The sequence below is a fragment of the uncultured Kocuria sp. genome (assembly GCF_947500125.1).
Taxonomy (GTDB): domain Bacteria; phylum Actinomycetota; class Actinomycetes; order Actinomycetales; family Micrococcaceae; genus Kocuria.
Genome location: NZ_CANMRA010000008.1, coordinates 1 through 56,189, shown reverse-complemented (window position 1 = coordinate 56,189; position 56,189 = coordinate 1). Strand labels below are relative to the sequence as shown.

The 56,189-nt window shown below is 73.7% G+C and carries 50 protein-coding genes (1 of these 50 running past the window's edge); 27 read left to right on the top strand and 23 right to left on the bottom strand.

The genetic code is table 11. The annotated features are described in order from the left end of the window. A protein-coding gene (gene aceE / locus Q0817_RS07440) for a pyruvate dehydrogenase (acetyl-transferring), homodimeric type (protein WP_298585603.1) crosses the window boundary here: on the top strand, positions 1–2,209 show its 3' portion. It extends 512 nt beyond the left edge of the window; 2,209 of the gene's 2,721 nt are visible here — the last part of the coding sequence; its start codon lies beyond the left edge, outside the window; it ends in the stop codon at positions 2,207–2,209. A gap of 78 nt (positions 2,210–2,287) precedes the next feature. Here aceE and Q0817_RS07435 read toward each other — a convergent pair whose 3' ends face one another. Continuing rightward, positions 2,288–3,061: an IclR family transcriptional regulator gene (locus Q0817_RS07435; RefSeq protein ID WP_298585524.1), complete on the bottom strand. Its 774-nt coding sequence runs from the start codon at positions 3,059–3,061 to the stop codon at positions 2,288–2,290. A gap of 183 nt (positions 3,062–3,244) precedes the next feature. On the opposite strand from Q0817_RS07435, the gene Q0817_RS07430 reads away from it, so the two are divergent. The 10 genes from Q0817_RS07430 (at position 3,245) to Q0817_RS07385 (ending at position 16,924) form a co-directional block, all read left to right on the top strand. Next, positions 3,245–4,660: an NAD-dependent malic enzyme gene (locus Q0817_RS07430; protein WP_298585523.1), complete on the top strand. Its 1,416-nt coding sequence runs from the start codon at positions 3,245–3,247 to the stop codon at positions 4,658–4,660. A gap of 68 nt (positions 4,661–4,728) precedes the next feature. After that, a complete protein-coding gene (gene aceB / locus Q0817_RS07425; RefSeq protein WP_298585522.1) occupies positions 4,729–6,357 on the top strand; it encodes a malate synthase A in 1,629 nt (542 codons plus the stop codon). A 26-nt stretch (positions 6,358–6,383) separates the two neighbouring features. Continuing rightward, a complete protein-coding gene (locus tag Q0817_RS07420; protein WP_298585602.1) occupies positions 6,384–7,700 on the top strand; it encodes a DUF6986 family protein in 1,317 nt (438 codons plus the stop codon). Then, entirely contained in the window at positions 7,697–8,518 is an 822-nt protein-coding gene (locus tag Q0817_RS07415; protein ID WP_058873134.1) for a bifunctional allantoicase/(S)-ureidoglycine aminohydrolase, read from the top strand. The genes Q0817_RS07420 and Q0817_RS07415 overlap by 4 nt, the downstream gene beginning before the upstream one ends. A 232-nt stretch (positions 8,519–8,750) precedes the next feature. After that, entirely contained in the window at positions 8,751–9,557 is an 807-nt protein-coding gene (locus Q0817_RS07410) for a hydroxypyruvate isomerase family protein (RefSeq protein ID WP_298585521.1), read from the top strand. 76 nt (positions 9,558–9,633) lie between these two features. After that, a complete protein-coding gene (locus Q0817_RS07405) occupies positions 9,634–10,518 on the top strand; it encodes a 2-hydroxy-3-oxopropionate reductase (RefSeq protein ID WP_298585520.1) in 885 nt (294 codons plus the stop codon). A gap of 58 nt (positions 10,519–10,576) precedes the next feature. Further along, positions 10,577–12,352, top strand: coding sequence for a glyoxylate carboligase (gcl, locus tag Q0817_RS07400; RefSeq protein ID WP_298585519.1), 1,776 nt, complete (start codon positions 10,577–10,579; stop codon positions 12,350–12,352). Positions 12,353–12,384: 32 nt separating this feature from the next. Further along, the gene (locus tag Q0817_RS07395) at positions 12,385–13,551 is read left to right on the top strand and encodes a glycerate kinase (RefSeq protein ID WP_298585518.1); all 1,167 of its coding nucleotides are present in this window, start codon (positions 12,385–12,387) and stop codon (positions 13,549–13,551) included. Between the two features lie 463 nt (positions 13,552–14,014). Continuing rightward, entirely contained in the window at positions 14,015–15,334 is a 1,320-nt protein-coding gene (gene allB / locus Q0817_RS07390; protein ID WP_298585601.1) for an allantoinase AllB, read from the top strand. Positions 15,335–15,538: 204 nt separating this feature from the next. Next, positions 15,539–16,924: an 8-oxoguanine deaminase gene (locus Q0817_RS07385; protein ID WP_298585517.1), complete on the top strand. Its 1,386-nt coding sequence runs from the start codon at positions 15,539–15,541 to the stop codon at positions 16,922–16,924. Between the two features lie 188 nt (positions 16,925–17,112). On the opposite strand, the gene Q0817_RS07380 is transcribed toward Q0817_RS07385, so the two are convergent. Beyond that, entirely contained in the window at positions 17,113–18,735 is a 1,623-nt protein-coding gene (locus tag Q0817_RS07380; protein WP_298585516.1) for a nucleobase:cation symporter-2 family protein, read from the bottom strand. 157 nt (positions 18,736–18,892) lie between these two features. Further along, on the bottom strand, positions 18,893–19,390 hold the full coding sequence (locus Q0817_RS07375) for a nucleoside deaminase (RefSeq protein WP_058873127.1): 498 nt from the start codon (positions 19,388–19,390) through the stop codon (positions 18,893–18,895). Positions 19,391–19,784: 394 nt separating this feature from the next. Between Q0817_RS07375 and Q0817_RS07370 the strand changes: the two genes are divergently transcribed. The 3 genes from Q0817_RS07370 to xdhC are packed head-to-tail and all read left to right on the top strand — an operon-like array spanning position 19,785 to position 24,482. Beyond that, positions 19,785–21,308, top strand: a complete 1,524-nt coding sequence (locus Q0817_RS07370) for a xanthine dehydrogenase small subunit (RefSeq protein WP_298585515.1) — start codon at positions 19,785–19,787, stop codon at positions 21,306–21,308. Beyond that, a complete protein-coding gene (gene xdhB / locus Q0817_RS07365) occupies positions 21,305–23,686 on the top strand; it encodes a xanthine dehydrogenase molybdopterin binding subunit (RefSeq protein WP_298585514.1) in 2,382 nt (793 codons plus the stop codon). The genes Q0817_RS07370 and xdhB overlap by 4 nt, the downstream gene beginning before the upstream one ends. Before the next feature lies 1 nt (position 23,687). Further along, complete coding sequence (gene xdhC / locus Q0817_RS07360; protein WP_298585513.1) at positions 23,688–24,482, top strand: xanthine dehydrogenase accessory protein XdhC; 795 nt, start codon at positions 23,688–23,690, stop codon at positions 24,480–24,482. 53 nt (positions 24,483–24,535) lie between these two features. Here xdhC and Q0817_RS07355 read toward each other — a convergent pair whose 3' ends face one another. Continuing rightward, complete coding sequence (locus tag Q0817_RS07355) at positions 24,536–25,426, bottom strand: lysylphosphatidylglycerol synthase transmembrane domain-containing protein (protein ID WP_298585512.1); 891 nt, start codon at positions 25,424–25,426, stop codon at positions 24,536–24,538. Positions 25,427–25,519: 93 nt separating this feature from the next. On the opposite strand from Q0817_RS07355, the gene Q0817_RS07350 reads away from it, so the two are divergent. Then, the gene (locus Q0817_RS07350; protein WP_298585511.1) at positions 25,520–26,287 is read left to right on the top strand and encodes a CDP-alcohol phosphatidyltransferase family protein; all 768 of its coding nucleotides are present in this window, start codon (positions 25,520–25,522) and stop codon (positions 26,285–26,287) included. Positions 26,288–26,294: 7 nt separating this feature from the next. Here the strand turns inward: Q0817_RS07350 and Q0817_RS07345 are convergent, their stop codons facing one another. The 5 genes from Q0817_RS07345 to Q0817_RS07325 form a co-directional block, all read right to left on the bottom strand. Continuing rightward, complete coding sequence (locus Q0817_RS07345; protein ID WP_298585510.1) at positions 26,295–27,161, bottom strand: class I SAM-dependent methyltransferase; 867 nt, start codon at positions 27,159–27,161, stop codon at positions 26,295–26,297. Then, entirely contained in the window at positions 27,158–28,384 is a 1,227-nt protein-coding gene (locus Q0817_RS07340; protein ID WP_298585509.1) for a glycosyltransferase family 4 protein, read from the bottom strand. The genes Q0817_RS07345 and Q0817_RS07340 overlap by 4 nt, the downstream gene beginning before the upstream one ends. Then, positions 28,381–28,800 carry a 6-carboxytetrahydropterin synthase gene (locus Q0817_RS07335; RefSeq protein ID WP_298585508.1) on the bottom strand — a complete coding sequence of 140 codons (420 nt, stop codon included), beginning with the start codon at positions 28,798–28,800 and terminating at the stop codon, positions 28,381–28,383. Before Q0817_RS07335 ends, Q0817_RS07340 begins: the two co-directional genes overlap by 4 nt. A gap of 27 nt (positions 28,801–28,827) precedes the next feature. After that, positions 28,828–29,829 (bottom strand): zinc-binding alcohol dehydrogenase, encoded by a 1,002-nt coding sequence (locus Q0817_RS07330; RefSeq protein WP_298585507.1) that lies wholly within the window; start codon positions 29,827–29,829, stop codon positions 28,828–28,830. Between the two features lie 148 nt (positions 29,830–29,977). Next, the gene (locus Q0817_RS07325; protein WP_298585506.1) at positions 29,978–30,424 is read right to left on the bottom strand and encodes a MarR family winged helix-turn-helix transcriptional regulator; all 447 of its coding nucleotides are present in this window, start codon (positions 30,422–30,424) and stop codon (positions 29,978–29,980) included. Positions 30,425–30,499: 75 nt separating this feature from the next. Between Q0817_RS07325 and Q0817_RS07320 the strand changes: the two genes are divergently transcribed. From Q0817_RS07320 to Q0817_RS07310, 3 genes are all read left to right on the top strand, one after another. Then, on the top strand, positions 30,500–31,147 hold the full coding sequence (locus Q0817_RS07320; protein WP_298585505.1) for a maleylpyruvate isomerase family mycothiol-dependent enzyme: 648 nt from the start codon (positions 30,500–30,502) through the stop codon (positions 31,145–31,147). A gap of 74 nt (positions 31,148–31,221) precedes the next feature. Continuing rightward, positions 31,222–31,755 carry an alpha/beta fold hydrolase gene (locus tag Q0817_RS07315; protein WP_298585504.1) on the top strand — a complete coding sequence of 178 codons (534 nt, stop codon included), beginning with the start codon at positions 31,222–31,224 and terminating at the stop codon, positions 31,753–31,755. Between the two features lie 52 nt (positions 31,756–31,807). Continuing rightward, entirely contained in the window at positions 31,808–32,752 is a 945-nt protein-coding gene (locus tag Q0817_RS07310; RefSeq protein WP_298585503.1) for a hypothetical protein, read from the top strand. Positions 32,753–32,754: 2 nt separating this feature from the next. Here the strand turns inward: Q0817_RS07310 and fmdA are convergent, their stop codons facing one another. From fmdA to Q0817_RS07280, 6 genes are all read right to left on the bottom strand, one after another. Beyond that, entirely contained in the window at positions 32,755–34,008 is a 1,254-nt protein-coding gene (fmdA, locus tag Q0817_RS07305) for a formamidase (RefSeq protein ID WP_298585502.1), read from the bottom strand. 53 nt (positions 34,009–34,061) lie between these two features. Beyond that, complete coding sequence (locus Q0817_RS07300) at positions 34,062–34,346, bottom strand: zinc ribbon domain-containing protein (RefSeq protein ID WP_298585501.1); 285 nt, start codon at positions 34,344–34,346, stop codon at positions 34,062–34,064. 151 nt (positions 34,347–34,497) lie between these two features. After that, a complete protein-coding gene (locus Q0817_RS07295) occupies positions 34,498–35,925 on the bottom strand; it encodes an FAD-binding oxidoreductase (protein ID WP_298585500.1) in 1,428 nt (475 codons plus the stop codon). A 109-nt stretch (positions 35,926–36,034) separates the two neighbouring features. After that, on the bottom strand, positions 36,035–37,858 hold the full coding sequence (locus tag Q0817_RS07290; protein ID WP_298585499.1) for a M23 family metallopeptidase: 1,824 nt from the start codon (positions 37,856–37,858) through the stop codon (positions 36,035–36,037). Between the two features lie 237 nt (positions 37,859–38,095). Further along, positions 38,096–38,620, bottom strand: a complete 525-nt coding sequence (locus Q0817_RS07285; RefSeq protein ID WP_298585498.1) for a DinB family protein — start codon at positions 38,618–38,620, stop codon at positions 38,096–38,098. A 121-nt stretch (positions 38,621–38,741) separates the two neighbouring features. Then, positions 38,742–40,259 carry an MFS transporter gene (locus Q0817_RS07280; protein WP_298585497.1) on the bottom strand — a complete coding sequence of 506 codons (1,518 nt, stop codon included), beginning with the start codon at positions 40,257–40,259 and terminating at the stop codon, positions 38,742–38,744. Positions 40,260–40,382: 123 nt separating this feature from the next. Between Q0817_RS07280 and Q0817_RS07275 the strand changes: the two genes are divergently transcribed. Further along, complete coding sequence (locus Q0817_RS07275) at positions 40,383–40,928, top strand: TetR family transcriptional regulator (RefSeq protein ID WP_298585496.1); 546 nt, start codon at positions 40,383–40,385, stop codon at positions 40,926–40,928. Between the two features lie 33 nt (positions 40,929–40,961). Here the strand turns inward: Q0817_RS07275 and Q0817_RS07270 are convergent, their stop codons facing one another. Continuing rightward, positions 40,962–42,185, bottom strand: a complete 1,224-nt coding sequence (locus Q0817_RS07270) for an FAD-dependent oxidoreductase (RefSeq protein ID WP_298585495.1) — start codon at positions 42,183–42,185, stop codon at positions 40,962–40,964. A gap of 230 nt (positions 42,186–42,415) precedes the next feature. Between Q0817_RS07270 and Q0817_RS07265 the strand changes: the two genes are divergently transcribed. Beyond that, positions 42,416–42,973 (top strand): dihydrofolate reductase family protein, encoded by a 558-nt coding sequence (locus Q0817_RS07265; protein ID WP_298585494.1) that lies wholly within the window; start codon positions 42,416–42,418, stop codon positions 42,971–42,973. 18 nt (positions 42,974–42,991) lie between these two features. Here Q0817_RS07265 and Q0817_RS07260 read toward each other — a convergent pair whose 3' ends face one another. Beyond that, a complete protein-coding gene (locus tag Q0817_RS07260; RefSeq protein WP_298585493.1) occupies positions 42,992–44,746 on the bottom strand; it encodes an ATP-dependent DNA helicase RecQ in 1,755 nt (584 codons plus the stop codon). A 131-nt stretch (positions 44,747–44,877) separates the two neighbouring features. Between Q0817_RS07260 and Q0817_RS07255 the strand changes: the two genes are divergently transcribed. Next, a complete protein-coding gene (locus Q0817_RS07255; RefSeq protein ID WP_298585492.1) occupies positions 44,878–45,630 on the top strand; it encodes a TSUP family transporter in 753 nt (250 codons plus the stop codon). A 13-nt stretch (positions 45,631–45,643) separates the two neighbouring features. Here the strand turns inward: Q0817_RS07255 and Q0817_RS07250 are convergent, their stop codons facing one another. Further along, positions 45,644–46,069, bottom strand: a complete 426-nt coding sequence (locus tag Q0817_RS07250; protein WP_298585491.1) for a ChaB family protein — start codon at positions 46,067–46,069, stop codon at positions 45,644–45,646. 36 nt (positions 46,070–46,105) lie between these two features. Continuing rightward, positions 46,106–47,008: an SDR family oxidoreductase gene (locus Q0817_RS07245; RefSeq protein WP_298585490.1), complete on the bottom strand. Its 903-nt coding sequence runs from the start codon at positions 47,006–47,008 to the stop codon at positions 46,106–46,108. Positions 47,009–47,207: 199 nt separating this feature from the next. On the opposite strand from Q0817_RS07245, the gene ilvD reads away from it, so the two are divergent. Beyond that, complete coding sequence (ilvD, locus tag Q0817_RS07240) at positions 47,208–48,899, top strand: dihydroxy-acid dehydratase (protein WP_298585489.1); 1,692 nt, start codon at positions 47,208–47,210, stop codon at positions 48,897–48,899. A 119-nt stretch (positions 48,900–49,018) separates the two neighbouring features. Here ilvD and Q0817_RS07235 read toward each other — a convergent pair whose 3' ends face one another. Then, on the bottom strand, positions 49,019–49,828 hold the full coding sequence (locus tag Q0817_RS07235; RefSeq protein ID WP_298585488.1) for an SRPBCC family protein: 810 nt from the start codon (positions 49,826–49,828) through the stop codon (positions 49,019–49,021). Between the two features lie 247 nt (positions 49,829–50,075). Between Q0817_RS07235 and Q0817_RS07230 the strand changes: the two genes are divergently transcribed. The 5 genes from Q0817_RS07230 (at position 50,076) to Q0817_RS07210 (ending at position 53,706) form a co-directional block, all read left to right on the top strand. Beyond that, a complete protein-coding gene (locus tag Q0817_RS07230) occupies positions 50,076–50,597 on the top strand; it encodes a hypothetical protein (RefSeq protein ID WP_298585487.1) in 522 nt (173 codons plus the stop codon). A 10-nt stretch (positions 50,598–50,607) separates the two neighbouring features. Further along, entirely contained in the window at positions 50,608–51,849 is a 1,242-nt protein-coding gene (locus Q0817_RS07225) for a sensor histidine kinase (RefSeq protein ID WP_298585486.1), read from the top strand. After that, on the top strand, positions 51,846–52,550 hold the full coding sequence (locus tag Q0817_RS07220) for a response regulator transcription factor (protein WP_298585485.1): 705 nt from the start codon (positions 51,846–51,848) through the stop codon (positions 52,548–52,550). Before Q0817_RS07225 ends, Q0817_RS07220 begins: the two co-directional genes overlap by 4 nt. A gap of 167 nt (positions 52,551–52,717) precedes the next feature. Then, a complete protein-coding gene (locus Q0817_RS07215; protein WP_298585484.1) occupies positions 52,718–53,254 on the top strand; it encodes a hypothetical protein in 537 nt (178 codons plus the stop codon). Between the two features lie 128 nt (positions 53,255–53,382). Continuing rightward, on the top strand, positions 53,383–53,706 hold the full coding sequence (locus tag Q0817_RS07210) for a hypothetical protein (RefSeq protein ID WP_298585483.1): 324 nt from the start codon (positions 53,383–53,385) through the stop codon (positions 53,704–53,706). Here the strand turns inward: Q0817_RS07210 and Q0817_RS07205 are convergent. The 3 genes from Q0817_RS07205 to Q0817_RS07195 all read right to left on the bottom strand — a co-directional run bounded on the left by Q0817_RS07205 (position 53,681) and on the right by Q0817_RS07195 (position 55,908). Further along, entirely contained in the window at positions 53,681–54,214 is a 534-nt protein-coding gene (locus Q0817_RS07205; RefSeq protein WP_298585600.1) for an Lrp/AsnC family transcriptional regulator, read from the bottom strand. The two genes, Q0817_RS07210 and Q0817_RS07205, sit on opposite strands and share 26 nt — an antisense overlap. Positions 54,215–54,525: 311 nt before the next feature. Continuing rightward, positions 54,526–55,545, bottom strand: a complete 1,020-nt coding sequence (locus tag Q0817_RS07200) for a permease prefix domain 1-containing protein (RefSeq protein WP_298585482.1) — start codon at positions 55,543–55,545, stop codon at positions 54,526–54,528. Between the two features lie 6 nt (positions 55,546–55,551). Further along, a complete protein-coding gene (locus tag Q0817_RS07195; RefSeq protein WP_298585481.1) occupies positions 55,552–55,908 on the bottom strand; it encodes a PadR family transcriptional regulator in 357 nt (118 codons plus the stop codon). Positions 55,909–56,189 lie beyond the last annotated feature (281 nt).

Sequence of the window (56,189 nt, the reverse complement as noted above, 5' to 3'; positions counted from 1 at the left end):
CCAGGAGAAGTCCAAGGGCAACGACGGCATCCCGTCCTATCCGCACCCGCGGTCCATGCCCGACTTCTGGCAGTTCCCGACCGTGTCCATGGGCATCGGCCCGATGAACGCGATCTACCAGGCCCAGTTCAACCGCTACCTGCACCACCGCGGGATCAAGGACACCTCCGACCAGCAGGTGTGGGCGTTCCTCGGCGACGGCGAGATGGACGAGCCGGAGTCGCGCGGACTGCTGCAGCTGGCCGCCAACGAGAAGCTGGACAACCTCAACTTCGTGATCAACTGCAACCTGCAGCGCCTGGACGGGCCGGTGCGCGGCAACGGCAAGATCGTCCAGGAGCTGGAGGCCTTCTTCCGGGGCGCCGGCTGGAATGTCGTGAAGGTCCTCTGGGGACGGGAGTGGGACCCGCTTCTGGCGGCCGACACGACGGGCGAGCTCGTGCGGATCATGAACGAGACCCTCGACGGGGACTACCAGACCTTCAAGGCGGAGTCCGGCGGGTTCGTCCGCGACCACTTCTTCGGCCGGTCCACCACGACCAAGGAACTCGTCGCGGACATGCCCGACGACGAGATCTGGGCCCTCAAGCGCGGGGGCCACGACTACCGGAAGGTCTACGCGGCCTACCGTGCCGCCACCGAGTTCCGCGGCAAGCCGACGGTGGTGCTCGCGATGACGGTGAAGGGCTACGGCCTGGGCGCCTCCTTCGAGGCGCGCAACGCGACCCACCAGATGAAGAAGCTGACCCTGGAGGACCTCAAGGCCTTCCGGGACCACCTGCGCATCCCGGTCACCGACGAGCAGATCGACGACGACCTCTACGGCGCCCCGTACTACCACCCGGGCCCCGACGCCCCGGAGATCCAGTACCTGCTGGCCCGGCGCCGGGAGCTGGGCGGCGGCCTGCCCTCCCGCCGGGCCGGGCACGCCCCCGTAGCGCTGCCCGGCGCCGACGCCTACCGCTCGGCCAAGAAGGGCTCCGGCAAGCAGATGGCGGCCACCACCATGGCCTTCGTGCGCGTGCTGCGGGACCTGATGCGGAGCAAGGACTTCGGCCACCGGATCGTGCCCATCGTGCCCGACGAAGCCCGGACCTTCGGCATGGACTCGTTCTTCCCCACGGCGAAGATCTACAACCCCAACGGGCAGAACTACCTCTCCGTGGACCGCGAGCTCATGCTCGCCTACAAGGAGTCCCCGCAGGGCGTCCTGCTCCACCCGGGGATCAACGAGGCCGGCGCCGTCGCGGCCTTCACCGCCGCCGGCACCTCCTACGCCACCCAGGGCGAGCCCATGGTGCCGGTCTACATCTTCTACTCGATGTTCGGCTTCCAGCGCACCGGCGACTCCTTCTGGGCCGCCGCAGACCAGATGACCCGCGGGTTCATCATCGGGGCCACCGCCGGGCGCACCACGCTCACCGGTGAGGGCCTCCAGCACGCCGACGGCCACTCCCCCGTGCTCGCGGGCACGAACCCGGCCGTGCGCAGCTACGACCCGGCCTACGGCTACGAGATCGCCCACATCGTCCGGCACGGGCTGGAGCAGATGTACGGCCCGGACTCGGCGGACCCGAACGTCATGTACTACCTGACGGTCTACAACGAGCCGTACCAGCAGCCGGCCGAGCCGGAGGACGTGGACGTCGAGGGCATCGTGCGCGGCATCCACCGGGTCGCCCGCTCCGAGCGCCCCGGGCCGAAGGTCCAGCTGCTCGGCTCGGGCGTGTCGGTGCCGTGGGTCCTGCAGGCCCAGCAGGTGCTGGCCGAGGACTGGGGGGTCTCCGCCGACGTGTGGTCGGTGACCTCCTGGAACGAGCTGCGCCGCGACGGCCTGGCCGCCGAGCGGGACGCGTTCCGCACCCCGGGGGCACCGCGCCGGGTGCCGTTCGTGGCCCAGCAGCTCGCCGGGGCGGAGGGTCCCGTCATCGCCTCCACGGACTTCGTCTCGGAGCTGCCGGACCGCATCCGGCAGTACCTGCCGAACGACTTCGCGACCCTGGGCGCCGACGACTTCGGGTTCTCCGACACCCGCGCCGCGGCCCGGCGCTGGTTCCGGACGGACGTGCACTCCATCGTGGTGCGGGCGCTGCAGATGCTCGCCGACCGCGGGGAGGCGGATGCCGGTGCCCCGGCCCGGGCGTTCGAGCGCTACCGCCTGGACGAGGTCACCGCCGGCACCACCGGCATCGCAGGCGGCGACGCCTGACCCGCACGGACCGGGCACCCGACGGCTGCGCCCGCCGCCCTCACGAGGGGCAGCGGGCGCAGCCGGTGCGTGCGGGTCTCAGGCCGAGCCGGGCATCAGCTCCGCCGCGATCGCCTCGACGGCCCGGCGCAGCACGGGCACGGCCCGGCGGCCGAAGTCCTCGTCCACCCGGGACACGGGTCCCGACACGGAGATGGCCGTGGGCGTGGGGGCGCCGGGCACCGCCATCGCGTAGCAGCGCACCCCGAGCTCGGTCTCCTCGTCGTCGATCGCGTAGCCGCGCTCCCGAATCCGGTCGAGGTCCGCGAAGAGCTCCTCGAGGGTCCCGATGCTCTTGGGAGTGGGCGTGGACATCCCCGCCGCGCCCACGATGGCGCGGACCCGTTCGTCCGGCAGGGTGGCGAGCATGGCCTTGCCCACACCGGTGTCGTGGGTGTCGGCCCGGCGGCCCACCTCCGTGAACATGCGCATGGACCGGTTGGGCTGGGCCTGGGCGATGTAGACGACCTCCTGGCCGTCGAGCACGGCCATGTTCGCCGACTCACCGAGCTCGGTCACCAGCTCGTCCAGCCGCGTGCGGGCCGCCGAACCGAACTGGCGCCCGGCGGCCTCCCCCAGCAGGATCAGCCTCGGGCCCAGCGCATAGTTCCGGTTGGGGAGCTGGCGGACGTAGCCGGAGGGCACCAGCGTGCGCAGCAGCCGGTGGATGGTGGGCAGTGGGAGCTTCACGGCGGCGGAGAGCTCGCTCAGCGACATGTCCCCACCGGCCGCGGTGATCACCTCGAGAAGCTCGAAAACGCGCTCCACCGATTGCACACCGCCCGAACCGGCTCGTGTGGTCGTCGTGGTCATGGCCATCTCCCGTCGGTACGGCCCGGCCGCCTCGTGCGGCGGGCGAGATCTCGGCGGCCGGCCCCGTGACAGGTGTCACGAAAGTTCCTTGCCAACCTCGGCCGACTCCCATAATATCCATAATACGAAAGTTTCATTCCACAATGCGACTGAAATGGTCGCACCACCGCTCTTGGAGGAACCATGGCCACGCCCAGTCCCGGCTACTCGATGATCCTGCGTGTACAGGCCCCGGCCGGCCTCACCGTCACCAGCGAGCTCGCCACCGCGGCCGCTCGGGCCGGCGCGGCCGTGACCGCCCTCGACATCGTGGAGTCCCACGCAGACCACGTCGTCGTCGACGTCAGCTGCAACGTCTCCGACGCATCCCACCGCGACGAGGTGCGCGACTCCCTCGAGGCGCTCGACGGAGTCCGGGTGCGCAAGATCAGCGACCGCACGTTCCTGATCCACCTCGGCGGCAAGATCGAGGTCACCCCCCGCGTCTCGCTGCGCAACCGTGACGACCTCTCCCGCGCCTACACCCCCGGCGTGGCCCGGGTGTGCATGGCCATCCACGGCAACCCCGAGGACGCCCGGCGGCTGACGATCAAGCGCAACACGGTGGCCGTGGTCACCGACGGCACCGCGGTGCTCGGCCTGGGCGACATCGGCCCCGCCGCCGCCCTGCCGGTCATGGAGGGCAAGGCCGCCCTGTTCAAGGCGTTCGCCGGCGTGGACGCCTGGCCGGTCTGCCTCGACACGACGGACACCGACGAGATCGTGCGGATCGTCAAGGCCATGGCCCCCGTCTACGGCGGGATCAACCTCGAGGACATCGCGGCCCCGCGCTGCTTCGAGATCGAGGCCCGGCTCCGCGAGGAGCTCGACATCCCCGTCTTCCACGACGACCAGCACGGCACCGCGATCGTGGCCCTGGCAGCGCTGTTCAACGCCCTGCGCGTGGTGGACAAGCAGATCGGCGACGTCAAGGTCGTGGTCTCCGGGGTGGGCGCCGCAGGGCACGCCATCATCCAGCTGCTCAAGGCCCAGGGGGTGCAGGACATCATTGCCTGCTCCCGCAAGGGCGCCATCCACCGCGGGGAGAGCTACGACGACCCGCACCGGCAGTGGATCGCCGAGAACACCAACGAGACCGGGTTCTCCGGCTCGCTCAAGGAGGCCGTGGTGGGCAGCGACGTCTTCATCGGCGTCTCCGCCCCCGACCTGCTCGACGGGGCCGATGTGGCCGCCATGAACGACCGCGCGATCGTCTTCGCCATGGCCAACCCCGACCCCGAGATCGATCCGGGCGTCGCCGCGGAGCACGCCGCGGTGGTCGCGACCGGCCGCTCGGACTTCCCGAACCAGATCAACAACGTCCTGGCCTTCCCGGGCCTGTTCCGCGGCCTGCTCGACGCCGGGGCATCCGACATCACCACCGACATGCTGGTCGCCGCCGCGCAGGCCATCGCGGACTGCGTGGCCGAGGACGAGCTCAACGCGAGCTACATCGTCCCCAGTGTCTTCGACCAGCACGTGGCACCGGCCGTGGCCGAGGCCGTGCAGCAGGCGGCCCAGCAGGACACCCGCCAGCTCGCGCCGGTGGCCGCCCGCTAGCAGCGCGGCACCGAGTCCGCACCACGGGCCGCGACGCCCACCGAACCCAGCACCGAACGGAGACCACCATGGCCATCGAGTTCACCACCCCAGCCGGCCTGGACCGCGCGAGCGAGATCCTCACCGCCGAGGCCCTCTCCTTCGTGGAGGCCCTGCACCAGAACTTCGCCGACCGCCGCGCCGAGCTGCTCGGCGCCCGGGAGCAGAACCGCCGCCGGGCCGCCGAGACCGGCACCCTCGACTTCCTCCCGGAGACCCGGGAGATCCGCGAGGGGGACTGGACGGTCGCCCCGGCGCCGCCGGCCCTGCAGGACCGCCGGGTCGAGATGACCGGGCCCGCCTCGCCGGCCAAGATGGCGATCAACGCGCTGAACTCCGGGGCCAAGGTCTGGCTCGCCGACCTCGAGGACGCCTCGAGCCCCACGTGGCACAACCAGGTGGACGGCGTCCTCAACCTGCGCGACGCCGCCCGGGGCACCCTGAGCTTCACGTCCCCGGAGGGCAAGCAGTACGCGCTGCGCCAGGACGTCCCGCTCGCCGTGGTCGTCACCCGGCCACGCGGCTGGCACCTGCCCGAGCACAACGTCACCGTGGACGGGCAGCCGGCCTCCGGCGCGCTCGTGGACTTCGGCCTGCACTTCTTCCACACCGCGAAGCTCCTGCTGGCCAACGGGCACGGACCGTACTACTACCTGCCGAAGCTGGAGTCCCACCTCGAGGCCCGGCTGTGGAACGACGTGTTCACGTTCGCCGAGGAGCACCTGGGCATCGAGCACGGCACGATCCGGGCGACCGTGCTCATCGAGACGATCCCCGCGGCCTTCCAGATGGAAGAGATCCTCTGGGAGCTGCGCGAGCACGCCTCCGGGCTCAACGCAGGGCGCTGGGACTACCTGTTCAGCATCATCAAGTACTTCCGGGACGCCGGTGAGAAGTTCGTCCTGGCGGACCGCTCCACCATCACCATGACCGCCCCGCTGATGCGCGCCTACACCGAGCTGCTCGTGCGGACCTGCCACCGCCGCGGCGCCTTCGCGATGGGCGGCATGGCCGCCGTCATCCCGAACCGCCGGGACCAGGAGGCCACCGAGGCCGCGTTCGCCAAGGTGCGCGCGGACAAGACCCGCGAGGCCGAGGACGGCTTCGACGGGTCCTGGGTGGCCCACCCGGACCTGGTGCCCACCTGCCATGAGGTCTTCGACCGGGTCCTCGGCGAGCGGCCCAACCAGGTGGACCGGCTGCGCGAGGACGTGCAGGTGAGCGCCGAGCAGCTGCTCGATGTCGCCAGCGCCGGGCGGGTGAGCACCCAGCAGGAGCTCGCGGCCAACCTCTACGTGGCGATCCGCTACACCGCGGTGTGGCTGTCCGGCAACGGAGCCGTGGCCATCCACAACCTCATGGAGGACGCAGCCACCGCCGAGATCTCCCGCTCGCAGATCTGGCAGCAGATCCGCAACGGCGTGGTCTACGAGGACACCGGCAACACCGCGACCCGTGAGCTCGTCGCCGAGGAGCTCCAGCGGCAGAAGGAGGTTCTTCGCGGCGAGGTCGACCAGGAGTCCTACGAGGCGCACTTCGAGCCCGCGGCCGCCCTGATCGCCGACCTGGTGCTGGGCGAGGACTACGTCGACTTCCTCACCCTGCCCGCCTACGAGCTGCTCGAGCAGTCCGACCGCGACCGGGTGGCCACGAAGTGAGCGCCGACGTCCAGGGCGCCGGGACGCTGGGCACGGCCTTCCGGCAGCGCGCCGCCGAGCGGCTGGCCGGCACCGACGAGCTGCTCCGGCGGTCCTATCCGGGGGACCCGGGGACACGCCAGCCGGTGCACACCGTCTACCTCCCCGCCGACAGCTTCACCCCGGCGACCGCCCGGCAGTGGGGAGAGCGCGCCGCCGAGGCCGTGGCCGGGCTCGGAGCTGCCTCCCTCGCGGCGCAGGTCGCTCCCGAGGGTGCCGACCCCGGCCTGGTCGACCGGGTGGTCCGAGCGGTCGAGCACAAGCTCGCCACCGAGCCCATCGAGGACGTCCGTCTGGACTTCGAGGACGGCTTCGGCGACCGCGGGGACGAGGAGGAGGACGAGTGGGCCGTGCGCGCGGCGCACACCGTGGCCCTGGCCGTCCGGGAGGGCACCGCGCCGCCGTACATCGGGATCCGTTTCAAGTGCTTCGAGGCCGCCACCCGGGACCGCGGGCTGCGCACGCTCGACCTGTTCGTCACCACCCTGGTGCACGAGGGCGGACTGCGGGAGGCCGGGCACAGCGAGGACGGCCTCCCCCGCGGCCTTGTGCTCACCCTGCCCAAGGTGAGCACCCCGGAGCAGGTCGACGTCATGGTCGAGGCCTGCGAACAGCTCGAGGCGGGACTCGGTCTGCCCGCCGGGCGGCTGCGCTTCGAGGTGCAGATGGAGACCGCCCCGATGATCCTGGGAGCCGACGGCGCCTGCCCCATCCCGGCGATGCTCCACCGGACGGACGGACGGGTCGAGGCCCTGCACTACGGGACCTACGACTACTCCGACTCCCTGCAGATCGCCGCTCAGTACCAGTCCATGGAGCACCCGGCCGCCGACCACGCCAAGGCCGTCATGCAGGTCGCCGTGGCCGGCACCGGGGTGCGGCTCTCCGACGGCTCCACGAACATCCTGCCCACCGGGAACGAGCAGCAGAAGCTGGCCGCCTGGCGGCTGCACGCCCGCCTGGTGCGCCGCTCCCTGGAGCGGGGCTACTACCAGGGCTGGGACCTGCACGCGCACCAGCTGCCCACCCGCTACCTCGCCACGTACTTCTTCTACCGCGAGGGCTTCCCCCCGGCGGCGCTGCGGCTGAAGAACTACGTGCACGGCATCGAGTCGGAGATCATGGACGAGCCCGCCACGGCTCGCGCCCTGGCCCGCTTCGTCCACCGCGGCGTGCTGTGCGGCGCGATCTCCGGGGAGGAGCTCGAGCAGAGCGCCGGCATCGGCGAGCACGAGCTCTTCTCCCTGGCCCACCCCAAGGCCGCGGCACCGGCCGCATCGACCACCGGAGGCGACTTCAGATGACCGAGACCACCTACCACGCACCGCACGGCGGCCACCCCGACCAGACCCAGCTGCTCACGGACCGGGCGATGTTCACGGAGGCCTACGCGGTGATCCCGCGCGGGACCATGCGGGACATCGTCACCAGCCGACTCCCGTTCTGGGAGGACACCCGGGTCTGGGTGCTCGCGCGGCCCCTGTCCGGCTTCGCGGAGACCTTCTCGCAGTACATCGTGGAGGTCGGCCCCGGCGGCGGCAGCGACCGGCCCGAGACGGAGTCCGGCGTGGAGGGCGTGCTCTTCCTCATGGAGGGTGCGCTCGTCCTGACCGTCGACGGGGAGGAGCACGAGCTCTCCCCCGGCGGCTACGCGTTCCTCCCGCCGGAGTGCGAGTGGACCGTGCGCAACCGCGGCGGCGAGCCCGCCCGTCTGCACTGGATCCGCAAGGCCTACGAGTACGTGCAGGGCATCGAGGTGCCGGAGCCGTTCGTCACCAACGAGCAGGAGGTCGAGCCGACGGCCATGCCGGGGACCGACGGCAAGTGGGCGACCACCCGCTTCGTGGACCCGGACGACGTCCGGTACGACATGCACGTGACGATCGTGACCTTCGAGCCGGGGGCGGTGATCCCCTTCGCCGAGACCCACGTCATGGAGCACGGGCTCTACGTCCTCGAGGGCAAGGCCGTCTACCGGCTCAACCAGGACTGGGTCGAGGTGGAGGCCGGCGACTTCATGTGGCTGCGGGCGTTCTGCCCCCAGGCCTGCTACGCGGGCGGGCCCGGCCGCTTCCGGTACCTCCTCTACAAGGACGTCAACCGGCAGATGAAGCTGCGCTGACCGGACGGCGACCCCGTCCCCACCGACCGGACCCCGTGCCGCCCTGCCACCGCGGCGGCACGGGGTTCTTCCATGCCATCGGACCACGCGTCTCGATTTCCACATCACGAAATACTTATTCCAAACAGGGATTGACCTGCGTCACAGGGAACCGTACGCTGTTTCACAAGACAGAAGTTGACTTCCACATCCCGAAATCTGTGGTGGTCCCGTCCGAACCAGGAGGATCCCGATGTCCTACACCGTGAACTGCTCCATCCTTCTCACCGACCTGCCCCTGCTCGAGCGGCCGGCTGCGGCGAAGGCCGCCGGCTTCGACGCGGTCGAGTTCTGGTGGCCCTTCGCCGAGTCCGTGCCCGCGGACCGCGACGTCGACGCCTTCGTGGGCGCGATCCGGGACGCGGGGGTGCAGCTGAGCGGGCTGAACTTCAACGCCGGCGACATGCCGGGCGGGGACCGGGGACTCGTGTCCTGGAAGGGCCGCTGCGACGAGTTCAAGGACAACGTGGCCGTGGTCGCCGCGATCGGCGAGCGCACCGGGTGCAGGGCCTTCAACGCCCTCTACGGCAACCGCCGGCCCGAGCACTCCCCGGAGGCCCAGGACGAGCTGGCGGTGCGCAACCTCGTGGCCGCCGCGGAGGGCGTGGCCCGGATCGGCGGGACCGTGCTGCTGGAACCCGTCTCCGGCACCGAGGCCTACCCCCTGAAGACCGCCCAGGACGCCCTCGACGTCATCGCGAAGGTCCAGCAGGCCGGCGCGGACAACATCAGGCTGCTCGCCGACTTCTACCACCTGTCGGTCAACGGCGACGACGTCGCCGCGGTCATCGAGAAGCACGCCGCGGACTTCGGCCACATCCAGATCGCCGACGCCCCCGGCCGCAACGAGCCCGGCACCGGCGAGCTCCCGCTCCAGCAGTGGGTCGAGCGCAGCCGGGAGCTCGGCTACTCCGGCTACGTGGGCCTCGAGTACAAGGCGTCGCAGCAGGACCCCTTCGCCTGGACCTCGGCGTGGTCCGCCGCCCGCGCCGGCGCCTGACGCCCCTCCTCCCCCGCTCCTGCCACCACCGCCCGTCGCACGCACCGCACGGGCCCCCACAGTGAGGACTCCCACCATGACCAACGTCACCGTCATCGGACTCGGCATCATGGGCCTGCCCATGGCCAAGAACCTCGTCAAGGCCGGCTACGACGTCGTCGGCTTCAACCGCTCCCAGGACAAGATCGACCAGCTCGTCGAGGCCGGCGGCAAGGGCGCGTCCAGCGTGGCCGAGTCGGTGGAGAACGCCGACGTCGTGATCACGATGGTCCCGGACTCGCCGGACGTCGAGGGCGTCGTGACCGGGGAGGACGGCGTCTTCGCCCACGCCCCGCAGGGCACCGTCTGGATCGACGCGAGCTCCATCCGTCCGGACGTCGCCGCACGCCTGTCCCAGGAGGCCGTCGAGCACGGCCTGCGCCCGCTGGACGCACCGGTCTCCGGCGGCGAGCAGGGCGCGATCGACGCCGCGCTGTCGATCATGGTCGGCGGCGAGGCCGCGGACTTCGAGGCCGCCCGCCCGGTGCTCGAGGCCGTCGGCAGGACCATCGTGCACGTGGGCCCCGCCGGCTCCGGGCAGACCGTCAAGGCCGCCAACCAGCTGATCGTGGCCGGCAACATCCAGCTGCTCGCGGAGGCCGTCGTCTTCCTCGAGGCCTACGGCGTGGACACGGACGCCGCGCTGAAGGTCCTCGGGGGCGGCCTGGCCGGCTCCAAGGTCCTGGACCAGAAGGGCCAGAAGATGCTGGACCGCAACTTCGACCCCGGCTTCCGGCTGCAGCTGCACCACAAGGACATGGGCATCGTGACCTCCGCCGCCCGGGAGGCCGGCGTGGCCGTGCCGCTCGGCGCGATCGTCGCCCAGCTCGTGGCCGCCACCGTCAACAAGGGTGACGGCGGACTCGACCACTCGGGTCTCTTCAAGCTCGTCGAGGAGCTCTCCGGCCGCTCCGGCCGCTGACCCGCCCCACCCACCGCTTCCCGACCCGATCCCGGGTCCTGCTTCCAAGGAGTTCACCATGGCCAGAATGCGCACGGTCGACGCCGTCGTCGCCATCCTCGAGAAGGAGGGCGCCACCGAGGCCTTCGGCCTGCCCGGCGCCGCCATCAACCCGTTCTACTCGGCGATGCGCGCCCACGGCGGCATCCGGCACACCCTCGCCCGGCACGTCGAGGGCGCCTCGCACATGGCCGACGGCTACACCCGCGCCGCCCCCGGCAACATCGGGATCTGCGTGGGCACGTCCGGCCCCGCGGGCACCGACATGATCACCGGCCTCTACGCCGCGTGGGCGGACTCCGTCCCGATCCTGTGCATCACCGGCCAGGCCCCCGTGGCCAAGCTGCACAAGGAGGACTTCCAGGCCGTGGACATCTCGTCGATCGCCGCGCCGGTCACCAAGATGGCCATGACGGTGCTGGAGCCGGGCCAGGTGCCCGGGGCGTTCCAGAAGGCCTTCTACCTCATGCGTTCGGGCCGGCCCGGTCCGGTGCTGCTGGATCTCCCCCTGGACGTCCAGCTCGCCGAGATCGAGTTCGACATCGACGTCTACGAGCCCCTGGCAGTGCACCGCCCCGCAGCGACGCGCGCGCAGGCCGAGAAGGTCCTGGACATGCTCTCCTCCGCGCAGCGTCCGCTCATCGTGGCCGGCGGCGGCATCATCAACGCCGATGCCTCGGCGCAGCTGGTCGAGCTCGCCGAGCTGCTGGACGTGCCCGTGATCCCGACCCTCATGGGCTGGGGCGCCATCCCGGACGACCACCCGCTGATGGCGGGCATGGTGGGGTTGCAGACCTCCCACCGCTACGGCAACGCGACGTTCCTGGAGTCCGACTTCGTGCTGGGCATCGGCAACCGGTGGGCCAACCGGCACACCGGCGGCCTGGACACGTACACCAGGGGCCGCACGTTCGTGCACATCGACATCGAGCCCACCCAGATCGGGCGTGTCTTCTCCCCCGACCTCGGCATCGTCTCCGACGCCGGCGCGGCCCTGGAGATCCTCCTCGAGGTCGCCCGGGAGCGGAAGGAGCGGTTCGCCGTGCCGGACTGGTCCGTGTGGGTCAAGGACTGCGCCCAGCGCAAGGGCTCGATGCAGCGCAAGACGCACTTCACGCAGGTCCCGGTCAAGCCGCAGCGCGTCTACGAGGAGATGAACTCCGCCTTCGGCACGGACGTCACCTACGTCTCCACGATCGGTCTCTCCCAGATCGCCGGCGGCCAGTTCCTGCACGTGCACGGCCCGCGTCAGTGGATCAACGCCGGTCAGGCGGGCCCCCTGGGCTGGACGGGGCCCGCCGCCCTCGGCGTCGTCCGGGGCAAGCCCGAGGCCACCGTCGTGGCGCTCTCCGGTGACTACGACTTCCAGTTCATGATCGAGGAGCTGGCCGTCGGGGCGCAGTTCAACCTTCCCTACATCCACGTGGTGGTGAACAATTCCTACCTGGGCCTGATCCGTCAGTCCCAGAGAGGGTTCAAGATGGAGCAGAACGTCTCCCTGGCCTTCGAGAACATCAACTCCCCGGAGACCCAGGGCTACGGGGTGGACCACCTGAAGGTCGTGGAGGGCCTGGGCTGCAAGGCCCTGCGCGTGACCGATCCCGAGAAGCTGCGGGAGGCCTTCGGCCAGGCCAACGCCCTCCTGGAGGAGCACCAGGTGCCCGTGGTGGTGGAGGTGATCCTGGAGAAGGTCACCAACATCTCCATGGGGACCGAGATCGACAACGTGGTCGAGTTCGAGGAGCTCGCCGCCCGCGGAGCGGACGCCCCGACGGCGATCGCCCTGCTCGACTGACCCCCGTCCGCACACAACAGGAGGAACGGCCCGTGCGCATCGTCGTCGCCCCGGACAAGTTCAAGGGCTCGCTGGAAGCCACCGACGTGGTGGAGCACCTCGCGGCGGGCATCCGGTCCGTGGAGCCGTCCGCCACGGTCGTGGCCGTCCCGGTGGCCGACGGCGGCGAGGGCACGCTCGACGCCGCCGTCGGCGCCGGGTTCACCGCCTGCTCCACCACCGTGACCGGTCCCGTCGGGAACGCCGTCGAGGCGGGGTTCGCCCTGCTCGACCGGACCGCGGTGGTGGAGATGGCCCTGGCCTCGGGACTGGCCGCCCTCCCGGTGGACGAGGACGGCGCCCCCGTGCTCGACGCCGGGGGCGCCACCAGCCGCGGCACCGGGGAGCTGATCCGCGCCGCTCTCGACGCCGGAGCCACCCGGATCGTCCTGGGGGTGGGCGGCAGCGCCTGCACCGACGGCGGCGCGGGGCTGCTCCAGAGCCTCGGCGCCCGCCTGCTGGACGACGAGGGCGCCGAGCTGGGCCGCGGAGGCACCGAGCTCGCCCGGCTGGCCCGGGTCGACCTCACCGGACTGGATCCCCGGGTGCGGGAGGCGCAGTTCGTCCTGGCCGCGGACGTGGACAACCCCCTCACGGGGGCCAACGGCGCGGCGGCCGTGTTCGGCCCGCAGAAGGGGGCCGACCCGGAGCTCGTCGCATCCCTCGATGCCGCGCTGACGGTCTTCCGGGACCGGCTGGCGGACGCCCTGGGCCCGGACGCCGCGACCGCGGCCGGGTCGCCCGGCGCCGGGGCCGCCGGCGGCGTGGGCTACGCGGCCCTCGCCGTGCTCGGGGCCCAGCGCCGCCCGGGCATCGACGTGGTCCTGGAGTTCGTCGGCCTCGCCGACCGGATGGCGGGCACCGACCTCGTGGTCACCGGGGAGGGCAGCCTCGACGAGCAGTCGCTCGGCGGGAAGACCCCCATGGGGGTCGCCGCCACGGCGCACGCCGCCGGCGTGCCGGTGGTGGCCGTGTGCGGCCGCACCACCCTGGACGAGGAGACCCGCCTGGCCGCAGGTTTCGTGCGCACCTTTGCCCTCACCGACCTCGAACCGGACCCACGGGTCTGCATGCGCGAGGCCGGCAGGCTGCTCGAGCAGGTGGGCGCCCGGCTCGCGCGTGATCTGCCCAGCCTGCTCGCTGGGGCCCAGCCCAACTGACCGACCCGGCGCCCCGTGCGGACGCCGATGACGAGAAGGAACGTCGATGACGGAGAAGAAGACGCCGCAGCAGCCGGGGACTCCCGGCCGGGGCAAGAAGCAGACCGACGAAGAGGGGCGTCAGCCGGCCCCCCAGGAATTGTCGGCGGAGGGCGAGGAGCGGGCGGACGGCACCGCGGACGCCGCCGGGCGCCCGCAGCGGACGAGCGGGGACCCCGCGGCGATCGCCCGGGAGGATTCCGCACGCGCGGCCACCAAGCCGGCCGCCGCCCGGAGCGCCTTCGAGGCCGAGCAGGCGCACCAGCGGGAGGTGAGCGAAGACGTCAACGACCCCGAGCGCGTCCGCCGCCTCATCGCCGACTACAAGCGGGAGCACGGAATCCCTGCCGATGGCGCCGACGCCCCCCACCTGGGGGCGGACGACGACGGCGCCTTCGCGGGGGACCACCGCGAGTTCGACCTCGTGGTGCGGGGGCAGAACGTCTCGTGCGGGGACCACTTCGCTCCGCGCGAGGTCGGCGTGCGCAACGGCAGGATCGTGGCCATCGAGCCCCTCGGCGCCGGACTGGTCGGCCGCGAGGTCGTGGAGCTGGCCGAGGACGAGCACCTCCTGCCGGGTCTGGTGGACACCCACGTGCACATCAACGAGCCCGGCCGCACCGAGTGGGAGGGTTTCGCCTCCGCGACCCGCGCCGCCGCCGCCGGGGGCGTCACCACTGTCCTGGACATGCCGCTCAACTCGGTCCCGGCGACCGTCAACGTGCCGGCCCTCGAGTACAAGCGCCTCTTCGCCCAGAACAACGTCTTCGTGGACGTCGGCTTCTGGGGCGGGGCCATCCCCGGCAACAAGCCCCACCTGCGCGAGCTGCACGACGACGGCGTCTTCGGCTTCAAGTGCTTCCTGCTGCACTCCGGCGTGGACGAGTTCCCGCATCTCGAGGCCGACGAGATGGAGGAGGACCTGGCCGAGATCAAGACGTTCGACTCGCTGATGATCGTGCACGCCGAGGACTCCCGCGCCATTGACCGTGCCCCGCACCCTGAGGGGGACGTCTACGAGAACTTCTTGAAGTCCCGCCCGCGGGGGGCCGAGAACCTGGCGATCGCCGAGGTCATCGAGCGCACCCGCTGGACCGGCGCCCGCTCCCACATCCTGCACCTGTCCTCCTCGGACGCCCTGCCGATGATCGCGACGGCGAAGGCGGACGGCCTGGACATCACGGTGGAGACCTGCCCGCACTACCTCACCCTGCTCGCCGAGGAGGTGCCCAACGGCGCCACCGCCTTCAAGTGCTGCCCGCCCGTGCGGGAGGTCGGCAACCGCGAGCTGCTGTGGGAGGGCCTGATCGACGGCACCATCGACTTCATCGTCTCCGACCACTCCCCCTCGACCCTGGACCTCAAGGATCTCGACAACGGGGACTTCGGGGTGGCCTGGGGCGGGGTCTCCTCGTTGCAGCTGGGTCTGTCCCTGATCTGGACCGAGGCCCGTCGCCGCGGAGTAGACCTGGGCCGCGTCGTGGAGTGGATGTCGACGAGGCCCGCCCAGCGGGCCGGCCTCCGCTCCAAGGGCAGGCTGTCCCTGGGCTATGACGCCGATCTGGTGGTCTTCGCACCCGACGACGCCTTCGTCGTGGACGCCGGGAAGCTGCACCACAAGAACCCCATCACCCCGTACCAGGGCAAGGCGCTGTCCGGAAGAGTGCGCAGGACCTTCGTGCGGGGCACCGCCGTGGACTTCGAGACACCGCGCGGCCGGCTCCTCCGGCGCGGGGAGAACTGACCGGACGCCGGACGGGCCCGTCGTCGTCGGGGCCCGGACGGTTGAAGGCGAACATCCGCCGGTGCTACGGTCACCGGGACCGCGGGAGCGGTCTCCTGGATCAGCAGACAGGACCTCACTGAGCTGGCGGCGCCGCGTGCCGCCCTCGGAGCACACGAGGCGCACGGCGCCGGTGACGAGACCTGCGACCGATCGGAGAACCCTGTGCGTCCCCACACCTCGAACCCCGGCTCCCACCTGCTGTGGCTGCGCGAGCCCCTGGCCCTGTACACCGGCGAGGACGCCTCCGCGGACACGGCCGGCGGTGTCGTGGTGGACACCGACTCCGGCACCGTGGTGGAGCTGGTCCCGGCCGGCGGAGTCCCGACCGTTCCGTGCGCGGTCCTCGACGCCCGGGAGCACGTGGTGGTGCCCGGGCTGATCAACACGCACCACCACTTCTACCAGACGCTCACGCGCGCCTGGGCGCCCGTGGTCAGCGTCCCCCTGTTCCCGTGGCTGCGGGACCTTTACCCCGTGTGGGCCCGCCTGCGCCCCCACGACCTGCAGCTCGCGACCACGGTGGCGATGGCGGAGCTGCTGCTCTCGGGCTGCACCACGGCGGCCGACCACCACTACCTGTTCCCCGGCGGCATGGAGCACTCGATCGACGTGCAGGTCGAGGCCGCCCGGAGCCTCGGCATGCGGGCCGTCCTCTCCCGGGGGTCCATGAGCCTGGGCGAGCGCGACGGCGGGCTGCCCCCGCAGCAGACGGTGCAGGAGGCGGAGACGATCCTCGCCGACAGCGCACGCCTGGTGGGGACCTACCACGAGCGCGGCGACGGCGCCCGGACCCAGATCGCCCTGGCCCCGTGCTCACCGTTCTCGGTGACGCGGGAGATCATGCGGGACACCGCCGTGCTGGCCGGCGAGCTGGACGTGCGGCTGCACACCCACCTCGCCGAGACCATCGACGAGGAGGACTTCTGCCGGGAGCGCTTCGGGCTGCGGACGGTCGACTACCTCGAGTCCACGGGCTGGCTCACCGACCGGACGTGGCTGGCCCACGGCATCCACTTCGACGACGCCGAGGTGGTCCGCCTGGGCGCGGCCGGGGTGGGCGTGGCCCACTGCCCCACGTCCAACATGCGCCTGGCCTCCGGGATCTGCCGGGCCGTGGAGCTCGAGGCGGCGGGAGCCCCCGTGGGGCTCGGGGTGGACGGGTCCGCCTCCAACGACGCCTCCAACCTGGTGCAGGAGGTCCGGCAGGCCCTGTACGTGCAGCGGCTGCGCTACGGGGCGGAGGCCGTGACCCCGGAGCGGGCCCTCGGCTGGGCGACGCGCGGCTCCGCGCGCCTGCTCGGGCGCCCGGACCTCGGTGTGCTGCGCCCGGGCGCCCAGGCGGACCTCGCGATGTTCCGGCTGGACGGGCTGCGCTTCTCCGGCGCCCACGACCCGCTCTCCGCGCTGCTGCTGTGCGGCGCGGAGCGCGCGGACCGGGTGATGGTGGGCGGGCGCTGGCTCGTGGAGGACGGTGCGATCGCCGGTCTGGACGTGGAGGCGCTCACCGCCGAGCACTCCGCGGCGGCCCGCCGCCTGGTGAACGCCTGAAGCTCCCGGCCCCGCCGGGCGCGGCGCTCGCGGACCGGGCCCGGGCGGGGCGCCGCGGCCCGGTGGCAGCAAGCTGATCGGGCCGGCCCGGACACCGTCGCAGGGCGTTCCCCGCCTCCGCCCGGCGGTGTGCCGGGCGGAGGCGGGGAACGCCCCTGGTCGAGGCCTCGCAGGTGGGGTGCGGGCGCTCAGGCCGTCGCGTCCTTGGCGGCGAGGACCGTCCGGATCTGCCCCGTGTGCGTGATCTCCCCGTCGTCGATCATCTTCCGGACGTCGTCGAAGTGGTGCTCCGCCACGACCGCCACCTCGGCTCCGTCGCTGTCCACCACGGCACCGTCCTGGATCCGGTCGCCCTCCCGCAGGTGCGCCAGGGTGTCCGCCCGGACGACCCGCACCGGAGCCGCCGCCATGACGGATTGGTGCCGGGAGTTGCCGGCGGTCAGCTCGTTGAACAGCAGGTTGAGGGCGATGGCCACGAGCGCCGCGGCGCTGATCCCCGAACCGAGGATGGTCTGGGTCCAGGACGGGAATCCGGCGTAGAACTGTGGTGCGGCCACGGGGATGAGGCCGAAGGCGAAGGCGACCGCCACGATGACGAGGTTCATCGAGTTGTTGAAGTTCACCTTGGCCAGCGTGCGGACCCCGGACGAGGCCACCGTGCCGAAGAGCACGATCGACGCACCGCCCAGCACCGGGGTGGGAATGGCCGCGACGACCTCGCCGATGACGGGGAACAGCCCCAGCCCCACCATGATGACGCCGGCGGCCGTGACCACGAAGCGGCTGCGGACGCCCGTCACCGCGACGAGGCCCACGTTGGCGGCGAAGGCCGTCTGGGTGAACGAGTTGAGCAGCGGCGCCCCCGCGGAGGAGAGCATGTCCGCCCGCAGGCCGTTGGCCACGCGCTTCGAGTCGACCTTGGCCCCCGTGATCTCGCCCACCGCGAGGATGTCCGCCGTGGTCTCGGTCATCGTCACGAGCACCACGATGAGCATCGAGATGATCGAGGCGACCTCGAAGGTCGGGGGTCCGAAGGCCAGGGGCGTCGGGAAGGTGACGATGCCCCCCTCGCCCACACCGGAGAAGTCCACCATCCCCATCGCGTGGGCGATCACCGTGCCGAGGACGAAGGAGAGCAGGATGGACAGGCGGGAGATCATTCCGACGCCCACCTTGGACAGCACCAGCACGATGAGCAGGGTGATCCCCGCGAGCGCGAGGCTGCGGGGGTCGGCGGCGCCTCCGTCCCCGGCGCCGGCGGCCCAGGAGATCGCGACCGGCAGCAGGGAGATGCCGATGACCGTGATCACCGTTCCGGTGACCACGGGTGGGAACAGCCGCAGGACGCGGGAGAACGCGCCGGCGAGCAGGAAGCCCACCACCGAGGAGACGAGCACGGCCCCGAAGATGGTGGTCAGGTCGTTGCCCCCGGCCAGGATCGCGAGCATGGGGGCGACCCCGGCGAAGGACACCCCCTGCACGAGCGGCAGCCTGGAGCCGAGGAAGGGCGCCCCGAAGCTCTGCAGGACGGTGGCGACCCCGCCCATGAGCAGGCAGGAGCTGATGAGGAGGGCGATCTCCTCGCCGGAGAGCCCGGCGGCCTGCCCGATGATGAGGGGGACGGCCACGATGGCGCCGTACATGGTGAGGACGTGCTGGAAGCCGTAGGCGGTGGTGCGTCCTAGCGGCAGCCGCTCGTCCTCCGGTCCGGGCGCGGGCGCCGGGCGCCCACGGCGGCTCGTGCGGGCCGGGGTCGTGCGGGCGTCCGCCGCGCGGGCGTCGGTCGGACGGTCAGGTGTGGTCGATGACATGGAAGGAGCCTCCTTCAGCGCGCAGGCGTCGGCTCTGCTGCGCAAGGTCCGGCGATCCTCTGTTTTTCCCGGGCCGTCCGTTGCCGGCGGGTCTCCCGTGAAGTGTCCAGATCTGGTGGTCCCGGTAGGAGCCGACCGGGGCGGCGGGGTGCTCGGATCAGTACGCGGTGCGCTGGGCGTTGCCGGCCCAGGCCTCGAACGGTTCCGTGCGCGTGGCGAGGGCGACGTGGCGGACCGGAAGGGCCCGGTCCCGCTCCTGCGCGCTCCGGGCGAAGAACTCGTAGAACTCGGCGTCGTCGAATCCGCCGGCCGCGGCGTCGTGCCGGTCGGCGGCGAAGTACACCGCGTCCAGCCGGGCCCACAGCGAGGCCGAGAGGCACAGCGGGCACGGTTCGCAGCTGGTGTAGAGCACGGCGCCGCTGAGGTCGAAGGTCCCCAGCTCGCGGCAGGCGCTGCGGATGGCCATGACCTCCGCGTGCGCCGTGGGGTCGTGGTCCGCCGTCACGCGGTTGACGGCGGGGAACTCCCGCCCGTCCGCGGTCACGACGACGGCGCCGAACGGCCCGCCGTCGCCGGCGGCGTTCTCCGCCGCGAGCTCGACGGCACGTTCCAGGTGGACCTGGGTGCGCGGAGTGGTTTCGTGGATGGTCGACATGATGCTCAGGTCCTCACGGATCGTGGGGGAACCCGAGAAACGGCTTGTCCGTCGGCGGGCCCGCCCGGCTGTCAGATCATGCCCGGTAGATAGCCCCGGTCGATCGGGGCCCGCCTTTGGCTGAGGCCAACCTAGAGGAGATCCACGTGACCTACAACACATTGTGGAAGAATTCTTCCAGATCCACCCTGACCCGGTGGTGGCGACCGGCCTCTTGCGGCCCCGTCACGGCGTGGTTATGGTGTGACTCAGCCTACGGCGGGTCCTCGAGCGGACTATCTACCGGGCGAGCAACGACGAATCGCGCTGGTCCGCCGCCAGAGAGCTCCCGGTACCCCGGGGAACCACCTGACTCCAGGTCGCGGCCAGTGGCATGCACCGAGGAGCAGCAGGTATGAGCGACATCCGAGTGACGGTCAACGGTCGGGCCCGGGACGGTGCCGAGGTCGGCCCGCACACCCGGCTGCTGGACTGGCTGCGGGGCGAGGGCCTGACCGGCGCCAAGGAGGGCTGCGCCGAGGGCGAGTGCGGTGCCTGCGCGGTGCTGGTGGCCCGGCCGGACGGCGAGGGACGCAGCCGGTGGACCTCCGTCAACGCCTGCCTGCCCCCCGCCGCCGCCTTCGACGGTCAAGAGGTCGTCACCGCAGAGGGCCTCGGCACCGCGGGCGGCACCGGCACGCCGGCGGCGCTGCACCCCGTCCAGCAGGAGATGGCTTTCCGGGGAGGCTCCCAGTGCGGGTACTGCACCCCCGGCTTCGTCTGCTCCATGGCCGCCGAGTACTACCGTCCCGAGCGCGAGGCCCCCGGCGCGGCCACCGAGGCGGCCGCCGGGGCCCAGACCGGCACCGAGGTCGTCGGCGAGGAGCACGCGGCCGACCACGAGTGCGGGCCCAACGGTTTCGACCTGCACGCCCTCAGCGGCAACCTCTGCCGCTGCACCGGCTACCGCCCCATCCGCGACGCCGCCTACGCGCTGGGCACCCCTGCCGAGGCCGACCCGCTGCTGCGGCGCCAGGACCGGCCCGCGCAGCCGGCCCCGCCCACCCGGGTGGCGGCCGGCGGCGCACAGTTCGTCCGTCCCGGTTCCCTGGAGGAGCTCTTCGAGCACCTGGAGGACACCCCGGACGCCCAGCTGGTCGCTGGTTCCACGGACGCGGGCGTGGGCGTCAACATCCAGCACGCCCGTCCGCCGCTGACCCTGGCGGTGGACCGGCTCGAGCAGCTGCGCACGCTCGAGGTGGGGCAGGAGCGTGTCGAGATCGGGGCGGCCCTGAGCCTGTCCGAGGTCGAGCGCGGCCTCGCCGGGCGGGTGCCGCTGCTGGACCAGGTCTTCCCCCAGTTCGCCTCCCGCCTGATCCGCAACGCCGCGACGTTCGGCGGCAACCTCGGAACCGGCTCGCCCATCGGGGACTCCGCCCCGGCGCTGCTGGCTCTGGGCGCGTCCGTGGTGCTGGCCTCCGCCGGGGGCGAGCGCGAGGTCCCCCTGGACGAGTACTACACCGGGTACCGGCAGAGCGTCCGCCGCCCCGGGGAGATCATCCGCGCCGTGCGGATCCCGCTGCCACCGGCCCGGTACAGCGCGTTCCACAAGATCGCCAAGCGGCGCTTCGACGACATCTCGAGCGTGGCCGTCGGCATCGCCGTGCACGTGGAGGCCGGCACGGTCACCTCCGCGCGGATCGGACTGGGCGGGGTGGCGGCCACCCCGATCCGCGCGCATGCCCCGGAACGCATCCTCAGCGGTGCGCCGTGGAACCGTGACACGGTCCTCGCTGCGGCGGCCGCGCTGGCCGGGGAGGGCACGCCGATCGACGACCACCGAGCCAGCGCCCGCTACCGCTCGGCCATGCTCGAGCAGGCCCTGCTCAAGTTCTGGGCGCAGAACGCGCTCGCCCCCGACATGGAGGTGTCCCGATGACGTCCCTCGCCGACCGCCCCGTCAATCCCGTGGTGGGCGTGCCCGTCGCGCACGAGAACGCCGCCCTGCACGTCACGGGCACGGCCCTGTACACCGACGACCTGATCGTGCGCCACCAGGACGTGCTGCACGCCTGGCCGGTGCAGGCCGCGCACGCCCACGCCCTCGTGCAGGACCTGCGCACGGCCCCGGCCCTGGCGGTCCCCGGCGTGGTCCGGGTCCTCACCGCGGCGGACGTGCCCGGGGTCAACGACGCCGGCACCAAGCACGACGAGCCGCTGTTCCCCACCGAGGTCATGTTCCACGGGCACGCGGTGTGCTGGGTGCTGGGCGAGACCCAGGAGGCCGCCCGCCTGGGCGCCGCAGCCGTCGAGGTCGACTACGAGCCGCTGCCGTCGCTGGTCACCGTGGCCGAGGCGATCGAGGCCGGCAGCTTCCAGGGCGCTCAGCCCACCGTCAGCCGCGGGGACACCAGCACCGCGCTGGCCACCGCGGCCCACCGCTTCAGCGGTGAGTTCGAGTTCGGCGGCCAGGAGCACTTCTACCTCGAGACCCACGCCTCTTTCGCCTACGTCGACGAGGGCGAGCAGGTCCTGGTGCACTGCAGCACCCAGCACCCCACCGAGACCCAGGAGATCGTCGCCCACGTCCTCGGCCTGCACAGCCACGAGGTCACCGTGCAGTGCCTGCGGATGGGCGGCGGGTTCGGCGGCAAGGAGATGCAGCCGCACGGCTACGCCGCCGTTGCCGCCCTCGGGTCCGTCCTCACCGGGCGGCCGGTCCGGGTGCGGCTCAACCGCACCCAGGACATCACCCTGTCCGGCAAGCGCCACCCCTACCACGCCCGGTGGGAGGCCGGCTTCGACGAGAGCGGTCGCCTGCAGGCCCTCGAGGCCACTGTCACCAGCGACGGCGGGTGGAGCCTGGACCTCTCCGAGCCCGTGCTGCAGCGCACGCTGTGCCACATCGACAACGCCTACTGGATCCCGCACGTGCAGGTCCACGGCCGGATCGCGCGGACCCACAAGACCTCCCAGACCGCGTTCCGCGGCTTCGGCGGGCCCCAGGGCATGCTGGTGATCGAGGAGGTCATGGGCCGCTGCGCCCCGCTGCTCGGGGTGGACCCCACGGAGCTGCGCCACCGCAACCTCTACGTCCCCGGCCAGACCACGCCCTACGGCCAGCCCGTCCGGCACGCCGAGCGGCTGCGCACCATCTGGACGCAGCTGCTCGACCGGGCCGAGGTCGAGCGCCGCCGCGAGGAGATCGCGGCCTTCAACGCCGCCCATCCCGACACCAAGCGGGCGCTGGCGGTCACCCCGGTGAAGTTCGGCATCTCGTTCAACCTCACGGCCTTCAACCAGGCCGGCGCCCTCGTGCACGTCTACAAGGACGGGTCCGTTCTCATCAACCACGGCGGCACCGAGATGGGGCAGGGGCTGCACACCAAGATGCGCCAGGTCGCGGCCACGGCCCTGGGCGTGCCCCTGGAGACCGTCCGGCTCGCGCCCACCCGCACGGACAAGGTGCCCAACACCTCCGCCACGGCCGCCAGCTCCGGGGCGGACCTCAACGGCGGGGCCGTGAAGAACGCCTGCGAGCAGATCCGCGACCGACTGGCCGAGGTCGCCGCCCGCAAGTTCGACATCCACCCCGACGACGTCCGGTTCGTCGACGGCACGGTGACCGGGATCGGCTTCCACGACCGGCAGATGTCCTTCGCCGAGCTCGCCCACGACGCCTACTTCCAGCGGATCTCGCTGTGGGCCGCCGGGTACTACCGGACCGAGGGGCTGCACTGGGACGGCGCCCGGATGCAGGGCGAGCCGTTCAAGTACTTCTCCTACGGCGCCTCCGTCTCCGAGGTGGAAGTCGACGGGTTCACCGGCGCCTACCGGTTGCTGCGCACCGACATCATCCACGACGTCGGCGACAGCCTCTCCCCGCTGATCGACGTCGGGCAGATCGAGGGCGGCTTCGTGCAGGGGGCCGGCTGGCTCACGCTCGAGGAGCTGCGCTGGGACGTCTCCGACGGCCCGCACCGAGGGCGGCTGGCCACGCAGGCGGCAAGCACCTACAAGCTGCCGAGCTTCTCGGAGATGCCCGAGGAGTTCAACGTGCACCTCTTCGAGCAGGCCACCGAGAGCGGCGTCGTCTACGGGTCCAAGGCCGTGGGGGAACCGCCCCTCATGCTGGCCTTCAGCGTGCGCGAGGCGCTGCGGGAGGCGGCGGCCGCCTTCGGCCCCGGCCGCCGGAGCGTCGAGCTCGCCAGCCCGGCCACCCCGGAGGCGGTGTTCTGGGCGCTCCAGGAGGGGCGCCGGGTCCTGGCCGCCGACACGGAGCAGGCTCCGGCACCGGCCACCTCGGCGGCGCACTGACGTGGACTGGCTGGACGCGCTGCAGCACCTGCGCGCGGCGGGCGCGCCGGGGGTGCTCGCCACCGTCACGGAGGTGCGCGGGCACGCCCCCCGGGAGGCAGGGGCCAAGATGGTCGTGGCCGAGACGGCCTCGTGGGACACCGTGGGCGGCGGCAACCTCGAGGCGACCGTCGTCGAGCGGGCACGGGCGATGCTGGTGTCCGGGGCGAGCGTCCCGGAGACGATGACCTTCTCGCTCAACGAGCACGCCGCCGTGGAGCACGGGCGGCAGTGCTGCGGGGGCGTGGTCGGCGTCCTGCTCGAGCCCCAGCGCGCCCGGCCGTCCGTCGCCGTGTTCGGCGTGGGGCACGTGGGCCACGAGCTCGCCCGGGTGCTCTCCCGGCTGCCCCTGCACCTGCACCTGGTGGACAGCCGGGAGGGGCAGCTGGATCCTGCCCGGCTGGCCGACGTCACCGACGGGACCGCGCAGGTCCACGTCCACCACAGCCCCGTCCCGGAGAACGTGCTCGCCGCGCTGCCGGCCGGGGCGCACGTGCTGATCATGAGCCACGACCACGCGGAGGACTTCGTGCTCTGCGACGCCGCGCTGCGCCGGGACGACCTCGGCTCCGTGGGGCTGATCGGTTCCTCGGCCAAGTGGTCCCGGTTCCGGGTGCGGCTGCGGGAGGAGGGGCACGGCGACGCCGCGCTCGAGCGCATCACCTGCCCCATCGGGCTCCCCGGCATCCCGGGCAAGGCCCCGGCGGTCATCGCCGTCGGCGTCGCCGCCGACCTGCTCCGGGTGCTCGCCGCCTGAACGTCACGGGACCGGTCGGCCCCTCGGTTCTCCGGCGGCGCCCCCGATGCCGGTCACGGGCGGTGCGCGTCCAGGCGCACCGGGCGCAGCCACTGCACGAGCACCACGGCCCCCGGCAGCGCGGAGATCAGGGCGAGCAGCCCGTAGCCGATTGAGATCGCGAACCCCGTCTCCGGGGGCAGTCCGTGGGCCATGGCGGCCAGGGTGGTGATCCCCTCGCGCGGGCCCCAGCCGCCCACCCCGACGGGGACCGACATCCCGGCGAGACCCAGCACGGTGGTCCCCCACAGGTTCGCCAGGGTCTCCTGCGGCGCGGTGCGCACGGCGGCCAGCAGGAAGAGTCCCTGGTAGCAGGCCCAGGCGAGCACGGACAGCGCCCACACCCCGGCCCGGTCCCGCGCCGGGGCGCCGCTCGTGGAGCGCCAGGCGACGGCCCCCACGGCGAGCGCCCCGAGGCCGAGGGCGGAGGCGAGCCAGCCGCCGACCGCCAGGGCCGGGACGACCCCCGCCGCGAGCAGCACGGACGTCCCCGCCAGCCGTTCGCCCAGCACGGAGCCGCCGGCGCCGGGCCAGCTGTCGCCGCGCCGGCGGCGGCGCAGCACCCGCACCGCGTCCCCGGTCACGCCGCCGGGCAGCAGCAGGTTCACCAGCCCGGACGCCAGGCACTCGCCCAGGGCCTCCCGGAAGCCGATCGGCATGCCCCGGCTGCGGGCCACGAGCCGCCAGCGCTGGGCCTGGGCCGCGGTGGCCACGAGCCCGGCGCCCAGGGCGAGCGCCACGGTGGCGGGAGTCAGGATGCCGACGGCGCTGCGCACCGCGTCCGTGCCGAGCACGCGGAACAGCAGGGCGAGCAGCACGATCCCGGCCGCCGCCTGCCCGGCGGCGAGCAGCACGCGGAGAACGGGCCGCCGCTCGCTGGGGGCTGGCGGGGTCTCGGCGGGCATGGGCGCAGTCTAGCCACCGCCGGCCGTCACCCGGATTGACGCGGCGGGCCGGTCCCGCCCAGGATGAAGACCCCCGACGCGGAAGGCGACCGCATGCCCCTGGCCCGCTCCACCGGCCCCCGACCCTCGGCGCGCCGGGACGGTCTGCTCGCCTTCGTGGTGCTGGGCGGAGCCCTCGCGGCGCTCCTCCTCCTGGCGGACGCGGCGCTCCCCGTGCTGGTGAGCTCCGGCCTGCTGGGTCTCGCCGTGCTCGGCACGGTGGTGCGCAGCACCGTGCGCCGCCACGGCGAGCCCTACGGCCCCGCCGACCGGGTCACCGTGGGCCGCTCCGTGCTCGTCGCCCTGACCGCCGCGCTCCTGCCCGTGGGGCTGGCCCCCGTGCTGGGGCAGGACGCGGGCCGGCCCGCCGACGCCTGGTGCTGGGCCGTGTTCGCCGTCGCGCTGCCCGCCTGGCTGCTCGACGGGATCGACGGGTGGGTGGCCCGCCGCACCGGCACCGCCACGCGCGCCGGGGCACGGTTCGACCAGGAGGTCGACGCCGTGCTGCTGCTCTTCCTCTCGGTGGCGGTCGCCGCCCGGATCGGGCTGCCAGAGGCGTGGTGGGTGGTGGTGATCGGCGCCCTGCGCTACCTCTTCCTGCTGGGCCTGCGGGCGCGTCCCGCGTGGCGCCGCGAGCTGCCCTTCTCCTCGTACCGGCGGGTGGTGGCGGGGATCCAGGGCGGTGTCCTGCTCGGCGCGCTGGTCCCCCTGATCCCTCTGCCGCTGGCCGTCACCGCCACCGTCATCGCGCTGGTCCTGCTGCTGGTGTCCTTCGGCCGCGACGTCCTGTGGCTGGAGCGGAGCGCCCGGGGCCGCAGCTGACGAGGCCTCAGCCGACGGGCGGCAGGCCGAGCAGGTCCGCGTGTCCCACCGTGGCCCGCAGCCGGCCGCGGGCGCAGTCCACCAGCCGGGTCCGCAACCAGGCGTGGGCCTCGGCCGTGAGGTCCGGGCGGTGCTCCACGGCGGCGTCCGCCCGGTCGGCGAGGAACCGCTCCAGGAGGGGCCGGGCCCACGCCTGGTCGGCGATCCACCAGGGGGTGGGCGTCACGTCCACGGCCGTGCCGTGCTCCCGCAGGGCCTCCGCGGCCAGCCGCACGGCGTCGGTGCCGGCGAGCTCACCGCGGTGCTGGTGGTCCTCGAAGGCCCCCAGCACGGAGGGGTCCAGGTGGTGCGGCGGGTCGAGCAGGACCTCGCCGTCGACGGTCAGAGCGAAGAGCGCGGGGACGCCCTCCTCGGCGAGCACACGGGCCAGCTCCCGGATCTGCTGCCGGGTCAGCAGGTCGAGCAGCGCGGAGCACGTCACGAGCCGGCGGGCCGCCGGGTGCTCGGAGAGGACCCGGCCGAGCTCCTCGACGCCGGCGAGGACGGGCACGACGTCGGCCCCCTCCGCCCGGGCGGCGGCCACGGCCTGGTCGAGCAGCTCGCGGTCGTGGTCGAGCAGGATCCAGCGCTGGGGGCCGGGGAGGTGCCGGGCCAGCCAGGCCCGGTTCGCGCCCGTTCCGGCGCCGAGGTCCACGACGACGACGGGTTCGGCGGCCGAGGAGCCGGGGACCCCGGCCGGCGGCCGCTCCTCCCAGTGCCGCACGAGCCGGTCGATCAGCGGCAGGGAGTGCTCACGGGCCGCGGCGTCGGCGGGCTCGCGCAGGGCCAGCCAGTCACCGGCGACGGGCCGGTCGGGGACGGAGTGCTGCATCATGTCGGTCTCCTGGTTCGGTCGGGGTCGGTGTCGGGATCGGGATCGGGGCCGCTGCCGTGGTCGTGATCGCGGGCGTCGTGATCGAGGTCGTGGTCGGCGCCGTGCTCGGGGCGGTCCGGCAGCTCGAGGGGCCCGCCGATCGCCGCGAGGACGTCGCGGGCGGTGTCCTCCCAGCCGCGCAGTCGTTCGCGGCGGGCCAGCGCCGCGGCCCGCCACTGCCCGCGCAGGGCGGGGTCGGTCAGCCAGTCGCGCAGCACCTCGGTCCAGGCGGACGGGTCGGCGGGGTCCAGCGCGGCACCGGCCCGGCTCCCGGCGCCCGGAGCGCCGGCGCCGTCCGCGCCCCGGGGTCCCGGCGTGCCGTCGAGGGCCTCGACCGCGCCGGTGCCGGCCGCGACCACCGCGGGCACGCCGTGGGCGAGCGCCTCGGTGACGACCATGCCGTAGGTCTCGGCCGTGGAGGGCAGCAGCAGCAGGTCCGTGCGCGCCCACTGCCGGGCCAGCGCGGCCCCCTCGAGGGGACCGGGGCAGCGCACGCGTCCCGGGTCGGGGAGCTCCCGGACCGCCGCGCGCAGCCCGTGGACGTGGCGGGGGTCGCCCTCGGGACCCACGAGGTCGAGGGTCCAGTCGAGCCCGGCCAGCGGCGCGAGGGCCCGCAGCAGGAGCCGTTGGTTCTTGCGCGGGGTCAGGGACGCGAGGCAGAGCAGCCGCGGCGGGCTCGACCCCGCGGCCACCGGCCGGCGCTCGGCTCCCGGCTCCGCCACGGCGGCGTCCGCGGTGCCGTAGCGGCGGCAGACGTCGCGGGCCGCCCAGGCGCTGGTCGTCAGCACGCCGGTGGCGGCGGCGAGGGCTGCGGCCTCCCGCCGGGCGAGCTCCCTCGCGATCGCGGGGTCCAGCCCGGTCTCGGCGGGCAGGGGCAGGTGCACGAGCAGGTGCACGGGCACCCCGGAGCGCACGGCGTCGTCGACGGTCTCCGGGGCCGCGCACCCCACGAGGCCGTCGAGGACGACCGCCCGCCCGGGGGCCGGTGCGCCCAGCGCCCGCCGCAGCCGCGCCCGGGCGGCGCCGTCCGGAGCGGGCCAGTCGCCCGCCACCGGCACCAGGCGGGCCGGGCGCCCCAGGGCGTCCAGCGCCGCCACGAGCCGGCGGTCGTAGAGCGAGCCGCCGGTGGGCCGTCCGCCGTCGTCGGGCACCACCACGTCGATGCCCGCCCGCACCTCGCTCACCGGGCGGGGGCGGGCCCGCCGCGCTCGCTCAGCACAGGCAGCTCGAGGGTGTAGGAGGCCCAGGCGTCGGGGTTCTCCCGCAGGGTCACGGTCAGCCGCTCGAGGCCCTCGACGGACGCCGCGCCCGCCGCGAGCCGCTCGGCCACGTACTGGGCGAGGACCTCCGTAGTGGTCAGCCGGCCCGCGAGGTCCGGGTGCTCGTCGAGGTTGCGGTAGCGCAGCCCGTCGAGGACGCCCGTGAGCAGGTCGCCGGCCACGCCGATGTCCATGACCACCCCGTGCTCGTCGAGGACCGGCCGGGACCACGTGGTCTCCACCTCGTAGGTGGCTCCGTGCAGGTTCTGGGCGGGGCCGAAGAAGGGGTCCGGCAGGCTGTGGGCGATCATCATGTGGTCTCGGACGGTCAGGGTGAACACGGGGCTCCTCGGGTCGGCGGGGTGGGGTCAGTCGTAGCGCACCACGTGGCAGAGCACGTCCGGTGCGCCTCCGGCGAGCCGCGCCATGGTGGCGGGCAGGTCCTCGAAGGGGGAGGTCCCGGAGAGCAGGGCGTCGAAGCGGGGGTCCCGCAGGGCGTCCAGGGCGGTGGCGAGCCGGTCGGAGGTGGTGCGGCGGGCGCGGCGGGCGGGGGCGACGGCGCCCACCTGGCTGGCGCGGATCTGCAGGCGGCGGGCGTGGAAGTCCGCACCGAGCGGGACGGCCGGGTCCTCGTCGCCGTACCAGGACAGCTCGATCAGCTCGCCCTCGTCGCCGAGCAGCTCGAGCCCCCGTGCCAGTCCGGCGGCGGTGGAGGAGGCGTGCACGACGACGTCGCACTCCCCCGCGGCGTCCTCCGGCCGCACGTGCTCCACGCCGAGCCGTGCCGCGAGCTCCCCGCGGGACGGCTGCGGGTCCACAAGCTGCAGCCGGGCGAGCGGGAAGCGGGCCAGCAGCGCGGCCGCGCACGCGCCGATCATCCCGGCGCCGACCACGGCCACGCGGTCCCCGAAGCGGGGCGCGGCCTCCCACAGGGCGTTGACGGCCGTCTCCACCGAGCCGGCGAGCACCGCGCGGTCGGAGGGCACGTCGTCGGGCACGGGGGTCACGGCGGAGGCGGGGAGCACGTAGCGGTCCTGGTGGGGGTGGAGACCGAAGACCCGACGGCCCACCAGGTCCTCCGGTCCCTGCTCCACGACGCCCACGGACAGGTAGCCGTACTTCACCGGCCCCGGGAAGTCCCCCTCCTGGAAGGGGGCGCGCATCCGCTCGTGCACGCGCGCCGGGACGAGACCGCGGTGGACGAGCGACTCGGTGCCGCGGCTGATCCCGGAGCGCAGCGCCCGCACCAGGACGTCCTCCGGGCCCGGGACGGGCAGCTCCGCGGTGCGCAGCTCCCCCCGGCCGGGCTCCACGGTCCAGTAGGCGCGGCAGGTGCGGGGGTCCTCCGGGGCGGCAGCGGCGTCGGTCATGCTCCCATTGTGGCGTGCCGGCGGCTGCGCGCCACCGGGCGACCGCTGCGGGCCCCCAGACCGCCACGAGCCCGGGGGCCACGGGACCGCACGGTTCCCCGGACCCTGCCGGATCGGCCCGGCTGCCCGTGGCGGGCCGGCCCGCGCGTCAGGCGGTCGGGGCGGCAGGCCCCTCCTCGTGCAGCTCGGCGAGCGCCCGGCGCAGCGCGGCATAGCGCCGTGCCCCGAGCCTCCGCCGCCACTGCTCCTCGACCTCGGCGACCACGCCGGCCGCCACCGCCTGGGCGGCCCGGCCGCGCTCGGCGACGGTCACGAGCCGCGCCCGGGCGTCGGCGGGATCGGGGCGCCGCTCCACGTACCCCTCCTCCTCCATGGCCTGCACGAGCAGGCTGGCCGTCTGCTTGGTGACCCGGGCCTGCTCCGCCAGCTGCACCGTGCGGGTGCCGTCCGGACCGATGCGCTGGAAGATCCGCGCCTGGGCGGGAGAGAGGTCCGCGAAGCCGGCGGCGTGCAGGGCCTCGAGCACCCGGGTCTCCATGTCCCGGTACGGGTAGTACAGCAGCAGCCCGGTGTTCGTCCTCTCGTCCTCGTGCATTCCCACCCCTTGACACCGCAGCGGCTCCCGCTGGAAAATTTAGTCAGTAAACCTGACCATTAGGGGGAGATTACCATGGACCGCGACGCCATCTGGGACGCCGTTCACCGGGAACGGTCCGCGCTCGCGGACCTGCTCGAGACGCTCGGCCCCGAGGAGTGGGACCACCCCAGCCTGTGCCCGGGATGGGCGGTGCGGGACGTGGCGGCCCACGTCATCGCCTCGCCCCAGTTCGGGCTCGTCGATCTCGTCACGGCCCTGTGGCACGGCCGGGGCGACTACAACCGTGCCGTGTACCTGGACGCCCGGCGCCGCGGGCGCCGGCCGGTCGAGCAGATCGTCGCGGACTACCGCCGCCTGGACGGGTCGAGGCACCATCCCCCGGGCACGGGCATCCGGGATCCGCTGCTCGACGTCCTCGTCCACACCCAGGACATCGCCCTGCCCCTGGGCCGCCACCACGCCATGCCCCCGGAGGCCGCCCGCACGGCCGCCGACCGGGTGTGGTCCATGCCGTTCCCGTTCTGGGCGCGCCGGAGGCCGCACGGGGTGACGCTCACCGCGACCGACATCGGCTGGCGCGTCGGCGGCGGCCCCGAAATCCGCGGGACCATGGGGGCGCTGCTCCTGCTGCTGACCGGGCGGACCGCGGCGCTCGACCGGCTCGAGGGGCCGGGCCTGGGCCTCGTGGGACCGGGAGCAGGAGCCGCCCCCCGCTCTTGACACCCCGCCGCGGCGGCGGGGACTCTGGTGGAGGCGGCGTCCGCCGTCACCTCCCCCGTCCCCCGAGGTGACCCATGGTCCAGCGCATCCTCTTCCTGCACGGCGCCGGGCTCCAGCCCGGCGCCGGCGACAACCCGGTGCTCGAGGCCGTGCGGCGGAAGTGGCCTGACGCCGACCTCGTCGCCCCCGACCTCCCGAGCCCTGAGGACCCCGACCCGGAGCAGTGGCAGGAGGCGATCGGCCGGGCCGTCCGCGCCATCCCGGACGAGCCCTGGGTGATCGTGGGCCACTCCCTCGGCGGGTCCGAGGCCCTGCGCTTCCTCTGCAACCGGATCCCCACCCTGCTGCAGCGCGTCGTGACCGTGGCGGCCCCGTGCTGGTGCCCGGAGCACCCGGACCGGAACGGGCAGGGCTTCGCCCTGCCCCCCACCGTGGGCCGGAAGCTCGCGGACCTCGAGATCGTGGTGGTCCACGCCGAGGACGACGACGTCGTGCCGCTCGCCCACGCGCACTGCCTCGCCGAACGGCTGCCGTCCGCCCAGCTCGTGCTGCTCCCCTCCGGAGGGCACCTGCCGACGTCGTGGACGGACCGAGGTCTCATGACGTGAGGCGACACCGCGCGGATCGGCAGAACCGCCGCCGTGCGAGAGCATGGGTGTCATGAACCGATCGCAGCCGCAGCACCGAAGGACCGCCCGCGCCCTGGGGATCGCCGCGATCCTCCTGGGCCTCTCCGCCCCGGTTCCCGCGTCGGCGCTCCCCGCCGCCCCGGGCAGCGAGGTCGCCGGGACGTCCTCCGTCGCCGTCCCCGCCTCGTGCGGTCCGGCGGCCGCCGGGTCGTTCCCCGTCCCGGACGGGCCGACGGCGCAGGACGACCGGCAGGCCCTGGCCGCCGCGCTGGACGGGCTGGGCGGGGCGGTGGGCGCCGAGATCGGTCTGCTGGTGCAGGACACGGAGGGCCGCACGGTCTTCGCCCACCGCCCCGAGCTGTCCGGCATGGAGGCGAGCCTCTCGAAGGTCCCGCTGGCCCTGACCACCATGCGCCTGGCCGCCGAGCGGGACGGCCGGCTCACGGAGCAGCAGCGCGCGCTGATCCGCGACAGCGTCCACGAGAGCGGCAACGAGTCCACCTCCGCCCTCTACGGCGCGCTCGGGCCCACGGTCGCCGCCATGGAGGGCGAGATCAACGAGACCTACGACCTCATGGGCGTCACCTCGACCCGGTCCTCCGGCGGCTGGGGCCACAACCTGACCACGGCCTCCGACCAGCTGGCCGTGCTGGGCACGGTGGTCCGCGGGGCGGACTGGCTGCCCGAAGAGGATCTCGCCTGGCTGCGGGAGCAGATGCGGCCCAGCCACCCGTCCCAGACGTGGGGCGTGGGGTCAGCGCGCGCGGACGGGACCGGGACGGCGGACTCCCTCGTCAAGAACGGGTGGCTGCCGGACGCCGGTGGGCAATGGGACACCCACAGCGTGGGGCGGGCGGCGGCGGGCGGCGCGGCCCACCACATCGCGGTGCTGGGCTCCGGCTACCCGACCGCGGCGTGCGGCCAGGACATGGCCACCGCCGTGGTCGAGCTGTACTTCGCGCACGCGGCCGCCTGAGCTCACGCGGCCGCGTGCGGCGCGCCCCTTCCGGGGTCCACCTGGTGCGGACCGGCCGCGGAGGGCCGGATGTCGAAGTCGAAGATCGCGGTGGGGAGGTACACCGTGGCGCAGGAGTTGGGGATGTCCACCACCCCCGAGAACCGGCCCTCGATCGGCGCGGCGCCCAGCAGCAGGTACGCCTGCTCGGGCGCGTACCCGAACTTCGTGAGGTAGTCGACGGCGTGCAGGCACGCCCGCTGGTAGGACAGCTGCGAGTCGAGGTAGCGCTGCTCGCCGTCGAGGGTCACCGAGGTGCCGGAGAAGGAGATCCACTCGCTGTACTGCGGGTCCGTCCGGCCCGGCAGGAAGATCGCGTTCTCCGTGACCCCGTAGGTCTCCATGCCGCCCTTGATGACGTCCACGTGGAAGTCGACGAACCCGCCCATCTCGATGGCGCCGCAGAACGTGATCTCGCCGTCGCCCTGGGAGAAGTGCAGGTCCCCCACGGAGAAGTTCGCCCCGTCCACGAAGACGGGGTAGAAGACACGGGTGCCCTTGGTGAGGTTCTTGATGTCCTGGTTGCCGCCGTTCTCCCGGGGCGGGGCGGTGCGCGCGGCCTCCGCGGCGACCCGCTCGGCGTCGGCGGCGGGCACCCCGCCCAGCAGGGCGTTCTCGGGCTCGGGCGGCAGCGCCAGGGGCGGGACCCGGTCCGGGTCGGTGGCGATGAGGGCCCCTTCGCGGGCGTTCCACCGGGCCAGCAGCTCCGCGGAGGGCGCCGTGCCCATCAGGCCGGGGTGGACGATGCCCGTGAACGACACCTCCGGGACGTGGCGGGAGGTGGCCGTCTGGCCGCGGAAGTCCCAGATCGCCTTGTAGGCGTCCGGGAACCGGTCGGTGAGGAAGCCCCCGCCGTTGGAGCGGGCGAAGACGCCGGTGTACCCCCAGCCCTGCCCGGCCAGCGGGCCGGAGTCCTCCTGGGGGATGGGGCCGACGTCGAGGATGTCGACGACGAGCAGGTCCCCCGGTTTCGCCCCCTGCACCGCGAACGGGCCGGAGAGCTTGTGCACGGTCGTCAGCGGCGCGTTGAGGACGTCCTCGGCGGAGTCGTCGTTGACGATCGCGCCGTCGAACCACTCCCGGCAGTGCACCCGGAACGTGTCCCCGGGGCGCACGGTGGCCACCGGAGGGATCTCCGGGTGCCACCGGTTGTGCCCCACCAGCTGCTGGTCCTCGAACGGCTGTGACGAGTCCAGGGGAAAGATGAGCTCCGGCATGACGTGCCTCCTAGGCTGCTGTGCTGCGGTGTGGTGCTCCGGTGGTGTGCCTCTCAGGGCCGGGGAAGTCTGCGGTGCAGGGGGTTGCCGGTGGTCCGGGGTGCTCTCCGGGCATCGGGCGGGGGCGCGGCGACGACGTCGGGCTCGGCCGCGGTGCGCTCGGTGCGCTCGATCAGCCGCGCCGCAGGGGTGCCGGTCCGGGAGAGCCCGGGGGCGCTCATCAGCCGCCGCGCCGGGGACCCGCAGCCGGGGCAGGTGCTCTCGCGCGTGGCGGCGCCCATGCCCAGCAGGAGCTCGAAGTCGCCGCACTCCGGGCAGCGGTACTCGTAGATCGGCATGCGGTGCGCCTCCCGGGGGTGCGGGGTCTCTGGACTGTCGACCGTAGTGCCGGGCCCGCGGCCGGGGAAGAGCGGTCACCGACATCGCCCGGACATGACGGGGCCGGGGCCGCCGAGCGCCCGGGACCGGACCGCCTGGTCCGCGGTGCGCTCAGGGCCGGCCGGGCGGGACGTTCAGGTTGTGCCGGAAGAGGTTCCCGGGATCGTAGCGGTCCTTGAGGACGGCCAGCCGCTGGTGCTTCTCCCGCCCGTAGGCGAGGCGGGCCGCCTCGGACCGGTCGCCCCCGAGCTCGGTGTCCGGGCCCATGAGGTTGACGTACTCCCCGTGCTCGGCGAACGGCTGCATGCCGTCGCGCACGGTCCGGACGAAGGCGGCGAGGTGCTCGTCGTCGGCGGGGTCGTCGCGGACGCCGTGGACCGTCAGCCAGTACCGTGCGGACCGGTTGGGGAAGGCGGTGGCCTCCTCGGGCACCCTGCCGAAGGCGCCCTCGAGGTGGTGGACGTCGATCCCGGCGCCCCGGCACGTGATCCCGGCGGCCAGCCCGACGAGGACGTCGACGACCTCGTCGTCCAGCCGGGAGAAGGGCACGTTCCGCCAGTGGCCGTGCGAGCCCTTGGGGAAGGCGCCGTCCCTGGCCCCCTGCCAGGCGAGCCACGGTGTCGGCCCCATCTCCTCGGCGTCGGGCGGAGCCTCCTCCCGGAGTCCGTCGACGACGTCCAGACCGCCGGTGTGGTCCTCCGAGGCCCAGCTGAAGCCCACGGTCAGCACCGGCTCGTCGCCCATCCCGGTCCCCTGCGGTGGGATCTCGAACGTGAGGACCGGGTTCATCTCGTCCGGCAGACCGTGCGACCACTCGGCGAAGACGGTCAGGGCGTCCCGCCAGTGCGGCCTGCGGTAGTAGAGGTTCCCCGCGAGCACGGCGGACGGCAGCCGCCGGGCCCGGAAGGTGAAGGAGGAGACCACCCCGAGGTTGCCCCCGCCGCCGCGCAGTCCCCAGAACAGCCCGGCGTTCTCCTCCTCGCTGGCGTGCAGGTGGTCGCCGGCGGCGGTCACGACGTCGGCGGAGTCCAGGTTGTCGAGCGTCAGCCCGTTGCTGCGGGTCAGCCAGCCCATGCCCCCGCCCAGGGTGAGTCCCGCCACGCCGGCGACGCCGACGAGGCCGCCGGGGACGGCGAGGCCGTGCCGGGCCGTGGCACGGTCGAGTCCGGCGATGGTGGTGCCCGGGTCCACGCTCACGAGCTGGTTCGCGGGATCGACGACGACGCCCCGCAGCCGCCCGAGGTCCAGCACCAGGCCGCCTTCGACCGTGCCGTGTCCTGCCACGCCGTGCCCGCCGCCCCGCACCGCCAGCGGCAGCCGTGTGCGCTGCGCCGCGGCCAGGGCGAGGTCGATGTCGCCGATGTCCCCGGCCCGCACGACAGCACGGGGACGGACGTCGATCAGGCCGTTCCAGACCCGGCGGGCCCTGTCGTAGTCGGGGTCTCCCGGCTCGACCAGTCCGCCTGTGAGACGGTCCCGGAGTTCCTGGAGCGCCCTGGCCGTCCCGTCGCCCGGCGCACCGTGGTCCGTGGTGCTCATGGCTCCCGCTCCTGCGCGAAAATGTGTCGGCCCGGGGCCAAATTCTAGTCCGCCTGGCTCAGGACTCGACGAAAGCCCTCGTCACGCCTGCATAACTCCGTGGAGTGCGTCAGGGACGGGCCGCCCCGTCCGCTCCGGCCGCCGGAGCCGCCCCGGCGGCGCCTGCCCCCGGGTCGGCCGGGGCTGCGGCCGCGTCGGCGGTCGGCGCGGTCGCCGCCTCCGGCGCGGTCGCGGTCTTCGGCGCCGGGGTGTTCGGCTCCGCATCCAACTCGTCGGGGATCCCGTCCCCGTCCCGGTCCGGGTCGTCCTCGTTGCGCAGGCCGTCCCCGTCCAGGTCGGGGTCGACGTCGTTGGGGATCCTGTCCCCGTCGATGTCGTCGTCCAGCTCGTTCGGGGTGCCGTCGTTGTCGATGTCGGGGTCCTCCGTGTCGAGGCTCCCGTCCCCGTCGGTGTCCCGCTCCGCGTCCGGAATCCGTGGCGAGACTCCCGGCTCGGGCTCCGGCTCGGGCTCCGGCTCGGGGACCGGCTCCGGGTCGGGCACCGGCACCGGCTCCGGGTCGGGGATCGGCACGGGCAGCGGCTCCGGCACGGGCTGCTGCTCGGGGGCCGGCTCCGGCTCGGCAGGGGGCAGCGCAGGGTCCCCCGCGGCCGGCGGGGCCGGGACCGGCGCCGGGACGACAGGGTCGACGACCACCGGAGCGGCGGGCGGAGCGGGCACCACCGGGGCCGGGTCCCCCACCGGCCGTCCGGGCCGCTCGGTGGTTCCGTTCTGCTCGTTCTCCGCCCTCTTCGCGGCGTCCGCCTGCTTCTTCGCCGCCTCGACCTTCTTCGCAGCCTCGGCCTTCTTCGCGTTCCCCGCCTTCTCCGTGGCCGTCGCCCGGTTCTTCGCGGCCTCCGCCTTCTGGGCCGCGTCGGCCTTCTTGGCGGCCTCGGCCTTCTTCACAGCCTTCGCCTTCCGGGTCGCGTCGGCCTTCTTCGCAGCCTCCGCCTTCTTCGCAGCCTCCGTCTTCTTCGCTTTCTCCGCCTTCTCCGCGGCCGGGCCCCCGACAGCGTCCGGGACCGGGACCTCGAGGGAGTACTTGCTGCGGGAGGCGGGAATGACGCGCATGCCGTCGACCCAGTCGAAGGACTGCGGGTCGACCGCCTGTCCGTCCACCCAGGTCTCGAAGTGCAGGTTCGGGCCCGTGACCCGCACGCCGGTGGCGCCGACCGTGCCGAGCTGCTCGGAGGCCGCGAGCCGGTCACCGGTCCGCACCCGGACGTCCTCGAGGTGGCTGTAGGTCGTCCTGATCCCGTCCGCGTGGGTGACCTCCACCCGGTTGCCGCCCCAGACGTCCCAGAACACGGCCGTCACCACGCCGTCGAGGGCGGCGACGACGGGCAGGCCCGCCGCGGCGGAGACGTCGGTGCCGTTGTGGAACTCGCGCCCGCCGCGGTCGGGGGCGATCCGCCAGCCGAACTGCCCGCCGGGCAGGACGGCGCCGGGCCGGGCCGGGGCGATGATGGTGTTGACGGGCAGCTCGCCCTGGTAGAGCTTCGGTGCCTGCCGGCCCGGGCGCACGGTCGAGGCGGACTCGCGACCGCCGTCGCCGCGCCCCGTTCCGGCCCGCCAGGAGCCCGTCCCCGCGCCGCCGTCCCGCACGGGCGAGGTCGTCCGGTCCTCCCGCACCGGCCCGGCCGGAGGGACGTCCTGATCCTGTCCGGCCGCGAGCAGGGTCCACCCGCCGTCCGGCCGCTCCGTCCGCTCCGTGGAGGCGGCCGGGGCGCCGAAGGCCGAGGTCCTCCGGTCGTCGCCGGCCTCCGGTGCGATGCCCGCGCTGACGGCCACGCTGACGGCCACGAGGGCCGAGAATGCGGTGAGGGCGGTCACCGGCGAGGAGGCGCGGTGACGCAGGGCGGCGGGAGCAGGGCGGCGAGAGGAGTCGCGGGGCATGACGGTGTTTCCCCCAGGATGTCGCGGACAGCGACGAGAAGATCGTGCAGACGGTCGGGACGCTGTCGCCCCCCGGCATCAGCTTAAGTGAACAACCGGTCCGGACCGAGGGATCCGCCGTCCCCTCATCGGCGCCTTGTCACACGACGACTTTATGCAAACGCAAACGATCCTGGAGGGGAAGGCGGCGTCCACCGCGCCTCACCCGGAGGGGGCGAGACCCCGCGCGGGGAGCGGTCAGTAGGGCCCCGACCACCCGTCCTCGAGCAGGCCGCGGACGTAGGCGGCCTGGCCGAGGTGCTGGGCGGCGTCGTCGACCGTGCTGACCAGGCGCGCCCCGCGGGTGACGGGCGGACTCCAGGAGCGGTCCACCACGTCGTCGAGCTGGGCGTCCGTGAGCCCGCGGACGTAGGCCACCGTGCGCTCGACCACCGCGTCGAGGTAGCCCCGCAGCAGCTCGGGGGACGTCACCCGGATCCGTGCGACGTCCTCCGGGCCGTCCCCGAAACCCGTCGAGGAGTCGGGGACGTCGAGACCGAGCCGTCCGCTCCACCCCTCCGCAGTCCACACCTCGTCGGTGCCCGCGAGCTGGGCCACCTGCGCGTCCTGCTGGCGGGCCGCGTGCCACACCAGCCAGGCCACGGAGTTCGCGGTCCCTCCCGGCATGGTGTTCAGCGCCTCCGCCGAGATGCCCTCGAGCATGTGCTCCGCCACCTCGGACGGTCGCCGTGCGGCGTCCTCGAACAGCTCCTGCGGCGTCATCGCGACCACTCCCTCCGTACCGTGGGACCGGACCGGCCCCTGCCGCCGAGCCTACGTCTGCCCGGCGCCCGTGGAGCGGCGCCACCGTGCGGTGACGCCGCCGGTCCCGACGGCGGGGAGGTCAGCGCGCGGCCGGCCGCAGCATGCGGGCGACCGTGCACGCCGCCAGGACCACCACGGCGGTCATGACCAGCGCCGTCCGGTGCATGCCCGCGGTGAAGGCGGCGAACGCCGCCTCCCGCACGGCGGGACCGAGCGTCCCGGCGCCCTCCGCGATCTCGACGGCCCCGCCCAGGGTCTCGTGCGCCGCGGCGGACGAGCCGGGCCCCAGGGCCGTGGGCAGGTCGAGGTGGCGCTGGTAGAACGCGGTCAGCAGCCCGCCGAGCACGGCCGTGCCCAGCACCGCACCGACCTCGTAGCCGGTCTCCGAGATCGCCGAGGCCGCTCCGGCCTTGTGCGGCGGGGCCGCCGTGAGGACCAGGTCGTTGGACAGCGTCTCGGCGAGCCCGATGCCGGTGCCGACCAGGCAGAAGGCCGCGAGGACCACCACGGTGCCGGTGCCCGCGGAGAGGTCGGCGAGGGCGACGCCGAGGAAGCCGAGCGAGGACAGGAGCATCCCCGCCGTGATCACGGTCCTGGGCGTCAGCCACCGCACGGCCCGCACGGCCAGGAAGCCGGCGAGGACCGTGAGCACGAGGCCCGGGACCATGGTCAGGCCCGCGGTCATGGGGTCCAGGCCGACCACGAGCTGCAGGTACTGGGTCAGCATGAACAGGAAGCCGTAGAGCCCCACGTTGCCGAGGACGTTGACGGTCACGCCGCCCCGGAAGCCGGGGTGCCGGAACAGGGCGAGGTCGAGCATCGGGTGCGCCAGGACCGCCTGCCGCCGGACGAACAGCACACCGGCCAGCACCCCGAAGGCCGCGCTGAGCAGACCGTGGAAGAGCTCCCCGGAGGCCGTCGCCGCCTTGATGCCGTAGACCACCGGGGTCATGGCGAGCATGGCCAGCAGCACGGACGGGACGTCCACGGGTCCGGGCCGGGGGTCGCGCGACTCCGGCACCAGCACGGGGCCGAGCACGAGCAGGGGCAGCAGCACCGGCACGGACATCAGGAACACCGAGCCCCACCAGAAGTGGTTGAGCAGGAAGCCGCCGACGATCGGGCCCAGCGCGGCGCCCCCGCTGAAGCCGCCGGCCCACACCGCGATCGCGATCCGGCGCTGGCCCGGGTCCAGGAAGATGTTGCGCAGCAGGGACAGGGTGGCGGGCATCAGCATCGCGCCGAAGAGTCCCATCGCGGCCCGCCCCGCCACGAGCAGCTCGGCGGTGGGGGCGAAGGCCGACGCCGCGGAGACGGCGGCGAAGCCCGTGCCGCCGATCAGCAGCAGCCGCCGGCGACCGATCCGGTCCCCCAGGGACCCCATGGGGATGAGCAGGCCGGCGAGCACGAGGGGGTAGACGTCCACGATCCACAGCAGCTGCGCCCCGGTGGGGTGCAGCGCCTGGGAGATGGTGGGCAGCGCGAAGCTCAGCGCCGTGTTGTCGACCGACACGAGCAGGACGGGCATCATCAGGACCGCGAGCGCGGCCCATTCGCGCGCACCGGCCGTGGGGCGGGGCGTCAGCAGAGTGGTCATGGTTCACCTCCGGGACGACGGATCGGGATCGGACAGCATCAGTAACTGTACCGTCTAGACGGTACAGTTATGTGCGGGCTGGCACAATGGGCACCACGTCCGATCCAGGGAGGTCTTCCTCACATGCCGCGCCCACCCGTGGCCCGGGACAAGCTCCTGGCCGCCTTCGAGCAGATCGTCCTCGACGACGGCGAGCGCGCCGCGACCCTCGACGCCGTCGCCGCCGCCGCCGGTGTGTCCAAGGGGGGCCTGCTCTACCACTTCCCGCACCGCCAGGCCCTCGTGGACGCAACATTGCAGCGCCTCGAGGAGCTCATGCGCCTGGACCTCGAGGCCATGGCGGCGGCGCCGGACGGGGCCGCGCGCTACTTCCTCGTCACGTCCCTGTTCGAGGACAGCCGGCTGGACCGGGCCCTGATCGTGGCCTCCCGTCTGGTCCAGTCCGGGGACGAGAACGCCCGCGCCGCCCTCAAGCGGCTCGAGGAGGCCTGGTACGAGCTGATCCTCGCGGACGTGGGAGACCCGGTGGTGGCGACCGCGGTGCAGCAGATGGGCGACGGGCTCTACCACAACGCGTCGATCGGGCTGCTGCCCGACGCCGGCGCGCAGCGGCACACCATCCTCGAGAACCTCCTGGCCGCGGTGGAGCGGCTCAGTCCGCGCGGCTGAGCGCACCGCGCCGGCCGGACGGCGCGGCGCCCGTCAGTCACGGGCCGGCGGGCGGACGTGCTCGGGCCGCAGGCCGATGCCGATGGCCCGTCCCGTGAGGTGGGGCAGGAACGGCAGTGCCCGCACCACCCCCAGCGGCACCGGCGGCCGCGGCGCCCGCCCGGCCCGGGAGGGCACCAGCCGGCGGGCCAGCACGAGCTGGAAGAGCTGGGTGGTGCGCGCCGGCCACGCCCGTCGGCGCTGGACCCGGGCGAGGTCCCGCGCCCGCACCCCGCCGTGCAGCAGGCGGGGGCCGAGGAGATTCGCCGCCGCCACCGCGTCCTGGATCGCGAGGTTGATGCCCACCCCGCCGGCCGGAGACATCGCGTGGGCGGCGTCGCCGAGGAACAGCACGCCGGGCCGCCACCAGCGGCGCAGCCGGTCCACGCGCACGCGCAGCAGCTTCACCTGCTCCCAGTCCTCGATCGCGGCGAGCCCCTCCCCCAGCCCGGGGGCGAGCGCACGCACCCGGTCCCGGAAGGCCTCCAGCCCCCCGGCGCGCAGCGCGTCGTGCTCGCCGGCCCGCACGATCATGGCGGCCTGCCAGTAGCCGGTGCGGGGCAGGGCGACCACCGCGCCGTCCCCGGCGTTGAACAGCGGCTGCTCCTGCCCCTCGCTCCGGGGCACGCGGAACCACAGCACGTCCATCCGGGACGGCGAGGCCTTCGGGACCAGCCCGGCCGCGGCCCGCAGCACGGAGTCGCGGCCGTCGGCGGCCAGCACCAGCTCGGCCCGGACCTGCACCGGCCCGTCGTCGTCGTGCGCCGTGACGCCGGTGCACCGGCCGTCCTCGACGAGCAGGCCGTCGGCGGCCGTGGAGCGCAGCAGCCGGAAGCCGGGCAGCGCCTCGCCCTTCTCGGCGAGCAGGTCCAGGAAGTCCCACTGCGGCAGGAACGCGATGAACGGGCAGCGCACGGGCAGCCGGTCGAACCGGCCGACCACCACCGTCTCCCCGCCGAGGGAGACCGTGGCGCGCTCCACCCGGGTGTGCGGCAGCGCCAGGACGTCCTCGAGCCAGCCGAGCTCGGCCATCACCTCCAGGGTGGAGGGGTGCAGGGTGTCGCCGCGGAAGTCGCGCAGGAAGTCCGTGTGCTTCTCCAGCACGACCACGTCCACGCCCTGCCTCGCCAGCAGCACCCCGGCCATCAGCCCGGCCGGGCCACCGCCCACCACGCAGCACGTGGTCCGCACCTGCTCCGCCCTCTGCTCCGCCGCCACGGGTGCCTCCCGGACCCTCGCCGAACCGCCGTCCCTGCCGAGGGTCCCACCGGGGTGCCGGCCGCGCAAGAGGGCGCCGCGGCCCGCGGGCCGGCCGAACCCGTCATGCCGCGGCCGCGCCCTTTCCACCGCCGTGCCCTTTCCGCCGCCGTGCTCTTCCCACCGCCGTGCCGGAGCGCCAGAGTGGGAACCGCAGGCACGAGCGCCGACCGCACCGACAGGAGATCCCCATGGGCACGCTGATCGTCACCGAGTTCATCACCCTCGACGGCGTCGTCGACTCCCCCGGTGCCGGCCCGCACCCGCACGCCGGCTGGACGTTCCGCCACGTCGCCTACGACGAGGCCGCGTACGAGCTCAAGGACCGGGAGCAGAAGGAGGCGGCGGCGATGCTCATGGGCCGGGTCAGCTACGACGAGTTCGCGCCCGTCTGGCCCTCGATGGACGAGTTCGCGGAGTACAACGCCATGCCCAAGTACGTGGTGTCCTCCACTCTGGAGGACCCGCAGTGGCACAACACCTCCGTGCTGCGCTCCCTCGACGAGGTCGCGGAGCTGAGGTCCGCGGTCGACGGCACCGTCCTGGTCCACGGCAGCGCCACCCTGGCCAAGGGCCTCGCCGCCGCGGGCCTCGTGGACCGGTACCACCTCCTGGTGTTCCCCGTGCTGCTCGGCGCGGGCCGCCGCCTCTTCGACGACAGCACCGACACGTTCCGCACCCTCGAGCTGGTCGAGCACGAGGCCTACGCCAACGGCGTCCTCAAGACCGTCTACGACGTCGTGCGCTGACCGGCCGCTCCCCGCGGCTCACGCCCCGTCTCCCGGCCGCTCCCCGGGTCCGCGCTCCAGCAGTCCCGGGTGCTCCTCGATCAGGCGCAGGGAGAGCTCCTTGTAGCCGACCGAGTCGAACAGGACGATGATCCGGTCCGGCTCCGCGCCCATCACGATCCCGTGCCCCCAGTCGCGGTGGGTGACCGGGGTCTGGATCTCCCAGCCGTGCGGGGTGGCGGCGGAGCGCTCCTCGGCCTCGGCGGCGGAGCCCGTCTCCGCGCAGTTGTCGCAGTTGCCGCACCAGCCGCCGGTCTCCTCGCCGAAGTAGTTGAGCAGCCAGTCCCGCCGGCACCCGTCCGTCTCGGCGTAGCCGCGCATCATGTCGATCCGCGACCGGTCGATCCGGTGCTGGGCCTCGGCCTCCGCGAGCGCGGCGGCGACAGCGGCCTCCGGCGTGGCCCCCTCCACGGCCCGGTAGCCCTCGCGCCGGGCGAGCACGCCGCCGCTGTGCTCGAGGAGGTGCACGGCCCGGGCCTGGGCGCGCGGGCCGAGCCCGGTGCGCTCGAGCAGCTCCCGGGCCCGGACCGGCCCGTGCCGGCGGACCGCGCGGAAGACCGCCTCGAGGTCCTCCTGCTCGGGGGCGGCGCCGGCGAAGTACTGCTGGAGCCCCAGGTCCTCGGAGCGGTAGTGCAGCACGGCGAGGGCCGGTCTCCCGTCCCGGCCGGCCCGGCCGATCTCCTGGTAGTAGCTGTCCAGGGAGTCGGGGATGTCCGCGTGCACCACGAAGCGCACGTCCGGCTTGTCGATGCCCATCCCGAAGGCCGTGGTGGCCACCACCACGTCGAGCTCGTCGCCGAGGAACCGGGCGTGCACCTCGTCCCGCTCGGACCGCCGCCGCCCCGCGTGGTAGGCCTCGGCGCGCACGCCGCGCCGGGCCAGCGCGGCGGCGTAGTCCTCCGTCTCCCGCCGGGTCGCGACGTAGACCAGCCCCGGGCCCACGAGCCCGGCGACCTCGTCGAGCACCGCCCGGCGCTTGTCGGCGGGCTGGTGGTGGCGCACCACCCGCAGCTCGAGATTGGGCCGGTCGAAGCTGTGCACCAGGACCAGGGGGTCGCGCAGGCCCAGCCGGTCGACGATCTCGGCCCGGGTGTGCGGGGACGCGGTGGCGGTGAGAGCGACGACGGGCGGGCGCCCCAGCCGCTCGACCGCCTCCTGGAGCACGAGGTAGTCGGGGCGGAAGTCGTGGCCCCACGAGGAGATGCAGTGCGCCTCGTCCACCACGAACAGGGACGGCGGGTGCGCGGCGAGCCGCTGCGCCGTCTCCTCCCGGGCCAGCTGCTCGGGAGCGAGGAAGAGGAACTTCGCGCTCCCTCGCGCCACGGCCTCCCAGGCGGCACGCTCGCGGCGCGTCCCCACCGCGGAGTTCACCGCGAAGGCGACCTCCTCCCCGAGGGCCTCGTTGATCGCCTCGACCTGGTCGTGCTGGAGGGCGATCAACGGGGAGACCACCACGGCGGTGCCGGGCAGGGCGGTGCCCGGGACCTGGTAGATCGCGGACTTGCCGTGGCCGGTGGGCATCACCGCCAGGACGTCGCGGCCGGTGGCCGCCGCCTCCATCGCCTCCAGCTGCCCCTCCCGGAACTCCTCGATGCCGAAGCGGGACGCGGCGACCTCCCGGAGCCGGGCCGCGGAGACGTGCACGCCGGGGCGCTCGGGGGTGGAGCCGCTCTCCTGGACGGTCCCGCCGCCGGAGCCCCCGTGCTCACCGTCACCGACCCGGTCCGCTGGCATGCCCACCGCGCCCCTTTCCTTCGACCTGGTCCCTCCGGGGACCGTCCTCAACAGCAAGGGTACTGAGTGGATCCGGGAACTTTCCCGCCCGGGACGTGTGCGGTCCGCGTCCGGACGGACGGGGGCACAGAATGGGACCCGTGGAGATCATCGTCGTCGCTGCCCTCGCCATCCTCGTGGGCTCGGTCCTGCAGTGCGTCTCGGGCACGGGGGTCGGCCTCGTGGTGGCCCCGACCCTCGCGCTGCTGCTGGGCCCCGCCACGGGGGTGCTCGTGACCAACGCGACGACGACCGTCTCCGGGTTCCTGATCATGCTCTCGGTGTGGCGCCACGTGGACTGGCGGCGCTACGCCCTCATCGCCCCGGCCGCCGCGGTGGGTGCCGTGCCGGCGGCGCTCGTGGTGCGCGAGCTGCCCGCCGCCTGGCTGCAGGTGGTGGTGGGCGGCGTGGTGCTGCTGGCCCTGACCACCATGTTCGGGCTCCCACGACTGCCCGAGTGGCCCGGGCGGCTGCCCACGGTGCTCGCCGGGGCGATCGGGGGGTTCTTCAACACCACGGCGGGGGTGGCCGGCCCGGTCATGGTGATCCACTCCCGGCTGGCCCGCTGGGAGCAGCGCTCCTTCGCCGCGACCCTGCAGCCGGTGTTCATGACGATGGGCGCCCTGTCGGTGCTCACCAAGACCCTGCTCGGGGCGGCCGGCACGGGCGGGATGCCGCCGTGGTGGGTGGCGCCCGGCGTGGTCCTCACGGTGGTGATGGGGATCCGGATCGGCGCGGTGGTGGCCCGCCGGGTGCCTCTGAGCACCGCGCGAACGGTCGCGCTCGTGCTCGCGGGACTGGGCGGGGCGATCACCCTGGTGCGCGGGCTGCTGGGCGTCCTCTGAGACGGACCGCTGCTCACCCCTCGCGGGCCCGGCGCGTCGCGGAGTCGTTGGCCTTCCGGACCGCCTCGACGAGCTCCTTCTTGGTCATGTAGGAGCGACCCTCGACGCCGAGCCGCTTCGCCACCTCGTAGAGGTGCTGCTTCGAGGAGTTCGCGTCGACCCCGCCGGCGGTCTCCGCGCGGGAGTCGCGGCCGCCCGCGGCGTGCTGGTCGGAGGGCCCGTACTCCTCCTTCTTGCCCTCCCAGTGGTCGCCGACCTTCTCGTGGGTGTGCTTGAGCGCACTGTAGGCCGTGCGGGCCGCGCGCTCCTCGTCGCCGTACTCCTCGAGCGCGGAGTCGTAGGTCTTGGCGAACGTGTCCTGCGCCTTCCGCTCCGAGCGCTGCAGGGTGGAGGGCAGCTCGCCCTTCTTGGCGTGGTCGTCCTTGCCGGTCTTGGGCACGAGGTGCTCCTTCCGTAGGGGGTGTGGTGGCGCCGATCAGAAGACGGGCATGCCGCCGGTGACGCCGAGGACGGTGCCGCTGACATAGCTGGCCTCGGCCGGGCAGGCGAGGAAGACGTAGGCGCCGGCCAGCTCCGCGGGCTGGCCGATCCGGCCCAGGGGCGTCTCCTTGCCCATGTTCGCGACCGCCCCGGGCTCCTTGGTGGCCGGCGCCAGCGGGGTCCAGACGGGCCCGGGGGCCACCGCGTTGACGCGGATGCCGTCGGGGCCGAGCTCGGCGGCGAGGTTGGCGGTGACGTTATTGAGAGCCGCCTTCGTCGCGGCGTAGTCGAGCATCGACACCGACGGGTCGTAGGCCTGCACGGACGTGGTGTTGATGATGCTGTCCCCGCGGCCGAGGTGCGGCAGGGCCGCCCGGCTGATCCAGAGGGTGCCGTAGAGGTTGGTGCGCACGGCCCGGTCGAGGTCCTCCGTGGCGAGCCCCTTGAGCCCCGCCTCCCCGCGCGCCCAGTGGAAACCCGCGTTGTTCACGACCACGTTGAGCCCGCCGAGGCCTTCGACCGCCCGGTCCACGATGTCCTGGCAACTCTGCTCCTCGCGCACGTCGCCGGGGACCAGGACGGCCGTGCGGCCGGCCTTCTCGATCCATCCCACGACGTCCTGGGCGTCCTCCTGCTCGTCGGGCAGGTAGTTGATCGCGACGTCGGCGCCCTCCCGGGCGAACGCGATCGCCACGGCCCGGCCGATCCCGGAGTCCCCGCCGGTGATGAGGGCCTTGAGCCCCTCGAGCCGGCCCCGGCCCTCCCAGGACGCCTCTCCGTGGTCGGGCACGGGGTCCATGGCGGCGGTCAGGCCCGGGGGCGTCTGCTGCTGCTCGGGCATCCCGCCCTCGTCGTCGGCCATCGCGCGGGCGTGCTGGGAGACGGGTGCCTCGGGCATGTCGGACTCCTTCGATCAGGTTGCTTATCTTTTGTTGGTCCCACCCTAGGAGGGCCGGGCACGCCTTGTCTTCCCCCGAGGGGCACAAACTTCCGCGCCGGCCGTGGACATCCCTCGACGCTCCTCGAGTTCCGTTGATATGTTCACGGCACGCCCTGCCCCGCGCCCCACCGCGCACCGACGACCCGGAAGAGACCGCATGAGCCCCGACATCAAGCCCCGCAGCCGTCAGGTCACCGACGGCATCGACGCGACCGCCAGCCGCGGCATGCTCCGCGCCGTGGGCATGGGCGACGCCGACTGGGAGAAGCCCCAGATCGGCATCGCGAGCTCCTGGAACGAGATCACCCCGTGCAACCTCTCCCTGGACCGGCTCGCGCAGGGCTGCAAGGAGGGCGTCCACGCCGGCGGCGGCTACCCCCTCCAGTTCGGCACCATCTCGGTCTCGGACGGGATCTCGATGGGCCACGTGGGGATGCACTTCTCACTGGTCTCGCGCGAGGTCATCGCGGACTCCGTGGAGACGGTGATGCAGGCGGAGCGCCTCGACGGGTCCGTGCTGCTGGCCGGGTGCGACAAGTCCCTGCCGGGCATGCTCATGGCCGCCGCCCGGCTGGACCTGGCCTCGGTGTTCCTCTACGCCGGGACCATCGCCCCGGGGTGGGTGAAGCTCACCGACGGGACCGAGAAGGACGTCACCCTCATCGACGCGTTCGAGGCGGTGGGCGCGTGCAAGGCAGGCCTGATGGGCCAGGCCGACCTCGACCGGATCGAGCGGTCCATCTGCCCGGGCGAGGGCGCCTGCGGCGGGATGTACACGGCCAACACGATGGCGTCCGTGGCCGAGGCCCTGGGCATGAGCCTGCCCGGCTCCGCGGCCCCGCCCTCGGCGGACCGGCGGCGCGACCAGTTCGCCCACCGCTCCGGGGAGGCCGTCGTCGAGATGCTCCGCCAGGGCATCACGGCGCGGGACGTGCTGACGAAGGAGGCCTTCGAGAACGCCGTCACCGTGCTCATGGCCCTCGGCGGGTCCACCAACGCCGTCCTGCACCTGCTGGCCATCGCCCACGAGGCGGAGGTGGAGCTCACCCTGGAGGACTTCAACCGGATCGGGGACAACGTTCCCCACCTCGCGGACCTCAAGCCGTTCGGCCGGTACGTCATGAACGACGTCGACCGGCACGGCGGCATCCCCGTGGTCATGAAGGCCCTGCTCGACGCCGGGCTGCTGCACGGCGAGGCCCTCACCGTGACGGGCCGCACGGTGGCGGAGAACCTCGCCGCCCTTGACCCCGACCCCCTGGACGGCGACGTCATCCGCACGCTCGACAACCCCATCCACCGCACGGGCGGGATCACGGTGCTGCACGGCTCCCTGGCGCCGGAGGGCGCGGTGGTGAAGTCCGCGGGCTTCGACGCCGAGGTGTTCGAGGGCCCGGCCCGCGTCTTCGAGCGCGAGCAGGCCGCGATGGACGCCCTCGGGGCCGGCGAGATCCAGGCCGGGGACGTGCTAGTCATCCGGTACGAGGGCCCCAAGGGCGGTCCCGGCATGCGCGAGATGCTGGCCATCACCGGAGCGATCAAGGGCGCGGGGCTGGGCAAGGACGTGCTGCTGCTCACGGACGGGCGGTTCTCGGGCGGCACCACGGGGCTGTGCATCGGGCACATCGCACCGGAGGCCGTCGACGCCGGGCCGGTCGCGTTCCTGCGCGACGGCGACCGGATCCGGGTGGACCTGGCGGCCCGCTCCCTGGACCTGCTGGTGGACGCCGAGGAGCTGGCGCGGCGTCGCAGCGGCTGGGCCCCCCTGCGCCCGCAGTACGAGGGCGGCGTGCTGGGCAAGTACGTCAAGCTGGTGCGCTCGGCGTCACTGGGGGCCGTCACCGGCTGACCGGCCGCACCGGCGGTCCCCCGCGCCCGGCCCGGGCGCGGGGCGACCGCACCGGGCAGCCCTCCCGTGCGACGGGCCCCGACCGCGGCGGTCGGGGCCCGTAGCACGGGAGGGTCGGCTCAGAGCGCGCCGCCCGCGGGACGGTCGTCGATGCGCCGGCTGGTGGGGTCCACGTCCAGGTCCGCGTCGACGGTGTCGTCGGTGAGGGCCTCGTCCACGGTGGGGATCGGAGGGACCTCCCCGGTCACGGTCTCGCCGGGGGTCACCGGCGCCGCCGGCGGCGCGGTCGACTCGACGGTGATCGGCTCCGTGTCCGGAGCGGAGTCCTTCTTCCTCGCCGCGGCGGCCGCCCCGGCGGCCGCGACGCCGGCCGCCGCGACGCCGGCGGCGACCGCCTTGCCCGACACCCCGGCCTTGCCGTCGTCACCGCGGGAGGCGGCGGCGTGCTCGACACCGGGCGTGCCGACGGGGGCGCCCTCGTTGACGGAGCCCCGCCAGGCACCGGTCGCGTAGCCCTCGTCCTCGATGAACTTCTTGAACCGCTCGAGGTCGCCCTCGGCCTGGTTCCCGACCACGTCGAGCTTGTCCCCGACCTTCTCCACGAGGCCCTCGGGCTCGTACTCGAGGACCAGGTGCACCTCGGTCCGGCCGTTGCCCGCGTCGTGGAACAGCACGGTGCCGGCGTTGGTGGCGCCCTCCGTGGCGGCCCAGGAGACCCGGCTGTCCGGGACCTGCTCCACGATCTTCGCCTCCCACTGCCGGCGGACGCCGCCGATCTCGGCGACCCACTCGAGGCGGTCGTCGCCGAGCTGGGTCACGCTCTTGACGCCGCTCATGAAGTGGGGGAAGTCCTCGAACTGGGTCCACTGGTCGTACACGGTGCTCAGCGGCACGTCGACCAGGACAGTCTTCTCGACCTTGGTGCTCATGGCATCTCCTTCGTTCCGTCTCGATGGTCAGCGGCGACGAGTAACAACAAATTCGCCAGTCTGCTTACGGTACCGCGCACCGCCCCGCGGAACCAGGGCTCCCCGGGCCTCGGAGGCCCAGCGGGACGCACCGGCCGGCACGCCCGGGCGGCCGACTATGGACTTGACGTGGGCGGACGAGGAGAATTGCCGCACGACTCGCGGGGGGCTCGGCATGGCGACACTCGAGACAGGATTCCGGACACTGGTGTCCGTCCAGAACGCGCGAGCGCCCGACGCCGTCGAGGGGCACCTGGCGTGGGGACGCCTGGTGGACAGCGACTACGTGCTGGTGCAGGGCCCGCCGGACTGGCTGGGACGGGACGTCGACCCCGAGGTGCTGATCGCCCGGGTCGCGTCGGGACGCACGGACGAGGTCGAGCGGATCAGGATCTCGCGGATCCAGCTGCACGGCGTCCTGCACGACCCCGAGTCCGAGATGACGGGCATCCGGCTCGAGCACCCGTCCGGCTGCCCGGCGCAGGGCCCCCCGGACGGTGCGGGCTCCGAGCGCCGGCTCGCCACGGGCGCGGAACTGTGCTCGGCCGTGGAGACGGCACTGGGCGCCTCACCCGTCGATCCCCCGGACTGCGCCGAGGACGCCCTGCGGCCCGTGGTGGCGTGGGAGGAGATCCGGCGCCACTCGATCGTCGAGGACTGCCGACTGCCCGCCCCTCCCGTCGAGCGGATGTGGATCTGCACCGTCTTCGGCAGGTCCGTGTGTAGCTGAGCGGGGGCCGATGAGAACCCGCTGGTACCCCTCGCGCGTGGCCCTGGACCTGGTCGCGGTGCCGGTGCTGTGGGGCATCGAGCTCCAGATCACGTGGGACCGCGCGGCGGAGCCGGACGTGGTCGCCCCCTGGGTCGTCGTGCTCGCGGCGGCGCTGCTGTACCTACCCCTGTTCTGGCGCCGGCGCCGGCCCCTGGCGGTGCTGCTCCTGGTCACCCTGGGCGCCGTGGCCGTCGCGCTGCTCGGCTTCGCGTTCCACCCCATCTTCTGCGTCTGGCTGGCCCTCTTCGCGGTGGCCGCGCACTGCTCGCGCCGGAAGGCGGCCCTCGGCCTGGCGACCGCGTTCCTGCCGGTTGCCACGAGCGTGCACGCCACCGTGCAGGACACCGCCGACCCGTCGATGCGGGTCGCCTCGTTCCTCGTGGCGGCGCTGTTCCTCACCGTGGCCCACCTGGTCGTCTTCGGCGTGGGCCGGTGGGTCCGCTGGAGCGTGGCGCAGCGGGAGCTCGTGGCCCGGCTGGCCGCCGCCCGGGCCGAGGCCGAGGAGCGCCAGCGCATCGCCCGGGAGCTGCACGACGTCGTGGCCCACGCGGTGAGCCTCATGGTGCTGCAGGCCGGAGGGGCCGAGCGCGTCATGGACCGCGACCCGGACCGGGCCCGGGCGGCGCTGCGGCAGGTCGACGAGCTCGGGGAGCAGGCCGTGACGGAGCTGCGGCGCATGCTGGGCCTGCTCTCCCCGGCGCCGTCGGCGCGGGCCGCGCCGGAGCCGGTGGGCCTGCAGCGCCTGGACGGCCTGCTCGACCACCTGCGCGCGGCGGGCCGGGACGTGGAGCTCTGCGTGGCGGGCGAGCCCGGCGCCCTGGAGCCGGCGGTGGACGAGGCCGCGTACCGCATCGCGCAGGAGGCCCTGACCAACGCCGTCAAGCACGCCGCCCCGGACCGCCCGGTCCGGGTCGCCCTCGACTGGGGGCCCCGGGAGGTCGAGCTCTCGGTCCGCACGGACGGCGCCGGGGCCCGCGGCCGCCTCTCCGCACGGCTGTCGACCGGGCACGGGGTACGGGGAATGGCCGAGCGTGCACGGGCGGTGGGCGGCGCGGCGACGGCCGGACCCGACCCGCACGGGGGGTACCTGGTGTCCGCGCGGCTTCCCACCCGCCCGGCCGGCCCGCAGGACACCGCGCCGGAGGACGCCGCACCGGAGGACACCGCGGCGACCACGGCGGCCACCGGCCGCGGGGAGGGCACCGGATGACACGGGGCACGGACACCGCACCCGTCCGGGTGCTCCTGGTGGACGACGAGGCGATGGTGCGCTCGGGGCTGGCCATGCTCCTCACGGCCGAGCCGGACCTGATCGTCGTCGGCGAGGCGGCCGACGGCGAGGAGGCCGTCGAGGAGACGGCCCGCCTGCAGCCGGACGTGGTGATCATGGACGTGCGCATGCCCGGCACGGACGGAGTGGCCGCCACCCGGGTGCTCACGTCCGACGCGTTCCTGGACCGCGTGGCGAACGTCGCCACCGTCCTGATGCTGACGACCTTCGACGAGGACGCCGCCGTCCACGCCGCCCTGCGGGCGGGCGCCTCCGGCTTCATCCTCAAGAGCTCCGCGCCGAAGGTGCTCGCGGACGCCGTCCGCTCCCTCGCCCGCGGCGGGGGCTGGCTGGACCCGGACGTGACCCGCAGGCTCCTGACCGAGTTCAGCCGGCACCCCGACCCGTCCGCCCCTCCTCCCGAGCAGCTGCAGCAGCTGACCCGGCGGGAGCGCGAGGTCCTGGTCGCCGTCGCCCACGGCCTGACCAACACGGAGATCGCCCGGCGGCTGTTCCTCAGCGAGGCGACCGTGAAGACCCACGTCCACCGGATCTTCCTGAAGCTGGGCGTCAGCGAACGCGCCCAGGCGGTCACGGCCGCGTTCAAGAGCGGGCTCGTCAAGCCCACCGACCGTTTCTGATCCCTGCGCGTACCACCCCGGGTGTACGCCGGAGTTCACCTCCCGGGTGGACGCCGGGGGCTGCCCCCGACTGCGAATCTTGTCGTGTCGGTTCGAGAAGTCCCCCTCCGGACCCCGGGGAGGAACCGCCGGCACCCACGAAATCTCTCGTCCGCAGGAGACCCGAAATGTCCATCGAAACCACCTCGTCCGCAGCCCCGCAGCCGGCCGGCGCCCGCCGCTACGCCCGCAAGGCGGTGCTGTCCCTGGCCTCCCTGACCCGGGCCGCCGGCGCCCTGCCCCTGCTGGGCGCTCCGGCCCAGGCCGCCCCGGCGCCCGCCGCCTCGACGCAGTCCTCGGTGCTCGAGACGGCGTCGCACAAGCCGCACCAGAAGCACTGCTCGGTCGACGCCCACAAGCCCTCCTGGACGTGGCACCACGGGAAGAAGGTCGTCAAGTACCCGTTCCACGTGAAGTGCCACAAGGGCTACAAGGTGGAGGTCAAGCAGCACTACTACGCGGTGAGCAAGCACGGCCACCACCACTACACCGGCGGCGACCACTACTACTACTGGGGCAGTGCGTGGGGCGGCGAGCACTACAAGTACCTCGACCACCACGACGACAAGAAGGTCTACCACGTGGTCAAGTACCGCTACTACGACGGCAAGCACTGGTCGCCGTGGTACCAGGACATCAGCCACTGGACCCAGCTCGGTCACTGACCGGACGGTGCCGGGGGCCGGCCGCACCGGCCGGCCCCCGGCACCGCTCCTCCTCCCGACGTCCCCGAGCCCGTCCCCCGGCGCCGCGCGCAGGCGGGACGGCCTCCCACCCAGCACAAGAGCCGACCATGGACCTCACCCATCAGCACCCCACCACCAGGGCCTGGGACCTCGCCCCCGGCGACACGTTCCACGGGCGCACCATCGCGGCCGTCCGCGGCGTGGTGGGCCTGGCCCTCAGCCCGGTGGCCGTCATCTCCTTCACGGAGGACTGCCGTGAGCACCGCGCCCAGGCCCGGATCGGGGCCGCCCACTGCGAGACGCACCAGTACTACGACGAGATTATGCTCAGCGCCCGCGCGTGGGTCCGCACCCACGGCCTGCACGAGGGCGACGACGTGGACCTGGACCGGCTGCGGGCCGAGGTCATGGGCGCGGCCGTCCGGAACTGACCCCGCCCCCGGCCCTCCCCGGCGCCTCGTCCCCCGCGAGCAGCGGGGCCACCCGGTACGGGATGACGGTGCGCAGGAACATGCTCGTGGAGGTCCGCAGGATGCCGGGGCACAGCCGGATCTCCTCGGAGACCCGGTAGAGGTCCTCGGGGTCCTTCGCCACCACCCGGCACAGCAGGTCCGTCTGCCCGGCCGGGGCGAACACCTCGATGACCTGCGGAATCGCCTGCAGGCCGGCGATCGCCTCGTCGAGCTGGTGCTGGTCGAGCTCCACGGCGACGCTCGCGGCCAGGCCGTAGCCGAGGGCCGCGGGCGTCACCCGGGTGCTGTGCGGGCGCAGTGCGGGGCTCGCGCGGTAGCGCTCGAGCCGCGCGTGGATCGTCCCGCGCGCCAGGCCCGTGCGCTGGGCCAGGGCCAGCACCGTCATGCGCGGGTCCTCGTCCAGCGCCACCAGGATCTTCCGGTCCGTCGCGTCCAGCGGACCCGCGCCGGCCCCGCCGTTCGTCATGCTGACCACAGCAGCCCCTCTCCCCCGTCTGAATCTGATCGATCTGACCAGTTCAAGAGTAGACGTTTGCGCACCATGCCGACCAGGGTGTCAACTGATGATCACACGGTGCGCCACCTGACCCGGTTCCGCGCATCCCGGCCGGCGCCGGTCGCCCACGAAGCGCCCCGCGTTCCGCGCTGCTCGGCACCCCGCAGCGGCAGAGGCCCTCTTCCGGCCCGCGGGAGCTCCCCGGAGCTCCCGCGGGCCGAGCGCTGCCTCGGACCGGCCGGGCGCCGCCCGCGGAGCGGGGCGGCGGGGTCCGCGGCCGGTCAGTGCCGTCGTCCCACCGACCGGCGGCAGGCGAGGAAGGTCGCCACGAGGTCCCAGACGGTGATGACCACCACGAGCGCGACGCCGATCTGCGCGAACCCCTCGCCCACCCACCCGCGCTCGCGGAAGACCGGGTTCACCACGGACTCGGTGCGCAGCACGGTGATGAGCAGCGCGGCCATGGCGAGGTCCAGGACGGCGTTGATCCCGAACAGCACCCAGGACCAGCGGCGGCGGAAGAAGCGCAGCAGCTCCCACCCCCAGGCGAGCAGTAGGATCCCCAGGTAGAGCGGCACCCACGGCGTCCACACGGCGGGGTCGAGCGGGGGCTCGCCGGCGAGCGGGCCCTCGCGGAACAGGGGCCGCGAGAGCAGGAACGGGGCGGCGAAGGCCAGGCCCAGGGCGATGGTGGCCCAGACCAGCTCCCCCACGGTCGAGTCCCGCTCGGGACGCGGCGGCCGCAGCCGCTCGACGCTCCAGCGCGAAGCCTCCTCCGCCTCGGCCGCCGTCCCGTCCCAGGCGCCGCGCCTCACCGCCTCCGCGACCTCCGTTCGCTCCACCACCGCGTAGACGACGACCGCGATGCCCGCTCCCATGAGCGCCCCCTGGATCGCGGCGCCGACCGCGGGGGCGAGCGAGAGCACGAGGTACGTGACCAGGTCCTCGCGCCCCGCCTCCCCGAAGAGGCGGCCGAGCAGGGTCAGCCCGCCGAAGAGGCCGGCCAGGACGGGCACCAGGATCCGCAGCAGCTCCAGGAAGTCGTGGTAGTGCGCGGGGCCGATCAGGTGCCGCGGGCCGGGACCGTAGTCCTCGGCCAGCAGGGCGGGGTCGCCGAGCTCCTCGAGGGCGCGGCGCTCCGCCTCGGCCGGCGGGAGTCCCTGCGCCACGCCGTCGTCGACCATGTCGGCGACGGTGCCCCGCAGCTCCCGGGACACGTCCTCACGGGTTCGGGGCGGGAGTCGCCGGGCGACCTCGCGGAGATAGCTCTCGGTGCGCGGAGTGAGGGTGCTGGTGGACATGGCGGATCAGTCCTCGGGAGGAGTCGGGCGGGAGAGGGTGGACAGGGCGGCGTCCAGCCGGAGCCGCTCGGCCTCGAGGGCGTCCCGGACGCGGATCCCGAGTCCGGTGATCCGGTAGAACTTGCGGGGCCGGGACTCGTCGGTGTTCCAGTCGCTTTCGAGCAGGCCCTGGGCCTCGAGGCGGCGCAGGAGCGGGTAGAGGGTGTTGGCCTCGACGTCGAGCCCCGCGTCGCCGAGGGTCCGGAGCAGGGCGTAGCCGTAGCGGGGCTCGTCCAGGACGAGCAGGCAGGCCAGGACCACCGTGCCACGGCGCAGCTCCTGGAAGTGGGAGGCGACGACCTGGTCGACCGGTTCAGCTGCCATGCCTACACAATAGTGTGTGTCACACACCAATGGAAGAGGGCACCCTGCGCAGCCCGCCCCCTCACCACCGCCGAACTCACCGGTTCCGCCCGAGACCGCGGAGGAAACGGTATGAATCAAGCTGTTTGCGACAGCTGTGGGTTGATGGGGTTGAGTGGCTGGTTGATCCAGACCTCGGTGGGTGGAGACTTGATCATGTGACCAGGCCGGACGCGGGCGGGGTGGGCCCGGTCGTAGGCGGCGCGGGCGGTGGTACGCGCGGCGTGGATGGCCGGCCAGGT

Excerpts from the sequence above, each read along its gene's own strand:
- Q0817_RS07435 (WP_298585524.1), bottom strand. The coding sequence starts at position 3,061 with ATGACCACGACGACCACACGAGCCGGTTCGGGCGGTGTGCAATCGGTG.
- Q0817_RS07430 (WP_298585523.1), top strand. The coding sequence starts at position 3,245 with ATGGCCACGCCCAGTCCCGGCTACTCGATGATCCTGCGTGTACAGGCC.
- aceB (WP_298585522.1), top strand. The coding sequence starts at position 4,729 with ATGGCCATCGAGTTCACCACCCCAGCCGGCCTGGACCGCGCGAGCGAG.
- Q0817_RS07415 (WP_058873134.1), top strand. The coding sequence starts at position 7,697 with ATGACCGAGACCACCTACCACGCACCGCACGGCGGCCACCCCGACCAG.
- Q0817_RS07410 (WP_298585521.1), top strand. The coding sequence starts at position 8,751 with ATGTCCTACACCGTGAACTGCTCCATCCTTCTCACCGACCTGCCCCTG.
- Q0817_RS07405 (WP_298585520.1), top strand. The coding sequence starts at position 9,634 with ATGACCAACGTCACCGTCATCGGACTCGGCATCATGGGCCTGCCCATG.
- gcl (WP_298585519.1), top strand. The coding sequence starts at position 10,577 with ATGGCCAGAATGCGCACGGTCGACGCCGTCGTCGCCATCCTCGAGAAG.
- Q0817_RS07380 (WP_298585516.1), bottom strand. The coding sequence starts at position 18,735 with ATGTCATCGACCACACCTGACCGTCCGACCGACGCCCGCGCGGCGGAC.
- Q0817_RS07375 (WP_058873127.1), bottom strand. The coding sequence starts at position 19,390 with ATGTCGACCATCCACGAAACCACTCCGCGCACCCAGGTCCACCTGGAA.
- Q0817_RS07370 (WP_298585515.1), top strand. The coding sequence starts at position 19,785 with ATGAGCGACATCCGAGTGACGGTCAACGGTCGGGCCCGGGACGGTGCC.
- xdhB (WP_298585514.1), top strand. The coding sequence starts at position 21,305 with ATGACGTCCCTCGCCGACCGCCCCGTCAATCCCGTGGTGGGCGTGCCC.
- Q0817_RS07355 (WP_298585512.1), bottom strand. The coding sequence starts at position 25,426 with ATGCCCGCCGAGACCCCGCCAGCCCCCAGCGAGCGGCGGCCCGTTCTC.
- Q0817_RS07350 (WP_298585511.1), top strand. The coding sequence starts at position 25,520 with ATGCCCCTGGCCCGCTCCACCGGCCCCCGACCCTCGGCGCGCCGGGAC.
- Q0817_RS07345 (WP_298585510.1), bottom strand. The coding sequence starts at position 27,161 with ATGATGCAGCACTCCGTCCCCGACCGGCCCGTCGCCGGTGACTGGCTG.
- Q0817_RS07330 (WP_298585507.1), bottom strand. The coding sequence starts at position 29,829 with ATGACCGACGCCGCTGCCGCCCCGGAGGACCCCCGCACCTGCCGCGCC.
- Q0817_RS07325 (WP_298585506.1), bottom strand. The coding sequence starts at position 30,424 with ATGCACGAGGACGAGAGGACGAACACCGGGCTGCTGCTGTACTACCCG.
- Q0817_RS07320 (WP_298585505.1), top strand. The coding sequence starts at position 30,500 with ATGGACCGCGACGCCATCTGGGACGCCGTTCACCGGGAACGGTCCGCG.
- Q0817_RS07315 (WP_298585504.1), top strand. The coding sequence starts at position 31,222 with ATGGTCCAGCGCATCCTCTTCCTGCACGGCGCCGGGCTCCAGCCCGGC.
- Q0817_RS07310 (WP_298585503.1), top strand. The coding sequence starts at position 31,808 with ATGAACCGATCGCAGCCGCAGCACCGAAGGACCGCCCGCGCCCTGGGG.
- fmdA (WP_298585502.1), bottom strand. The coding sequence starts at position 34,008 with ATGCCGGAGCTCATCTTTCCCCTGGACTCGTCACAGCCGTTCGAGGAC.
- Q0817_RS07300 (WP_298585501.1), bottom strand. The coding sequence starts at position 34,346 with ATGCCGATCTACGAGTACCGCTGCCCGGAGTGCGGCGACTTCGAGCTC.
- Q0817_RS07295 (WP_298585500.1), bottom strand. The coding sequence starts at position 35,925 with ATGAGCACCACGGACCACGGTGCGCCGGGCGACGGGACGGCCAGGGCG.
- Q0817_RS07290 (WP_298585499.1), bottom strand. The coding sequence starts at position 37,858 with ATGCCCCGCGACTCCTCTCGCCGCCCTGCTCCCGCCGCCCTGCGTCAC.
- Q0817_RS07285 (WP_298585498.1), bottom strand. The coding sequence starts at position 38,620 with ATGACGCCGCAGGAGCTGTTCGAGGACGCCGCACGGCGACCGTCCGAG.
- Q0817_RS07280 (WP_298585497.1), bottom strand. The coding sequence starts at position 40,259 with ATGACCACTCTGCTGACGCCCCGCCCCACGGCCGGTGCGCGCGAATGG.
- Q0817_RS07275 (WP_298585496.1), top strand. The coding sequence starts at position 40,383 with ATGCCGCGCCCACCCGTGGCCCGGGACAAGCTCCTGGCCGCCTTCGAG.
- Q0817_RS07265 (WP_298585494.1), top strand. The coding sequence starts at position 42,416 with ATGGGCACGCTGATCGTCACCGAGTTCATCACCCTCGACGGCGTCGTC.
- Q0817_RS07260 (WP_298585493.1), bottom strand. The coding sequence starts at position 44,746 with ATGCCAGCGGACCGGGTCGGTGACGGTGAGCACGGGGGCTCCGGCGGC.
- Q0817_RS07255 (WP_298585492.1), top strand. The coding sequence starts at position 44,878 with ATGGGACCCGTGGAGATCATCGTCGTCGCTGCCCTCGCCATCCTCGTG.
- Q0817_RS07245 (WP_298585490.1), bottom strand. The coding sequence starts at position 47,008 with ATGCCCGAGGCACCCGTCTCCCAGCACGCCCGCGCGATGGCCGACGAC.
- ilvD (WP_298585489.1), top strand. The coding sequence starts at position 47,208 with ATGAGCCCCGACATCAAGCCCCGCAGCCGTCAGGTCACCGACGGCATC.
- Q0817_RS07235 (WP_298585488.1), bottom strand. The coding sequence starts at position 49,828 with ATGAGCACCAAGGTCGAGAAGACTGTCCTGGTCGACGTGCCGCTGAGC.
- Q0817_RS07225 (WP_298585486.1), top strand. The coding sequence starts at position 50,608 with ATGAGAACCCGCTGGTACCCCTCGCGCGTGGCCCTGGACCTGGTCGCG.
- Q0817_RS07220 (WP_298585485.1), top strand. The coding sequence starts at position 51,846 with ATGACACGGGGCACGGACACCGCACCCGTCCGGGTGCTCCTGGTGGAC.
- Q0817_RS07215 (WP_298585484.1), top strand. The coding sequence starts at position 52,718 with ATGTCCATCGAAACCACCTCGTCCGCAGCCCCGCAGCCGGCCGGCGCC.
- Q0817_RS07210 (WP_298585483.1), top strand. The coding sequence starts at position 53,383 with ATGGACCTCACCCATCAGCACCCCACCACCAGGGCCTGGGACCTCGCC.
- Q0817_RS07205 (WP_298585600.1), bottom strand. The coding sequence starts at position 54,214 with ATGACGAACGGCGGGGCCGGCGCGGGTCCGCTGGACGCGACGGACCGG.
- Q0817_RS07200 (WP_298585482.1), bottom strand. The coding sequence starts at position 55,545 with ATGTCCACCAGCACCCTCACTCCGCGCACCGAGAGCTATCTCCGCGAG.
- Q0817_RS07195 (WP_298585481.1), bottom strand. The coding sequence starts at position 55,908 with ATGGCAGCTGAACCGGTCGACCAGGTCGTCGCCTCCCACTTCCAGGAG.